The 53,868-nt window shown below is 61.1% G+C and carries 67 protein-coding genes (2 of these 67 cut by a window edge); 52 read left to right on the top strand and 15 right to left on the bottom strand.

Annotated features, from left to right (window positions below; translation table 11 throughout):
* The 35 genes from rpoC to bfr form a co-directional block, all read left to right on the top strand.
* On the top strand, positions 1-510 hold the final stretch of the coding sequence (gene rpoC / locus IFT44_RS10895) for a DNA-directed RNA polymerase subunit beta' (RefSeq protein WP_122475658.1). The gene continues 3,690 nt to the left of window position 1, outside the view; only the last 510 of its 4,200 coding nucleotides appear in the window; the start codon falls outside the window, past its left edge; the stop codon is at positions 508-510.
* Positions 511-729: 219 nt separating this feature from the next.
* Entirely contained in the window at positions 730-1,101 is a 372-nt protein-coding gene (rpsL, locus tag IFT44_RS10890; protein WP_003186084.1) for a 30S ribosomal protein S12, read from the top strand.
* Positions 1,102-1,199: 98 nt separating this feature from the next.
* Positions 1,200-1,670 carry a 30S ribosomal protein S7 gene (gene rpsG, locus IFT44_RS10885; RefSeq protein ID WP_010490886.1) on the top strand — a complete coding sequence of 157 codons (471 nt, stop codon included), beginning with the start codon at positions 1,200-1,202 and terminating at the stop codon, positions 1,668-1,670.
* 30 nt (positions 1,671-1,700) lie between these two features.
* Positions 1,701-3,806 (top strand): elongation factor G, encoded by a 2,106-nt coding sequence (fusA, locus tag IFT44_RS10880; RefSeq protein ID WP_122475656.1) that lies wholly within the window; start codon positions 1,701-1,703, stop codon positions 3,804-3,806.
* Between the two features lie 30 nt (positions 3,807-3,836).
* Positions 3,837-5,030, top strand: a complete 1,194-nt coding sequence (tuf, locus tag IFT44_RS10875) for an elongation factor Tu (RefSeq protein ID WP_122475655.1) — start codon at positions 3,837-3,839, stop codon at positions 5,028-5,030.
* A 141-nt stretch (positions 5,031-5,171) separates the two neighbouring features.
* On the top strand, positions 5,172-5,483 hold the full coding sequence (gene rpsJ, locus IFT44_RS10870; RefSeq protein WP_003186070.1) for a 30S ribosomal protein S10: 312 nt from the start codon (positions 5,172-5,174) through the stop codon (positions 5,481-5,483).
* A gap of 81 nt (positions 5,484-5,564) precedes the next feature.
* Complete coding sequence (gene rplC / locus IFT44_RS10865) at positions 5,565-6,200, top strand: 50S ribosomal protein L3 (protein ID WP_043192521.1); 636 nt, start codon at positions 5,565-5,567, stop codon at positions 6,198-6,200.
* A gap of 12 nt (positions 6,201-6,212) precedes the next feature.
* Positions 6,213-6,815, top strand: coding sequence for a 50S ribosomal protein L4 (rplD, locus tag IFT44_RS10860; RefSeq protein ID WP_043192522.1), 603 nt, complete (start codon positions 6,213-6,215; stop codon positions 6,813-6,815).
* Complete coding sequence (rplW, locus tag IFT44_RS10855; RefSeq protein ID WP_002555488.1) at positions 6,812-7,111, top strand: 50S ribosomal protein L23; 300 nt, start codon at positions 6,812-6,814, stop codon at positions 7,109-7,111. The genes rplD and rplW overlap by 4 nt, the downstream gene beginning before the upstream one ends.
* A gap of 14 nt (positions 7,112-7,125) precedes the next feature.
* Entirely contained in the window at positions 7,126-7,950 is an 825-nt protein-coding gene (gene rplB, locus IFT44_RS10850) for a 50S ribosomal protein L2 (RefSeq protein WP_122475653.1), read from the top strand.
* 16 nt (positions 7,951-7,966) lie between these two features.
* Positions 7,967-8,242 carry a 30S ribosomal protein S19 gene (gene rpsS, locus IFT44_RS10845; protein WP_002555486.1) on the top strand — a complete coding sequence of 92 codons (276 nt, stop codon included), beginning with the start codon at positions 7,967-7,969 and terminating at the stop codon, positions 8,240-8,242.
* A gap of 11 nt (positions 8,243-8,253) precedes the next feature.
* Positions 8,254-8,586, top strand: coding sequence for a 50S ribosomal protein L22 (gene rplV / locus IFT44_RS10840; protein WP_003103908.1), 333 nt, complete (start codon positions 8,254-8,256; stop codon positions 8,584-8,586).
* Positions 8,587-8,599: 13 nt separating this feature from the next.
* Positions 8,600-9,286 carry a 30S ribosomal protein S3 gene (gene rpsC, locus IFT44_RS10835; protein WP_003176422.1) on the top strand — a complete coding sequence of 229 codons (687 nt, stop codon included), beginning with the start codon at positions 8,600-8,602 and terminating at the stop codon, positions 9,284-9,286.
* Positions 9,287-9,298: 12 nt separating this feature from the next.
* A complete protein-coding gene (rplP, locus tag IFT44_RS10830) occupies positions 9,299-9,712 on the top strand; it encodes a 50S ribosomal protein L16 (RefSeq protein ID WP_122475651.1) in 414 nt (137 codons plus the stop codon).
* Complete coding sequence (rpmC, locus tag IFT44_RS10825; protein WP_002555481.1) at positions 9,712-9,903, top strand: 50S ribosomal protein L29; 192 nt, start codon at positions 9,712-9,714, stop codon at positions 9,901-9,903. Before rplP ends, rpmC begins: the two co-directional genes overlap by 1 nt.
* A gap of 2 nt (positions 9,904-9,905) precedes the next feature.
* The gene (gene rpsQ / locus IFT44_RS10820; protein WP_043192528.1) at positions 9,906-10,172 is read left to right on the top strand and encodes a 30S ribosomal protein S17; all 267 of its coding nucleotides are present in this window, start codon (positions 9,906-9,908) and stop codon (positions 10,170-10,172) included.
* A gap of 23 nt (positions 10,173-10,195) precedes the next feature.
* Positions 10,196-10,564 (top strand): 50S ribosomal protein L14, encoded by a 369-nt coding sequence (rplN, locus tag IFT44_RS10815; RefSeq protein ID WP_003243907.1) that lies wholly within the window; start codon positions 10,196-10,198, stop codon positions 10,562-10,564.
* Positions 10,565-10,575: 11 nt separating this feature from the next.
* Complete coding sequence (gene rplX, locus IFT44_RS10810; RefSeq protein WP_049860773.1) at positions 10,576-10,890, top strand: 50S ribosomal protein L24; 315 nt, start codon at positions 10,576-10,578, stop codon at positions 10,888-10,890.
* A 20-nt stretch (positions 10,891-10,910) separates the two neighbouring features.
* A complete protein-coding gene (gene rplE / locus IFT44_RS10805; protein WP_122475649.1) occupies positions 10,911-11,450 on the top strand; it encodes a 50S ribosomal protein L5 in 540 nt (179 codons plus the stop codon).
* Positions 11,451-11,463: 13 nt separating this feature from the next.
* Entirely contained in the window at positions 11,464-11,769 is a 306-nt protein-coding gene (rpsN, locus tag IFT44_RS10800; RefSeq protein WP_122475647.1) for a 30S ribosomal protein S14, read from the top strand.
* Positions 11,770-11,981: 212 nt separating this feature from the next.
* Entirely contained in the window at positions 11,982-12,374 is a 393-nt protein-coding gene (rpsH, locus tag IFT44_RS10795; protein WP_122475645.1) for a 30S ribosomal protein S8, read from the top strand.
* A gap of 12 nt (positions 12,375-12,386) precedes the next feature.
* The gene (gene rplF / locus IFT44_RS10790; protein ID WP_122475643.1) at positions 12,387-12,920 is read left to right on the top strand and encodes a 50S ribosomal protein L6; all 534 of its coding nucleotides are present in this window, start codon (positions 12,387-12,389) and stop codon (positions 12,918-12,920) included.
* Positions 12,921-12,930: 10 nt separating this feature from the next.
* The gene (gene rplR / locus IFT44_RS10785) at positions 12,931-13,281 is read left to right on the top strand and encodes a 50S ribosomal protein L18 (RefSeq protein ID WP_043192536.1); all 351 of its coding nucleotides are present in this window, start codon (positions 12,931-12,933) and stop codon (positions 13,279-13,281) included.
* Between the two features lie 3 nt (positions 13,282-13,284).
* On the top strand, positions 13,285-13,785 hold the full coding sequence (gene rpsE / locus IFT44_RS10780; RefSeq protein ID WP_043192537.1) for a 30S ribosomal protein S5: 501 nt from the start codon (positions 13,285-13,287) through the stop codon (positions 13,783-13,785).
* Positions 13,786-13,787: 2 nt separating this feature from the next.
* Positions 13,788-13,964: a 50S ribosomal protein L30 gene (gene rpmD / locus IFT44_RS10775; RefSeq protein ID WP_003176408.1), complete on the top strand. Its 177-nt coding sequence runs from the start codon at positions 13,788-13,790 to the stop codon at positions 13,962-13,964.
* A gap of 3 nt (positions 13,965-13,967) precedes the next feature.
* Positions 13,968-14,402 (top strand): 50S ribosomal protein L15, encoded by a 435-nt coding sequence (gene rplO, locus IFT44_RS10770; RefSeq protein ID WP_122475641.1) that lies wholly within the window; start codon positions 13,968-13,970, stop codon positions 14,400-14,402.
* Positions 14,403-15,734, top strand: coding sequence for a preprotein translocase subunit SecY (gene secY / locus IFT44_RS10765; RefSeq protein ID WP_043192540.1), 1,332 nt, complete (start codon positions 14,403-14,405; stop codon positions 15,732-15,734).
* A gap of 28 nt (positions 15,735-15,762) precedes the next feature.
* On the top strand, positions 15,763-15,879 hold the full coding sequence (rpmJ, locus tag IFT44_RS10760; RefSeq protein WP_002555468.1) for a 50S ribosomal protein L36: 117 nt from the start codon (positions 15,763-15,765) through the stop codon (positions 15,877-15,879).
* A gap of 129 nt (positions 15,880-16,008) precedes the next feature.
* Entirely contained in the window at positions 16,009-16,365 is a 357-nt protein-coding gene (gene rpsM, locus IFT44_RS10755; protein WP_043192541.1) for a 30S ribosomal protein S13, read from the top strand.
* A gap of 30 nt (positions 16,366-16,395) precedes the next feature.
* The gene (gene rpsK, locus IFT44_RS10750) at positions 16,396-16,785 is read left to right on the top strand and encodes a 30S ribosomal protein S11 (protein WP_002555466.1); all 390 of its coding nucleotides are present in this window, start codon (positions 16,396-16,398) and stop codon (positions 16,783-16,785) included.
* An 18-nt stretch (positions 16,786-16,803) separates the two neighbouring features.
* Entirely contained in the window at positions 16,804-17,424 is a 621-nt protein-coding gene (gene rpsD / locus IFT44_RS10745) for a 30S ribosomal protein S4 (protein WP_043192542.1), read from the top strand.
* A 22-nt stretch (positions 17,425-17,446) separates the two neighbouring features.
* A complete protein-coding gene (locus IFT44_RS10740; RefSeq protein ID WP_007924176.1) occupies positions 17,447-18,448 on the top strand; it encodes a DNA-directed RNA polymerase subunit alpha in 1,002 nt (333 codons plus the stop codon).
* A 42-nt stretch (positions 18,449-18,490) separates the two neighbouring features.
* Positions 18,491-18,877 carry a 50S ribosomal protein L17 gene (gene rplQ, locus IFT44_RS10735; RefSeq protein WP_122475639.1) on the top strand — a complete coding sequence of 129 codons (387 nt, stop codon included), beginning with the start codon at positions 18,491-18,493 and terminating at the stop codon, positions 18,875-18,877.
* Between the two features lie 182 nt (positions 18,878-19,059).
* The gene (locus IFT44_RS10730) at positions 19,060-20,508 is read left to right on the top strand and encodes a catalase (RefSeq protein WP_192175888.1); all 1,449 of its coding nucleotides are present in this window, start codon (positions 19,060-19,062) and stop codon (positions 20,506-20,508) included.
* Positions 20,509-20,662: 154 nt separating this feature from the next.
* Entirely contained in the window at positions 20,663-21,127 is a 465-nt protein-coding gene (gene bfr / locus IFT44_RS10725) for a bacterioferritin (protein WP_122475635.1), read from the top strand.
* A 151-nt stretch (positions 21,128-21,278) separates the two neighbouring features.
* On the opposite strand, the gene uvrA is transcribed toward bfr, so the two are convergent.
* Entirely contained in the window at positions 21,279-24,113 is a 2,835-nt protein-coding gene (uvrA, locus tag IFT44_RS10720; RefSeq protein WP_122475633.1) for an excinuclease ABC subunit UvrA, read from the bottom strand.
* A 165-nt stretch (positions 24,114-24,278) separates the two neighbouring features.
* Here uvrA and IFT44_RS10715 point away from each other — a divergent pair, with 165 nt between their 5' ends.
* The 5 genes from IFT44_RS10715 to IFT44_RS10695 all read left to right on the top strand — a co-directional run bounded on the left by IFT44_RS10715 (position 24,279) and on the right by IFT44_RS10695 (position 29,620).
* The gene (locus tag IFT44_RS10715; protein WP_192054910.1) at positions 24,279-25,673 is read left to right on the top strand and encodes an MFS transporter; all 1,395 of its coding nucleotides are present in this window, start codon (positions 24,279-24,281) and stop codon (positions 25,671-25,673) included.
* 9 nt (positions 25,674-25,682) lie between these two features.
* Positions 25,683-26,213 carry a single-stranded DNA-binding protein gene (locus IFT44_RS10710; protein ID WP_122475629.1) on the top strand — a complete coding sequence of 177 codons (531 nt, stop codon included), beginning with the start codon at positions 25,683-25,685 and terminating at the stop codon, positions 26,211-26,213.
* 302 nt (positions 26,214-26,515) lie between these two features.
* Positions 26,516-27,652, top strand: coding sequence for an acyltransferase family protein (locus tag IFT44_RS10705; RefSeq protein ID WP_192175887.1), 1,137 nt, complete (start codon positions 26,516-26,518; stop codon positions 27,650-27,652).
* A 161-nt stretch (positions 27,653-27,813) separates the two neighbouring features.
* Positions 27,814-28,698: a sugar nucleotide-binding protein gene (locus IFT44_RS10700; RefSeq protein ID WP_122475625.1), complete on the top strand. Its 885-nt coding sequence runs from the start codon at positions 27,814-27,816 to the stop codon at positions 28,696-28,698.
* Positions 28,691-29,620, top strand: coding sequence for an NAD-dependent epimerase/dehydratase family protein (locus IFT44_RS10695; protein ID WP_192175886.1), 930 nt, complete (start codon positions 28,691-28,693; stop codon positions 29,618-29,620). Before IFT44_RS10700 ends, IFT44_RS10695 begins: the two co-directional genes overlap by 8 nt.
* A 62-nt stretch (positions 29,621-29,682) precedes the next feature.
* Here the strand turns inward: IFT44_RS10695 and IFT44_RS10690 are convergent, their stop codons facing one another.
* From IFT44_RS10690 to IFT44_RS10670, 5 genes are all read right to left on the bottom strand, one after another.
* Positions 29,683-30,381 (bottom strand): OmpW/AlkL family protein, encoded by a 699-nt coding sequence (locus IFT44_RS10690; RefSeq protein ID WP_192175885.1) that lies wholly within the window; start codon positions 30,379-30,381, stop codon positions 29,683-29,685.
* Positions 30,382-30,475: 94 nt separating this feature from the next.
* A complete protein-coding gene (locus IFT44_RS10685) occupies positions 30,476-30,991 on the bottom strand; it encodes a DUF3299 domain-containing protein (protein ID WP_192175884.1) in 516 nt (171 codons plus the stop codon).
* Between the two features lie 11 nt (positions 30,992-31,002).
* Positions 31,003-32,268, bottom strand: a complete 1,266-nt coding sequence (locus IFT44_RS10680; RefSeq protein ID WP_122475617.1) for an ABC transporter permease — start codon at positions 32,266-32,268, stop codon at positions 31,003-31,005.
* Entirely contained in the window at positions 32,268-32,987 is a 720-nt protein-coding gene (locus tag IFT44_RS10675) for an ABC transporter ATP-binding protein (protein WP_192175883.1), read from the bottom strand. The genes IFT44_RS10680 and IFT44_RS10675 overlap by 1 nt, the downstream gene beginning before the upstream one ends.
* 3 nt (positions 32,988-32,990) lie before the next feature.
* Positions 32,991-33,584, bottom strand: coding sequence for a DUF2796 domain-containing protein (locus IFT44_RS10670; protein ID WP_192175882.1), 594 nt, complete (start codon positions 33,582-33,584; stop codon positions 32,991-32,993).
* Between the two features lie 183 nt (positions 33,585-33,767).
* Here IFT44_RS10670 and IFT44_RS10665 point away from each other — a divergent pair, with 183 nt between their 5' ends.
* A complete protein-coding gene (locus IFT44_RS10665) occupies positions 33,768-34,127 on the top strand; it encodes a hypothetical protein (protein ID WP_192175881.1) in 360 nt (119 codons plus the stop codon).
* Between the two features lie 28 nt (positions 34,128-34,155).
* Here IFT44_RS10665 and trxA read toward each other — a convergent pair whose 3' ends face one another.
* Together trxA and IFT44_RS10655 are read right to left on the bottom strand one after the other, a co-directional pair.
* Positions 34,156-35,028 carry a thioredoxin gene (trxA, locus tag IFT44_RS10660; protein WP_192175880.1) on the bottom strand — a complete coding sequence of 291 codons (873 nt, stop codon included), beginning with the start codon at positions 35,026-35,028 and terminating at the stop codon, positions 34,156-34,158.
* Positions 35,029-35,128: 100 nt separating this feature from the next.
* The gene (locus IFT44_RS10655; protein ID WP_192054895.1) at positions 35,129-35,587 is read right to left on the bottom strand and encodes a YbaY family lipoprotein; all 459 of its coding nucleotides are present in this window, start codon (positions 35,585-35,587) and stop codon (positions 35,129-35,131) included.
* 107 nt (positions 35,588-35,694) lie between these two features.
* Here IFT44_RS10655 and nrdR point away from each other — a divergent pair, with 107 nt between their 5' ends.
* The 10 genes from nrdR to ribA all read left to right on the top strand — a co-directional run bounded on the left by nrdR (position 35,695) and on the right by ribA (position 43,276).
* Positions 35,695-36,159, top strand: a complete 465-nt coding sequence (gene nrdR / locus IFT44_RS10650; RefSeq protein WP_161804299.1) for a transcriptional regulator NrdR — start codon at positions 35,695-35,697, stop codon at positions 36,157-36,159.
* 5 nt (positions 36,160-36,164) lie between these two features.
* Positions 36,165-37,322 (top strand): bifunctional diaminohydroxyphosphoribosylaminopyrimidine deaminase/5-amino-6-(5-phosphoribosylamino)uracil reductase RibD, encoded by a 1,158-nt coding sequence (ribD, locus tag IFT44_RS10645; protein WP_192175879.1) that lies wholly within the window; start codon positions 36,165-36,167, stop codon positions 37,320-37,322.
* Positions 37,323-37,367: 45 nt separating this feature from the next.
* Entirely contained in the window at positions 37,368-38,030 is a 663-nt protein-coding gene (locus tag IFT44_RS10640; RefSeq protein ID WP_122475606.1) for a riboflavin synthase, read from the top strand.
* 34 nt (positions 38,031-38,064) lie between these two features.
* Positions 38,065-39,156: a bifunctional 3,4-dihydroxy-2-butanone-4-phosphate synthase/GTP cyclohydrolase II gene (gene ribBA / locus IFT44_RS10635; protein ID WP_192175878.1), complete on the top strand. Its 1,092-nt coding sequence runs from the start codon at positions 38,065-38,067 to the stop codon at positions 39,154-39,156.
* 132 nt (positions 39,157-39,288) lie between these two features.
* Positions 39,289-39,765: a 6,7-dimethyl-8-ribityllumazine synthase gene (ribH, locus tag IFT44_RS10630; RefSeq protein WP_122475602.1), complete on the top strand. Its 477-nt coding sequence runs from the start codon at positions 39,289-39,291 to the stop codon at positions 39,763-39,765.
* Positions 39,762-40,262: a transcription antitermination factor NusB gene (gene nusB, locus IFT44_RS10625; protein ID WP_122475600.1), complete on the top strand. Its 501-nt coding sequence runs from the start codon at positions 39,762-39,764 to the stop codon at positions 40,260-40,262. The genes ribH and nusB overlap by 4 nt, the downstream gene beginning before the upstream one ends.
* Before the next feature lie 17 nt (positions 40,263-40,279).
* Positions 40,280-41,245 (top strand): thiamine-phosphate kinase, encoded by a 966-nt coding sequence (gene thiL, locus IFT44_RS10620; protein WP_192175877.1) that lies wholly within the window; start codon positions 40,280-40,282, stop codon positions 41,243-41,245.
* The gene (locus tag IFT44_RS10615) at positions 41,242-41,751 is read left to right on the top strand and encodes a phosphatidylglycerophosphatase A family protein (RefSeq protein ID WP_049860803.1); all 510 of its coding nucleotides are present in this window, start codon (positions 41,242-41,244) and stop codon (positions 41,749-41,751) included. The genes thiL and IFT44_RS10615 overlap by 4 nt, the downstream gene beginning before the upstream one ends.
* Positions 41,752-41,785: 34 nt before the next feature.
* The gene (locus IFT44_RS10610; RefSeq protein ID WP_122475598.1) at positions 41,786-42,532 is read left to right on the top strand and encodes a substrate-binding periplasmic protein; all 747 of its coding nucleotides are present in this window, start codon (positions 41,786-41,788) and stop codon (positions 42,530-42,532) included.
* Between the two features lie 102 nt (positions 42,533-42,634).
* Positions 42,635-43,276 (top strand): GTP cyclohydrolase II, encoded by a 642-nt coding sequence (gene ribA, locus IFT44_RS10605; protein WP_122475596.1) that lies wholly within the window; start codon positions 42,635-42,637, stop codon positions 43,274-43,276.
* 43 nt (positions 43,277-43,319) lie between these two features.
* Here the strand turns inward: ribA and dxs are convergent, their stop codons facing one another.
* The 6 genes from dxs to IFT44_RS10575 all read right to left on the bottom strand — a co-directional run bounded on the left by dxs (position 43,320) and on the right by IFT44_RS10575 (position 52,554).
* Entirely contained in the window at positions 43,320-45,218 is a 1,899-nt protein-coding gene (dxs, locus tag IFT44_RS10600) for a 1-deoxy-D-xylulose-5-phosphate synthase (RefSeq protein WP_122475594.1), read from the bottom strand.
* 70 nt (positions 45,219-45,288) lie between these two features.
* On the bottom strand, positions 45,289-46,176 hold the full coding sequence (gene ispA, locus IFT44_RS10595) for a (2E,6E)-farnesyl diphosphate synthase (RefSeq protein WP_122475592.1): 888 nt from the start codon (positions 46,174-46,176) through the stop codon (positions 45,289-45,291).
* Positions 46,173-46,415 (bottom strand): exodeoxyribonuclease VII small subunit, encoded by a 243-nt coding sequence (locus tag IFT44_RS10590; protein WP_090360636.1) that lies wholly within the window; start codon positions 46,413-46,415, stop codon positions 46,173-46,175. The genes ispA and IFT44_RS10590 overlap by 4 nt, the downstream gene beginning before the upstream one ends.
* Positions 46,416-46,505: 90 nt before the next feature.
* On the bottom strand, positions 46,506-47,531 hold the full coding sequence (locus tag IFT44_RS10585) for an NAD(P)-dependent alcohol dehydrogenase (RefSeq protein ID WP_192175876.1): 1,026 nt from the start codon (positions 47,529-47,531) through the stop codon (positions 46,506-46,508).
* A gap of 8 nt (positions 47,532-47,539) precedes the next feature.
* Positions 47,540-51,625, bottom strand: coding sequence for an SDR family oxidoreductase (locus tag IFT44_RS10580; protein ID WP_192175875.1), 4,086 nt, complete (start codon positions 51,623-51,625; stop codon positions 47,540-47,542).
* 14 nt (positions 51,626-51,639) lie between these two features.
* Positions 51,640-52,554 carry a DMT family transporter gene (locus tag IFT44_RS10575; protein WP_192175874.1) on the bottom strand — a complete coding sequence of 305 codons (915 nt, stop codon included), beginning with the start codon at positions 52,552-52,554 and terminating at the stop codon, positions 51,640-51,642.
* Positions 52,555-52,647: 93 nt separating this feature from the next.
* On the opposite strand from IFT44_RS10575, the gene IFT44_RS10570 reads away from it, so the two are divergent.
* Positions 52,648-53,574 carry a LysR substrate-binding domain-containing protein gene (locus IFT44_RS10570; protein ID WP_163007393.1) on the top strand — a complete coding sequence of 309 codons (927 nt, stop codon included), beginning with the start codon at positions 52,648-52,650 and terminating at the stop codon, positions 53,572-53,574.
* 3 nt (positions 53,575-53,577) lie between these two features.
* Here IFT44_RS10570 and cysC read toward each other — a convergent pair whose 3' ends face one another.
* Positions 53,578-53,868: the 3' end of an adenylyl-sulfate kinase gene (cysC, locus tag IFT44_RS10565; RefSeq protein WP_244652140.1), read on the bottom strand. The gene runs 294 nt beyond the window's last position; 291 of the gene's 585 nt are visible here — the last part of the coding sequence; the start codon falls outside the window, past its right edge; the stop codon is at positions 53,578-53,580.

Here is a 53,868-nt window from a genome sequence, read left to right as displayed (position 1 = left end):
AAGTACATCGTCAACGAGATTCAGGACGTGTACCGTCTGCAGGGCGTGAAGATCAACGACAAGCACATCGAGACGATTCTGCGTCAGATGCTGCGCAAGGTCGAAATCTCCGAGTCCGGCGACAGCAGCTTCATCAAGGGCGACCAGATGGAACTGACCCACGTACTGGGTGAGAACGAGCGTCTGAGTGCGGACGAGAAATTCGTTTCGAAATTCACTCGCGTGCTGCTGGGTATTACCAAGGCGTCGTTGTCCACCGAATCGTTCATCTCGGCGGCTTCCTTCCAGGAAACCACTCGAGTACTGACCGAAGCGGCAGTCACCGGCAAGCGCGATTACCTGCGCGGCCTGAAAGAGAACGTGGTCGTGGGTCGTCTGATCCCGGCTGGTACCGGTCTGGCGTATCACAGCGAGCGCAAGCGTCGCCGTGAACTCGACAAACCGACTCGCGTCAGCGCCAGTGAAGTGGAAGCTGCGTTGACCGAAGCGCTGAACTCAAGCGGTAATTGAGACCAGCGGTAGTGATGACGGGGCCCTGGTAGCCCTTGCCAACTCCGCAACGACACAAAATGTCGCAGCGGAGTTGGCAGGGGAGGCCGGGGCCTTGTCTTGACTGGGGACGAGATCCTCTTTAGACTCTTGTACCCCTAAATTTGGCGGGATTGATTCCTGCCATTTTTGCTTTTCTTGCAAGACAATAGCGTCGCAAGACAACAGTGGAGCTAGTAGATGGCAACTATCAACCAGCTGGTACGTCAGCCGCGCAAGCGTATCGTCGAGAAATCCGACGTACCTGCGCTGCAGAACTGCCCGCAACGTCGTGGTGTGTGCACCCGTGTGTACACCACCACGCCGAAAAAACCTAACTCGGCACTGCGTAAAGTATGCCGTGTGCGCCTGACCAACGGTTTCGAGGTTTCCTCGTACATCGGCGGTGAAGGCCACAACCTGCAAGAGCACAGCGTGGTACTGATCCGCGGCGGTCGTGTAAAAGACTTGCCAGGTGTTCGTTACCACACCGTTCGCGGCTCCCTGGATACCTCCGGCGTCAAAGGTCGTAACCAAGGTCGTTCGAAGTACGGTACCAAGCGTCCGAAGTAATCGGCGTTTGCACACTGCAGTTATCTATTTTTCTGAGTCGATAAGAGTAAGGTCGGGCCTGTCCCGAGCTAACCTGAAGACCGTTTGAGGGCTTATCCATGCCAAGAAGACGCGTAGCAGCCAAGCGCGAAGTGCTTGACGATCCAAAATACGGCAGCCAGATCCTGGCCAAGTTCATGAACCACGTGATGGAAAGCGGCAAGAAAGCCGTTGCCGAGCGTATCGTTTATGGCGCGCTGGACAAGGTTAAAGAACGCAAGAACAGCGACCCCCTGGAAATCTTCGAGAAAGCTCTCGACGCCATCGCTCCGCTGGTCGAAGTGAAGTCGCGCCGTGTAGGCGGTGCTACTTACCAGGTTCCGGTCGAAGTTCGTCCGTCCCGTCGTAACGCCCTGGCAATGCGCTGGCTGGTAGACTTCGCGCGCAAGCGCGGTGAAAAGTCGATGGCTCTGCGCTTGGCCGGCGAACTGCTGGACGCTGCCGAAGGCAAAGGTGCTGCAGTTAAGAAGCGTGAAGACGTTCACCGTATGGCTGAAGCCAACAAAGCGTTCTCGCACTACCGCTTCTAAATTCAGCGTCACTAATTTTGCGAGGGCTTTATGGCTCGTACTACACCGATTAACCGCTACCGTAACATTGGTATCGTTGCTCACGTGGACGCTGGTAAAACCACGACCACCGAGCGCGTCCTTTTTTACACCGGCAAAAGCCACAAAATGGGCGAGGTGCATGACGGCGCCGCGACCACGGACTGGATGGTTCAGGAGCAGGAGCGTGGTATTACCATCACTTCTGCTGCTATCACCGCCTTCTGGAAGGGCTCCGAGAAGCAGTACAAGGACGAGCATCGCTTCAACGTCATCGATACCCCGGGCCACGTAGACTTCACCATTGAAGTTGAGCGTTCCCTGCGCGTACTCGACGGCGCTGTCGTTGTGTTCTGTGGTACCTCGGGTGTAGAGCCTCAGTCGGAAACCGTATGGCGTCAAGCCAACAAGTACGGCGTTCCTCGTCTTGTTTACGTAAACAAGATGGACCGTGCTGGCGCGAACTTCCTGCGCGTGATCGGTCAGATCAAGCAGCGTTTGGGTCACACTCCTGTGCCTATCCAGCTGGCTATCGGTTCCGAAGACAATTTCCAGGGCCAGATCGATCTGTTGGCCATGGAAGCTGTGTACTGGAACGATGCTGACAAAGGCATGGTTCCTGTTCGCAAGCCTATCCCTGCCGAGCTGCAGGAACTGGCTGACGAATGGCGCAACAACATGGTCGAAGCTGCGGCTGAAGCCAACGAAGAGCTGATGAACAAGTACCTCGAAGGTGAAGAACTCACCAACGACGAAATCAAGGCTGCTCTGCGTCAGCGTACCATCGCTGGCGAGATCGTCTTGGCTGTTTGCGGTTCCTCGTTCAAGAACAAGGGCGTTCCCCTGGTTCTCGATGCTGTGATCGACTACCTGCCGGCTCCGGTCGATATTCCTGCCATCAAGGGTACTGACCCGGATGACGAGACCATCGAGCTGGAGCGTCATGCAGACGACGCAGAACCGTTTTCCGCTCTGGCATTCAAAATTGCCACTGACCCATTCGTGGGTACCCTGACCTTCGTCCGTGTTTACTCGGGCGTGTTGAACTCCGGCGACGGCGTGATCAACTCGGTCAAGGGCAAGAAAGAGCGCGTGGGTCGTATGGTGCAGATGCACGCCAACGCCCGCGAAGAGATCAAGGAAGTACGCGCTGGCGACATCGCGGCCTTGATCGGCATGAAGGACGTCACCACTGGTGAAACCTTGTGCAACGGTGACAAGCCGATCATCCTCGTTCGCATGGACTTCCCGGAGCCGGTTATTTCGGTTGCCGTAGAGCCCAAGACCAAGGATGACCAGGAAAAAATGGGTATCGCTCTGGGCAAGCTTGCTCAGGAAGATCCATCTTTCCGCGTTAAAACCGATGAAGAGACTGGTCAGACGATCATCTCCGGCATGGGCGAGCTGCACCTGGACATCCTGGTTGACCGGATGCGCCGTGAGTTCAACGTCGAAGCCAACATCGGTAAGCCTCAGGTTTCCTATCGTGAGCGCATCACGAAGAACTGTGAAATCGAAGGCAAGTTCGTTCGTCAGTCCGGCGGTCGTGGTCAGTTTGGTCACTGCTGGATCCGTTTTGCCCCTGCTGACGAAGGTCAGGAAGGTCTGCAATTCGTGAACGAAGTCGTCGGTGGTGTGGTTCCCAAGGAATACATCCCGGCGATTCAGAAGGGTATCGAAGAGCAGATGAAGAACGGTGTTGTTGCCGGCTATCCGCTGATCGGCCTGAAAGCGACCGTTTTCGACGGTTCCTACCACGACGTCGACTCCAACGAGATGGCGTTCAAGGTCGCTGCCTCCATGGCAACCAAGCAACTGGCCCAGAAGGGCGGTGGTGAGTTGCTTGAGCCGATCATGGCGGTAGAAGTTGTTACACCTGAAGACTACATGGGTGATGTCATGGGCGACCTTAACCGTCGTCGCGGCATGATCTTGGGTATGGAAGATACGGTTTCCGGCAAAGTGATTCGCGCCGAGGTTCCGTTGGGTGAGATGTTCGGTTATGCGACCGACGTTCGCTCCATGTCCCAGGGTCGCGCAAGCTACTCTATGGAATTCAAAAAATACAACACAGCTCCGGCGCACATCGCTGAAACTGTATCCAAAAAACAAGGCTGATTCAGTCCTTTAGGCAAGGAGTTAATTGTCGTGGCTAAAGAAAAATTTGATCGTTCCCTACCGCACGTCAACGTTGGCACCATTGGTCACGTTGACCACGGTAAAACCACTCTGACTGCTGCTCTGACTCGCGTTTGCTCCGAAGTTTTCGGTTCCGCAATCGTCGACTTCGACAAGATCGACAGCGCTCCAGAAGAAAAGGCTCGTGGTATCACCATCAACACCGCGCACGTTGAATACAACTCGCTGATCCGTCACTACGCTCACGTTGACTGCCCAGGTCACGCTGACTATGTGAAGAACATGATCACCGGTGCTGCCCAGATGGACGGCGCGATTCTGGTTTGCTCGGCCGCTGATGGTCCGATGCCACAAACCCGTGAGCACATCCTGCTGTCCCGCCAGGTTGGCGTTCCGTACATCGTGGTTTACCTGAACAAGGCCGACCTGGTAGACGACGCCGAGCTGCTGGAACTGGTAGAGATGGAAGTTCGTGACCTGCTGTCGACCTACGACTTCCCAGGCGACGACACTCCGATCATCATCGGTTCGGCTCGTATGGCGCTGGAAGGCAAAGACGACAACGAAATGGGCACCAGCTCCGTTCGTAAACTGGTTGAGACTCTGGACAGCTACATCCCAGATCCAGTCCGTGTCATCGACAAGCCATTCCTGATGCCAATCGAAGACGTGTTCTCGATCTCCGGTCGCGGTACCGTTGTTACCGGTCGTATCGAGCGCGGCATCGTCAAGGTTCAGGATTCGCTGGAAATCGTAGGTCTGCGTGACACCACCGTCACCACCTGCACCGGCGTTGAAATGTTCCGCAAGCTGCTGGACGAAGGTCGTGCTGGCGAGAACTGCGGCGTGCTGCTGCGCGGCACCAAGCGTGACGACGTCGAGCGTGGCCAGGTTCTGGTCAAGCCGGGTTCGGTCAAGCCGCACACCAAGTTCGAAGCTGAAGTCTACGTGCTGAGCAAGGAAGAAGGCGGTCGTCACACTCCGTTCTTCAAAGGCTACCGTCCACAGTTCTACTTCCGGACCACTGACGTGACCGGTAACTGCGAACTGCCGGAAGGCGTTGAAATGGTAATGCCAGGCGACAACATCAAAATGGTTGTCACCCTGATCAAGACCATCGCAATGGAAGACGGTCTGCGTTTCGCTATCCGTGAAGGCGGTCGTACCGTCGGCGCTGGCGTCGTAGCCAAAATCATCGAGTAATCGTTGATCGTTTGAAAAGGCCCCCGCTTAGCGGGGGCTTTTTTATTGGGTTGACACTCGATGGGCGCGTCTATAGAATTGCGCCTCCTTTTAACGGGTGCATTGCGCCCGGTGGGAACAGCAGCCGGAGTCTGAAATCCAATGCAAAATCAGCAAATCCGTATCAGGTTGAAGGCTTTTGACCATCGCCTGATCGACCAATCCACCCAGGAAATCGTGGAAACCGCGAAACGTACTGGTGCTCAGGTGCGTGGTCCAATTCCACTTCCTACCCGTAAAGAGCGGTTCACCGTTCTGGTTTCCCCGCACGTCAACAAAGACGCGCGCGACCAGTACGAGATCCGCACTCATAAGCGTGTTCTGGACATCGTCCAGCCAACGGACAAAACCGTTGACGCGCTGATGAAGCTTGATCTTGCGGCAGGTGTGGAAGTGCAGATCAGCCTCGGCTAAGACTTGGGTCTTAGTCGTGTAACGCTCTGAAATGGGCGGCCATAGCGGGTGAAAGCCCCGTACACTCATGAGGTTTACAACATGACTATTGGTGTAGTCGGTCGTAAATGCGGTATGACCCGTATTTTCACCGAAGAAGGTGTCTCCATTCCGGTCACGGTCATTGAGATCGAGCCGAATCGCGTCACCCAGTTTAAAACTGAAGAAACTGATGGCTATCGTGCAGTGCAAGTCACTGTCGGCGAGCGTCGTGCTTCGCGTGTGACTGCTGCTCAAGCAGGTCACTTCGCCAAGGCGAACGTTGCTGCCGGTCGTGGCGTCTGGGAATTCCGCCTTGCAGAAGGCGAATACCAGGCTGGCGACTTGATCAATGCTGAACTCTTCGCAGCGGGCCAACTGGTAGATGTTACCGGTCAGTCCAAAGGTAAAGGCTTTGCCGGTACCATCAAGCGTTGGAACTTCCGCGGTCAAGACAACACGCACGGTAACTCCGTTTCCCACCGCGTCCCTGGCTCCATCGGCCAGTGCCAGACTCCTGGCCGTGTATTCAAGGGCAAAAAAATGTCCGGTCATATGGGCGCTGAGCGCGTGACCGTGCAGTCCCTGGAAGTTGTGCGCGTCGACGCTGAACGCAATCTGCTGCTCGTCAAGGGTGCTGTTCCTGGCGCAACCGGCGGCAACCTGGTTGTGCGTCCGGCAGCCAAGGCTCGCGGTTAAGGGGAAGCGAAAATGCAATTAAATGTAAATGACGCTCAGGCGATCGAAGTTTCCGAACTGACCTTCGGCGGCGAGTTCAACGAGACGCTGGTGCACCAGGCAGTCGTGGCCTACATGGCTGGCGGTCGTCAGGGCAGCAAGCAGCAAAAGACCCGTTCCGACGTTCGTGGTGGCGGTAAGCGCCCTTGGCGTCAGAAAGGTACTGGCCGTGCTCGTGCCGGTACTATCCGTAGCCCTATCTGGCGTGGCGGTGGTACCACTTTCGCAGCTCGTCCTCAGGATCACACCCAGAAGCTGAACAAGAAGATGTATCGCGCAGCACTGCGCTCCATCCTTGCTGAGCTGGTGCGTACCGACCGTCTGGTCGTGGTTCAGGACTTCGCTGTCGAAGCACCGAAAACCAAAGACCTGCTGGGCAAGCTGAATGGCATGGGCCTTACCGACGTTCTGATCGTATCGGACTCCGTCGACGAGAACCTGTACCTGGCTGCTCGCAACCTGCCGCACGTCGATGTACGTGACGTCCAAGGTTCCGACCCAGTTAGTCTGATCGCATACGACAAGGTGTTGATCACCGTGTCGGCCGTGAAGAAATTCGAGGAGCTGCTGGGATGAACCAGGAACGCGTATTTAAAGTTCTGCTTGGCCCGCACGTTTCCGAGAAGGCTACGGTTCTGGCAGACAAGAAAGGTCAGTTCGTTTTCAAGGTTGCTACCGACGCAACCAAGCTGGAAATCAAGAAGGCCGTCGAAAGCCTGTTCAGCGTGAAAGTAGAGCGTGTTACTACCCTGAACGTACTGGGTAAAAGCAAGCGCACTGCTCGCGGTCTGGGCAAGCGTAATGACTGGAAGAAGGCAGTTATCTCCCTTCAGCCAGGCCAAGATCTCGATTTCAGCAGCAGTGCTGAGTAAGGAAGGGGTGCATCATGGCAATCGTTAAATGCAAACCGACTTCCCCTGGCCGCCGTTTCGTGGTCAAGGTGGTCAACCAGGAGCTGCATAAAGGCGCTCCTCACGCACCGCTGCTCGAGAAAAAATCGAAGACTGGTGGTCGTAACAACAATGGCCGCATTACCACCCGTCACATCGGTGGTGGTCACAAGCAGCATTACCGCATGATCGACTTCCGTCGCAACGACAAGGATGGCATCACTGCCACCGTCGAGCGCATTGAATACGATCCTAACCGTACTGCTCACATTGCTCTGGTTCTGTACGCAGACGGCGAGCGTCGCTACATCCTCGCACCGAAAGGCGTGAGCGCTGGCGACCAGCTGATTGCAGGTGCTCTGGCACCGATCAAGCCAGGCAACTCGCTGCAGCTGCGCAACATCCCGGTCGGTAGCACCATCCACGGCATCGAATTGAAGCCTGGCAAAGGTGCTCAGATCGCTCGCTCCGCTGGTGCTTCGGCTCAGCTGATCGCTCGTGAAGGTGTCTACGTGACCCTGCGCCTGCGTTCGGGCGAAATGCGCAAAGTGCTGTCCGAGTGCCGCGCAACGCTGGGCGAAGTCTCGAACTCCGAGCACAGCCTGCGTTCGCTGGGTAAAGCCGGTGCCAAACGCTGGCGTGGCGTTCGCCCAACCGTTCGTGGTGTTGCCATGAACCCGGTTGACCACCCACATGGTGGTGGTGAAGGTCGTACCTCCGGTGGTCGTCATCCGGTATCGCCATGGGGCTTCCCGACTAAGGGCGCGAAGACTCGTGGTAATAAGCGTACCGACAAAATGATCGTCCGTCGTCGCAAGTAAATAGAGGGATACGACAGTGCCACGTTCTCTGAAAAAAGGTCCTTTTATTGATCTTCACCTACTGAAGAAGATCGAAGTGGCGGCGGAAAAGAACGATCGCAAACCAGTTAAGACCTGGTCGCGTCGTTCGATGATCCTGCCACAAATGGTCGGTCTGACCATCGCAGTACACAACGGTCGCCAACACGTCCCCGTTCTCGTGAACGAAGACATGGTCGGCCACAAACTGGGCGAGTTCGCCGGTACCCGCACATATCGTGGGCACGTGGCTGACAAGAAAGCCAAGCGTTAAGGGGTAAGGAAATGGAAGTAGCCGCTAAGTTGTCGGGCGCTCGAATCTCCGCCCAGAAAGCCCGCTTGGTCGCCGACCAGATCCGCGGGAAGAAGGTGGGCGAAGCGCTCAACCTGCTGGCTTTTAGCAGTAAAAAAGCCGCGGAAATCATGAAGAAAGTGCTGGAGTCGGCCGTAGCCAACGCCGAGCACAACGAAGGCGCAGACGTTGATGACCTGAAGGTCAGCACCGTTTTCGTCAACGAAGGGCGTTCGCTGAAGCGCATCATGCCTCGTGCCAAAGGCCGGGCTGATCGCATCGTCAAGCGGTCTTGCCATATCACTGTCAAGGTTGCTGACAAGTAACGGAGTCGATCAGATGGGTCAGAAAGTACATCCCATTGGCATTCGCCTGGGAATCGTCAAGGAGCACACCTCCGTCTGGTACGCAGACGGTCGGACTTATGCGGACTACTTGTTCGCAGATCTGAAGGTGCGTGAGTATCTCCAAGACAAACTAAAAAGCGCGTCCGTAAGCCGTATCGATATCCATCGTCCGGCCCAAACTGCACGTATCACCATCCACACCGCTCGTCCTGGTATCGTTATCGGGAAGAAAGGTGAAGATGTTGAGAAACTGCGCCAGGACCTGACCAAGCAAATGGGTGTGCCTGTGCACATCAATATCGAAGAGATCCGCAAGCCGGAGCTCGACGGTATGCTGGTTGCGCAGAGCGTAGCTCAGCAGCTGGAGCGTCGTGTGATGTTCCGTCGCGCCATGAAGCGCGCCGTACAGAACGCCATGCGCATTGGTGCCAAAGGCATCAAGATCCAAGTGAGCGGTCGTCTCGGCGGTGCTGAAATCGCACGTACTGAATGGTATCGCGAAGGTCGTGTGCCCTTGCACACCCTGCGTGCCGACATCGACTATGCCAACTACGAAGCTCACACCACTTACGGTGTGATCGGTGTGAAGGTTTGGATTTTCAAAGGCGAAGTAATTGGTGGTCGCCAAGAAGAACTGAAACCACAAGCACCTGCGCCTCGTAAAAAAGCTGCTAAGTAAGGGGTACGCCAAATGTTGCAACCTAAGCGTACGAAGTTCCGCAAGCAGATGACTGGCCACAACCGTGGTCTGGCTCAGCGCGGTAGCAAAGTCAGCTTCGGCGAGTATGCGCTGAAGTCTGTAGCTCGTGGTCGTCTCACCGCTCGTCAGATCGAGTCAGCGCGTCGTGCCCTGACCCGTCACGTTAAACGTGGCGGCAAGATCTGGATCCGTGTATTCCCGGACAAGCCTATCTCCAAAAAGCCCCTCGAAGTTCGTATGGGTAAAGGTAAGGGTAACGTGGAATATTGGGTTGCCCAGATTCAGCCAGGCAAAGTCCTGTATGAAATCGAGGGTGTTTCCGAAGAGCTGGCGCGTGAGGCTTTCGCCTTGGCGGCTGCAAAGCTGCCTCTCGCCACCTCCTTTGTTAAGCGGACGGTGATGTGATGAAAGCGAATGAACTTCGTGAAAAATCAGCACAGCAACTGAACGAGCAACTGCTCGGCTTGCTGCGCGACCAGTTCAATCTGCGCATGCAGAAAGCAACTGGCCAGTTGGGGCAGTCTCACCTGCTCTCGCAAGTGAAGCGCGACATCGCTCGCGTGAAAACTGTGCTCAACCAGCAGGCAGGTAAGTGATCATGGCTGAAGCCGAAAAAACCGTCCGTACGCTGACTGGCCGTGTGGTCAGCGACAAGATGGACAAAACCATCACCGTATTGATCGAGCGTCGCGTAAAGCACCCGATCTACGGTAAATACGTTAAGCGTTCGACTAAGCTGCACGCTCACGACGAAACCAATCAGTGCAAGATCGGCGACAAGGTCACTATTCGTGAAACCCGTCCGCTGGCCAAGACCAAGTCCTGGGCACTGGTTGACGTTCTCGAACGCGCTGTTGAAGTCTAAGGGCTAGGGGTCGGAGAAATTCTATGATTCAGACTCAATCCATGCTCGATGTGGCCGATAACAGCGGCGCTCGTCGCGTCATGTGCATCAAGGTACTGGGCGGCTCGCACCGCCGGTACGCTGGCATCGGCGACATCATCAAGGTGACCGTGAAGGAAGCAATTCCTCGTGGCAAGGTGAAGAAAGGTCAAGTGATGACTGCTGTTGTAGTCCGCACTCGTCACGGCGTTCGTCGTGCTGACGGCTCCATCATCCGCTTCGATGGCAACGCTGCTGTTCTGTTGAACAACAAGCAAGAGCCAATCGGCACCCGTATCTTTGGGCCAGTGACCCGTGAGCTTCGTTCCGAGAAGTTCATGAAGATCGTCTCGCTCGCCCCAGAAGTGCTGTAAGGAGATCCGACATGCAAAAGATTCGTCGTGACGACGAGATCATCGTGATCGCCGGCAAAGACAAAGGCAAGCGCGGTAAGGTGCTCAAGGTTCTCGCTGACGACCGTCTGGTCGTTGGTGGGGTCAACCTGGTGAAGCGTCATACCAAGCCTAACCCGATGTCGGGCGTACAAGGCGGTATCGTCGAGAAAGAAGCGCCTCTGCACGCTTCCAACGTCGCCATCTTCAATGGCGAAACCAACAAGGCTGACCGCGTTGGTTTCAAAGTAGAAGAAGGCAAAAAAATTCGTGTCTTCAAGTCGACCCAAAAAGCGGTTGATGCTTGAACACTGCTAGGTAGAAGACCATGGCACGACTGAAAGAGATTTACCGGAAGGAAATCGCTCCCAAGCTTAAGGAAGAACTCAAGCTTGCGAACGTGATGGAAGTTCCGCGCGTTACCAAGATCACCCTGAACATGGGTCTGGGCGAAGCGATCGGCGACAAGAAAGTCATCGAGCACGCTGTAGCCGACATCGAGAAGATCTGCGGCCAGAAAGCCGTTGTGACCTTCGCACGCAAATCCATCGCGGGCTTCAAGGTCCGTGAGGGTTGGCCGATCGGTGTCAAGGTGACCTTGCGTCGCGACAAGATGTACGAATTCCTGGACCGCCTGCTGGCGATCTCCCTGCCTCGGGTACGCGACTTCCGCGGCCTGAATGCCAAGTCCTTCGACGGTCGTGGCAACTACAGCATGGGCGTGAAAGAGCAGATCATTTTCCCGGAAATCGATTACGACAAGATCGATGCTCTGCGCGGTCTGGACATTACCCTGACCACCACTGCTCGTTCGGATGAAGAAGGTCGCGCCTTGCTGCGTGCCTTCAACTTCCCGTTCCGCAACTGATTGGAGTAGGAAAATGGCCAAGAAGAGCATGAAGAACCGTGAGCTCAAGCGTCAGCTGACGGTAGCTAAATACGCCAAGAAGCGTGCTGAGCTCAAAGCAATCATCGTCAATCTGAACGCAAGTGAAGAAGAGCGCTGGAATGCTTCCGTAGCCCTGCAGAAGCAGCCACGTGATGCGAGCGCTGCTCGCATGCGTAACCGCTGCCGCCTGACTGGTCGTCCACATGGCGTGTACCGCAAGTTCGGCCTCGGCCGTAACATGCTGCGCCAGGCCGCCATGCGCGGTGACGTACCAGGTCTGGTCAAAGCCAGCTGGTAAGTCGGACAGACGAGATGCCTGCGCTCGATTGAGCAATCAACCGACCGCCGGTGTCACGGCGACTGAATCAAGCCCCTCATGGGGCTTGATTCATTTCTGCCGTACGTCTAGAATTGCCGGCTCGCCTGAGCCCGGGTTTTTGGACCGGATCAAACGCTCGGCGACGTTGTAGCCGCAAGGCTAATTATTTTTGTATCAGGAGCGTCTAGCCCATGAGTATGCAGGACCCGTTAGCGGACATGCTAACTCGAATCCGTAATGCCCAGATGGCTGAAAAGCCCGTCGTAAGCATGCCATCTTCCACGTTGAAGGTAGCTGTGGCCAAAGTTCTGAAGGACGAAGGTTACATCGCGGGTTTTCAGGTAAGCAGCGAAGCAAAACCGTCGCTTTCCATCGAGCTGAAATACTTCGAAGGCCGTCCGGTCATCGAGGAAGTCAAGCGCGTAAGTCGTCCAGGCCTGCGTCAGTACAAATCCGTTGATGACCTGCCAAAAGTTCGTGGCGGTCTCGGCGTATCCATCGTCTCCACCAATAAAGGTGTGATGACGGATCGTGCTGCGCGCGCTGCCGGTGTCGGCGGCGAAGTACTCTGCACAGTGTTCTAAGGGGGGATAAGCATGTCTCGCGTCGCTAAGAACCCCGTTAAGCTGCCAGCTGGTGTCGAAGTAAAATTCGCCGGCCAACAGCTTTCGGTGAAGGGTGCCAAGGGCACTCTGGAACTGAACGTTCACTCGTCGGTTGAAGTCGTTGAAGAGGCTGGCGAACTGCGTTTCGCTGCCAAGAACGGCGATCAGCAGACCCGTGCAATGGCCGGTACCACTCGCGCTTTGGTCAACAACATGGTCCAGGGCGTAAGCCAAGGCTTCGAGCGCAAGCTCCAGCTGGTCGGTGTTGGCTATAAAGCACAAGCAAAAGGCACAGTGCTGAACCTGTCGCTGGGCTTCTCTCATCCGGTGGATTACGAGTTGCCGCAAGGCATCACCGCTGAGACTCCTAGCCAGACCGATATCCTGATCAAGGGCATCGACAAGCAGCTGGTGGGTCAAGTGGCCGCTGAAATCCGCGATTTCCGTCCGCCAGAGCCTTACAAAGGCAAAGGTGTACGTTACGCAGACGAAGTCGTCCGCCGTAAAGAAGCCAAGAAGAAGTAGGGCATAGCAAATGACCGACAAAAAAGTTACTCGACTGCGTCGCGCTCGCAAGGCACGCCTGAAAATGCACGAACTCGAAGTCGTGCGTCTCTGCGTGTTCCGCTCTTCGCAGCACATCTATGCCCAGGTCATCTCGGCCGACGGCAGCAAGGTCTTGGCAAGTGCCTCGACTTTGGACAAAGAATTGCGTGATGGTGCCACTGGCAACATTGACGCGGCCACTAAGGTTGGCCAGCTGGTCGCTTCGCGTGCTAAGGCCGCTGGCGTCTCGCAGGTGGCTTTCGACCGCTCTGGCTTCAAGTACCACGGTCGCGTCAAAGCGCTGGCCGATGGCGCTCGTGAAGCTGGGCTGGAGTTCTAAGTTATGTCAAATAACGACCAAAAGCGCGACGAAGGCTACATCGAGAAGCTGGTTCAAGTTAACCGCGTTGCCAAGACCGTCAAAGGCGGCCGTATCTTCACCTTCACCGCGTTGACCGTGGTAGGTGATGGCAAGGGCCGTGTTGGCTTCGGCCGTGGCAAGTCTCGTGAAGTGCCTGCTGCCATCCAGAAAGCTATGGAAGCAGCTCGTCGCAACATGATTCAAGTGGACCTGAACGGGACCACCTTGCAGTACGCCATGAAGTCCGCTCACGGCGCTTCGAAGGTGTACATGCAGCCTGCTTCGGAAGGTACCGGTATCATCGCTGGCGGCGCAATGCGTGCCGTTCTCGAAGTGGCTGGTGTCCAGAACGTTCTGGCCAAATGCTACGGCTCGACCAACCCCGTCAACGTGGTTCACGCTACGTTCAAGGGTCTGAAAGCCATGCAGTCCCCGTCGTCCATCGCCGCCAAGCGCGGTCTGAACGTTGAGGAGATCATCTGATCATGGCTACTGTAAAAGTTACGCTGATCAAAAGCATGACCGGCCGTATCCCTAACCACAAATTGTGCGTTAAGGGTCTGGGTCTGCGTCGCATCGGTCACACTGTAGAAGTCCAGGATACTCCCGAGAATCGCGGGATGATCAACAAGGCCTACTACATGCTTCGCGTAGAGGGTTAATCGATGAAACTCAATGATCTGAGTCCAGCTCCCGGTTCGCGTCGCGAAAAGCATCGCCCGGGTCGTGGTATCGGTAGTGGTTTGGGCAAGACCGGTGGCCGTGGCCACAAAGGTCAGACCTCCCGCTCCGGTGGCACCATCGCTCCAGGCTTCGAAGGCGGTCAACAGCCGCTGCACCGTCGCTTGCCGAAGTTCGGTTTCGTTTCCCTGAAAGCCATGGACCGCGCAGAAGTGCGTCTGTCCGAGCTGGCCCGAGTGGAAGGCGACATCGTCTCCGTGCAGTCCCTGAAGGATGCCAACGTGATCAACCAGAACGTACAGCGTGTGAAAATCATGCTGTCGGGCGAAGTGACTCGCGCTGTGACCATCAAGGGAATCGCCGCCACCAAAGGTGCGCGTGCGGCTATCGAAGCAGCTGGCGGCAAGTTCGAGGAATAAATGGCTAAGCAAGGTGCTCTCTCAGCGCTAGGCAAGGGCGGTATGTCTGAACTCTGGGCTCGTCTGCGTTTTCTGTTCCTGGCGATCATCGTCTACAGAATTGGCGCACACATCCCGGTTCCAGGTATCAACCCGGACCGACTCGCAGACCTGTTTCGACAGAATGAGGGGACCATTCTTAGCTTGTTCAACATGTTTTCCGGTGGCGCGCTGGAACGGATGAGCATCTTTGCACTGGGGATCATGCCGTACATTTCGGCATCGATCATCATGCAGCTGATGACCGCCGTGAGCCCGCAACTGGAGCAGTTGAAGAAGGAAGGGGAAGCTGGCCGTCGCAAGATCAGCCAGTACACCCGCTATGGCACCGTCATCCTGGCCTTGGTACAGGCGATCGGCATGTCGATCGGCTTGGCCAATCAGGGTGTGGCGTTCACTGCAAGCTTCAGCTTCTACTTCGTGGCGGTCTCCACTTTCGTGGCGGGCGCGATGTTCATGATGTGGCTGGGTGAGCAGATCACTGAGCGTGGTGTGGGTAACGGTATCTCGATGTTGATCTTCGCGGGTATCGTTGCTGGTCTTCCGAGAGCGATCGGGCAGTCTTTCGAGTCTGCGCGTCAGGGTGATATCAACATCTTCGCGCTGGTTGCGATCGGTCTGCTGGCAGTGGCGATTATCGGTTTCGTGGTGTTCATCGAGCGTGGTCAGCGGCGAATAGCCGTTCACTATGCCAAGCGTCAGCAAGGCCGCAAGGTTTTCGCTGCGCAGACGAGCCACTTGCCGCTGAAAGTGAACATGGCCGGTGTGATTCCTGCCATTTTCGCGAGCAGCATCTTGCTGTTCCCGGCTTCGCTGGGCTCCTGGTTCGGTCAGTCCGAAGGTATGGGCTGGTTGCAGGACGTCTCGCAGTCGATCGCTCCTGGTCAGCCGTTGAACATTCTGCTGTTTAGTGCAGGGATCATTTTCTTCTGCTTCTTCTATACGGCGTTGATGTTCAATCCGAAAGACGTGGCGGAAAACCTGAAGAAGTCCGGTGCCTTTATTCCGGGTATTCGTCCAGGCGAGCAGTCGGCGCGCTACATTGATGGCGTTCTGACCCGTTTGACCATGTTCGGTGCCCTGTACATGATGTGCGTCTGCTTGCTTCCACAGTTCCTGGTGGTGGCTGCAAACGTTCCGTTCTACCTTGGCGGGACCTCGTTGCTGATTGTGGTAGTGGTTGTGATGGACTTTATGTCCCAAGTACAATCGCACCTCGTTTCGCACCAGTACGAATCCCTGATGAAGAAAGCCAACCTGAAAGGCTACGGTGGCAGCGGTCTGCTGCGCTGACAGTCCCTTAAGGTTCGAGGAGTTGGCAATGAAAGTTCGTGCATCGGTGAAAAAGCTGTGCCGTAACTGCAAAATCATTCGTCGCGAAGGCGTCGTTCGAGTCATTTGCAGCGCAGAGCCGCGTCACAAACAGCGCCAAGGCTGACTGTGATGTGCTACAAGCCCGGCAGCTAGTGCGCTGCTGGGTTGATTATTTGTTATTACAGCGATATTATCTCGCGCCCTATTTCTTGGCTTCCGGGGCGTAGGTAGCTGTCAATTGGAGTCCCACTGAATGGCCCGTATTGCAGGCGTTAACATTCCAGATAACAAGCACACTGTTATCTCGCTGACCTACATCTATGGTGTTGGTCGCACTACTGCACAGAAAATCTGTGCAGACACTGGGGTCAACCCAGCCGCACGGATCAAGGATCTGAGCGACGAGCAGATTGAACAGCTGCGTGGCGAAGTGGCGAAGTTCACCACCGAAGGTGATCTGCGCCGCGAAATCAACATGAAAATCAAGCGCTTGATGGATCTGGGCTGCTATCGCGGTCTTCGTCATCGTCGTGGTCTGCCAGTACGCGGTCAGCGTACCAAGACCAACGCGCGTACCCGTAAAGGTCCGCGTAAGCCGATCCGCAAGTAATCGCACCAGCGAATCGACAGGAATCTAGTCATGGCAAAACCTGCTGCTCGTCCTCGTAAGAAAGTCAAAAAGACAGTGGTTGATGGCATCGCCCACATCCACGCGTCTTTCAACAACACCATCGTGACCATTACCGATCGTCAAGGTAACGCCCTGTCCTGGGCCACCTCCGGCGGTTCGGGTTTCCGCGGTTCACGCAAGTCCACCCCGTTCGCTGCCCAGGTGGCTGCAGAGCGTGCTGGTCAAGCTGCGCTGGAATATGGCCTGAAGAACCTCGACGTCAACGTCAAGGGTCCAGGTCCAGGTCGTGAGTCCGCTGTCCGTGCATTGAACGGCTGTGGCTATAAGATCGCCAGCATCACCGACGTGACGCCAATCCCGCATAACGGGTGCCGTCCGCCGAAGAAGCGCCGCGTGTAATTCAGGAGACGATAGATAATGGCTCGTTACATTGGTCCAAAATGCAAACTGGCTCGTCGTGAAGGCACTGACCTGTTCCTGAAAAGCGGCGTTCGCGCCCTGGAATCGAAGTGCAATATCGAAGCAGCCCCAGGTATCCACGGTCAGCGCCGTGGCCGCCAGTCCGACTACGGCACCCAGCTGCGTGAAAAGCAGAAAGTCCGTCGTATCTATGGCGTTCTCGAGCGTCAGTTCAGCGGTTACTACAAGGAAGCTGCCGGCAAGAAAGGCGCAACCGGCGAGAACCTGCTGCAACTGCTCGAATGCCGTCTGGACAACGTCGTATACCGTATGGGCTTCGGCTCGACTCGTGCCGAATCCCGTCAGTTGGTATCGCACAAGTCGGTCAGCGTAAACGGTAAGACCGTTAACGTTCCGTCCTACCAGGTTCGTGCTGGTGACGTGGTCGCGATTCGCGAGAAAGCTAAAAACCAGCTTCGCATTGTCCAAGCTCTCGATCTGTGTGCCCAACGTGGCCGCGTAGAATGGGTAGAAGTAGACACTGAGAAGAAGTCGGGCGTTTTCAAGAACGTTCCTGCTCGCAGTGATCTGTCCGCCGACATCAACGAAAGCCTGATTGTCGAGCTCTACTCCAAGTAAGGGCTAGAAAATAGGTGCATCCATGCAGATTTCGGTAAATGAGTTCCTGACGCCCCGCCATATTGATGTGCAGGTCGTCAGTCCAACCCGCGCCAAAATCACCCTCGAGCCTCTCGAGCGTGGTTTCGGCCATACCCTGGGCAACGCGCTGCGACGCATCCTGTTGTCCTCAATGCCCGGCTGCGCAGTAGTCGAGGCCGAGATTGACGGTGTACTCCATGAGTACAGCGCCATCGAAGGTGTACAGGAAGACGTCATTGAAATCCTGTTGAACCTGAAAGGCCTGGCTATCAAGCTGCACGGTCGTGACGAAGTTACGCTGACCTTGTCGAAAAAGGGTTCGGGGGTGGTTACCGCTGCCGATATTCAGCTGGATCATGATGTCGAGATCGTTAATCCCGATCACGTAATCGCTAACCTGGCGTCTAACGGCGCCCTGAACATGAAGCTCGTCGTAGCTCGTGGTCGTGGTTATGAACCGGCCGACTCGCGTCAAAGCGATGAAGACGAAAGCCGCAGCATTGGTCGCTTGCAGCTCGACTCTTCGTTCAGCCCGGTACGCCGTATCGCATACGTGGTGGAAAACGCCCGTGTCGAGCAGCGCACTAACCTGGACAAGCTGGTTATTGATCTGGAAACCAACGGTACCCTGGATCCTGAAGAGGCCATCCGTCGCGCTGCAACCATTCTGCAACAGCAGTTGGCTGCGTTCGTCGATCTCAAAGGTGACAGTGAGCCTGTGGTAATCGAGCAGGAAGACGAGATCGATCCGATCCTGCTTCGCCCGGTTGACGATCTGGAACTGACTGTACGTTCGGCTAACTGCCTTAAGGCGGAAAACATTTACTACATCGGCGACCTGATTCAGCGTACCGAAGTAGAACTGTTGAAGACTCCGAACCTGGGCAAGAAATCCTTGACCGAAATCAAGGACGTTCTGGCCTCCCGCGGTCTGTCCCTCGGCATGCGCCTCGACAACTGGCCGCCTGCAAGTCTTAAGAAGGACGACAAGGCGACTGCCTGATCGTCGTAATCACCGAACGTTGTGTTTGGTAAGGAATGAACCATGCGTCATCGTAAAAGTGGACGTCACCTGAGCCGTACCAGCTCGCACCGCAAGGCCATGTTTCAGAACATGGCGGTGTCGCTGTTCGAGCACGAGCTGATCAAGACTACCCTGCCAAAAGCCAAGGAACTGCGCCGCGTTGCCGAGCCGCTGATCACCCTGGCCAAGGTAGACAGCGTTGCAAACCGCCGTCTTGCTTTCGACCGTACTCGTTCGAAAGAAATGGTTGGTAAGCTGTTCAACGATCTGGGCAAGCGCTATGCCACCCGTCAGGGCGGTTACCTGCGTATCCTCAAGTGCGGCTTCCGTACTGGCGATAACGCACCTATGGCGTACGTCGAGCTGGTTGATCGTCCTGTTGGTGGCTCGGTTGAAGCTGCTGAATAAGACGAACAGTCTGTTCTTGAAAAACCGGGCTTAGGTCCGGTTTTTTTATGCCTGCTGATTAGTCAAAATCTATCAGGCAAAGAAGATTTGCTCATTAGTCGAATGAGGGTGTTTTTTGGATACTTGCTCCAAGCCGCTGAAGTCGGCGCCTACACAGCAAGCCTTACCAAGGAACATCGTCCATGAGCCAGAGCAAGATCCTCACCACCGCTAGCGGCGCACCGGTCGCCGACAATCAGAATTCCCGTTCTGCGGGGCCGCGTGGTCCCTTGCTGCTGGACGATTTCCATCTGATCGAGAAGCTTGCGCATTTCAACCGCGAGAATATTCCCGAGCGTCGTGTTCATGCAAAGGGCTCAGGCGCATACGGCACCTTTACGGTAAGCCGTGACATCTCGGAATACTCCAATGCCAAGCTGTTCAGTACCGTAGGCAAGCAGACCGAAACCTTCCTGCGATTTTCCACAGTGGGTGGCGAGCGCGGCTCAGCCGATACCGAGCGCGATCCGCGAGGTTTCGCCCTCAAGTTCTACACTGAGGAAGGCAACTGGGACATCGTTGGCAACAACACGCCTGTGTTCTTCATTCGCGACCCGATGAAGTTTCCCGATTTCATCCACACCCAGAAGCGTTTGCCTCAAAGCAACCTCAAGAGCGCGCAGATGATGTGGGACTTCTGGTCCCATTCGCCCGAAGCGTTGCACCAGGTGACCATTCTGTTCTCGGACCGCGGCATTCCGGACGGCTATCGTCACATGCACGGCTTCGGTAGCCACACCTATAGCTTGATCAATGCCAAGGGTGAGCGTCACTGGGTCAAGTGGCACTACAAGACGGCTCAGGGCATCAAGAACCTTGCTCCAGCCGACGCGGCGCGTATCGCCGGCACCGACCCGGATTACGCACAGCGCGATCTGTTCGATGCAATCGAGCGTGGGGATTTCCCCAAGTGGCGAGTATGCATGCAGATCATGAGTGAGGATCAGGCGAACCGTCACCACGAAAACCCGTTCGACGTGACCAAGACCTGGTCGCAGAAGCAGTTTCCGTTGATCGAAGTGGGCATGCTGGAACTGAACCGCAATCCGCTGAACTACTTTGCCGAAGTTGAGCAGGCAACCTTCGGCCCGAGCAACATGGTGCCCGGCGTAGGGCTGTCGCCCGACCGCATGCTGCAAGGCCGTGTGTTCGCCTATGCCGATGCCCACCGCTATCGCGTCGGGACCAATCATCAGCAGTTGCCGGTGAACGCACCCCGCAGCACGGTTCACTCGTACCAGCGCGACGGTTCGATGGCCTTTGGCAGCAATGGCGGTGCTGCTCCTAACTACGAGCCCAACAGCTACACCGATGCACCCAAGCAGGCGCCTCAGTATCGCGAGCCGGCCTTGGCCTTGCACGGTGATGCTGATCGCTTCGATCATCGCGTGGATGCGGATTACTACAGCCAGGCCGGCGCTCTTTTTCGTTTGATGAATGCCGAGCAGCAGACTCTGCTCATCGACAACATCGCTGGCGCGATGATGGGTGTCAGCGCGGATGTGGTGGAGCGCCAGTTGCAGCACTTCTACCGTGCGGACGAAGCCTACGGTAATGGGATCGCCAAGGCATTGGGCATGCAACTGGGCTGAACCTAAGTGATAAGAAGAACCGCCCTCATCTGGGCGGTTTTTCGCTTTATTTCGTCACATTTTCTCTGCTTTTTAGCGTATTTCTGCACCGCGGGCCGTGACGTATCCGCGACCTTGGTTCAAACTATGCCTTTCTGCTAGGAGATATACGGCGATGCAAGGCCACCCGGACGTAATCGATTACCTCAATACTTTGCTCACAGGCGAGCTGGCTGCCCGTGATCAGTATTTCATCCACTCGCGGATGTACGAGGACTGGGGCTTCGCCAAGCTCTTCGAGCGCATCAATCATGAGATGGAAGAAGAAGCAGGTCATGCCGACGCCTTGATGCGTCGCATCCTGATGCTCGAAGGCACGCCGCGCATGCGTCCGGACGACCTTGAAGTCGGTACGGATGTCCCGAGCATGATCGCTGCCGATCTGCGTCTGGAATACAAGGTGCGTGCGGCCTTGTGCAAGGGTATCGAGTTGTGCGAACGACACAGCGACTTCGTGACTCGCGACATACTGCGGGTGCAGTTGGCGGATACCGAGGAAGATCATACGTACTGGCTGGAGAAGCAGCAGGGTTTGATCAAGTCCATTGGCTTGGAGAATTACCTGCAGTCGCAGTTCTGATCTCATCGTAGCAGTGGTTGAAGGCCAGGCAGGATGCACGGTGATTCTGCAGGGTTATGGTGCTGGCCGATGACGCGGCTTGCGCCGCTGCTACAGGGTTGGTGTTGTGTTTGGATTGAAAAAAGCCCCGCTTGTGCGGGGCTTTTTAGTTTCAGGCTTTGTCGCGTTCGAGCAGCGGTTTGAGGTAGTGACCGGTGTAGGACTGCTTCATGTCCGCAACCTGCTCCGGTGTGCCGACGGCGATGATCTGGCCGCCTTTGGAGCCGCCCTCCGGGCCCAGGTCGACCAGCCAGTCTGCAGTCTTGATGACATCGAGGTTGTGCTCGATCACCACCACGGTGTTGCCGTGGTCGCGCAGGCGATGCAGCACGTCGAGCAGCTGCTGGATATCGGCGAAGTGCAGGCCAGTGGTGGGTTCGTCAAGGATGTAGAGCGTCTTGCCGGTGTCGCGCTTGGACAGCTCGCGGGACAGTTTGACCCGCTGTGCTTCACCGCCGGACAAGGTGGTCGCCGACTGCCCCAGCTTGATGTAGGACAGGCCGACATCCATGAGCGTCTGCAGCTTGCGCGCCAGTGCCGGTACCGCATCGAAGAACTCGCGCGCCTCCTCGATGGTCATCTCGAGGGTTTCGTGGATGTTCTTGCCCTTGTACTTGATCTCCAGGGTTTCGCGGTTGTAGCGCTTGCTCTTGCAGACATCGCAGGGCACATAGATGTCGGGCAGGAAGTGCATCTCTACCTTGATCAAGCCGTCGCCCTGGCAGGCCTCGCAGCGACCACCCTTGACGTTAAACGAGAAGCGGCCCGGGCCATAACCGCGTGAGCGCGATTCCGGCACCCCAGCGAACAGTTCGCGGATCGGTGTGAACAATCCGGTGTAGGTGGCAGGGTTCGAGCGCGGCGTGCGTCCGATCGGGCTCTGGTCGATGTCGACCACTTTGTCCAGGTGCTGCAAGCCATTGATGCTGTCATGCGCCGAGGCTTCCAGCGTGGTTGCACCATTGAGAGCGGTGGCGCTGAGGGGGAACAGGGTGTTGTTGATCAGGGTCGACTTGCCCGAGCCGGAAACGCCGGTGACGCAGGTCAGCAAGCCGATCGGGATCTCCAGATCGACATTGCGCAGATTGTTGCCGCGGGCGCCCTTGAGCGTCAGGGCCAGCTTTTTGTTGCGCGGCGTACGCTTGGCTGGCACGGCGATCTTCACGCGGCCGGACAGGTACTTGCCGGTCAGCGAGTCGGGATGGTCCATGACCTCCTGCGCGGTGCCCTGGGCGACGATATGGCCGCCATGCACGCCGGCGCCGGGGCCGATGTCCACCACGTAGTCGGCGAGGCGAATGGCATCTTCGTCATGCTCGACGACGATGACGGTATTGCCGATGTCGCGCAGGTGCTTGAGGGTCCCCAGCAACCGATCATTGTCCCGCTGATGCAGGCCGATGGAGGGCTCGTCGAGAATGTACATCACGCCGACCAGGCCCGCACCGATCTGGCTGGCCAGACGGATGCGCTGGGCTTCGCCGCCGGACAGCGTGTCGGCACTGCGGTCCAAGGTCAGGTAGTCCAGGCCGACGTTGACCAGAAACTGCAGGCGCTCGCGGATTTCCTTGAGGATCTTGTCGGCAATTTCGCCCTTGCGTCCGGTCAGGGCGAGCGTGCCGAAGTACTCGGTGGCGTCGCCGATCGGCAGGCCGGTGACGGCGGGCAGGGTTTTCTCGCCTACCCATACATGCCGAGCCTCGCGGCGCAGACGCGTGCCGCGGCAGTCCGGGCAGGGCTGGGTGCTGAGGAACTTGGCGAGTTCTTCACGGACGCTGGCCGACTCGGTTTCGCGGTAGCGGCGTTCGAGGTTGGGCACGATGCCTTCGAACGGGTGCGAACGTTTGACGATATCGCCCCGGTCATTCAGGTAACGGAAGTCGACGTTGTGGGTGCCGCTGCCGGTGAGGATGACTTTCTGCTGGTCGGCCGGCAGCTCGTTGAACGGCACGTCGAGGCTGAACTGATAATGGCTGGCGAGCGAGCCGAGCATCTGGAAATAGTAGACGTTGCGCCGGTCCCAGCCGCGGATCGCGCCCTCGGCCAGGGTCAATTCGCCATTCACCAAGCGCTTGTTGTCGAAAAACTGTTTCACGCCCAGGCCATCGCAGGTCGGGCAGGCGCCGGCCGGGTTGTTGAAGGAGAACAGCTTGGGTTCCAGTTCGCTGATTGCGTGGCCGCAGATCGGGCAGGCAAAGCGTGCGGAGAAGATGATCTCTTCGAACGGTTCGTCGTCCATCGACGCCACCAGGGCGATGCCATCGGCCAGCTTCAACGCCGTCTCGAACGATTCGGCCAGACGCTGTTGCAGGTCGGCACGGACCTTGAAGCGGTCCACCACCACTTCGATGGTGTGCTTCTTCTGCTTGTCGAGCTTGGGCAGCTCGTCCATTTCGTAGAGCTTGCCGTTGATGCGCGCACGGACGAAACCCTGCGCGCGCAGCTCTTCGAAAATGGCCAGGTGCTCGCCTTTGCGTTCGCGGATGACCGGGGCCAGCAGCATGAGGCGGGCGCCTTCGGGCTGCGCCAGGACGAGGTCGACCATCTGGCTGACGGTCTGGGCCTCCAGCGGAATGTCGTGATCCGGGCAGCGCGGCGTGCCCACGCGGGCGTACAGCAGACGCAGGTAGTCGTAGATCTCGGTAATGGTGCCGACGGTGGAGCGCGGGTTGTGCGATGTCGACTTCTGCTCGATGGAAATGGCCGGCGACAGACCTTCGATGGTGTCGACGTCGGGCTTTTCCATCATCGACAGGAATTGCCGGGCATAGGCCGACAGCGATTCGACGTAGCGGCGTTGGCCTTCGGCGTAGAGGGTGTCGAAAGCCAGGGAGGATTTGCCTGAACCCGACAGCCCGGTGATCACGATCAGTTTGTCACGGGGCAGGGTCAGGTCGATGTTTTTCAAATTGTGGGTTCGAGCCCCACGTACCAGAATCTTGTCCAAGGCGGCCTCGCGCGGCGGGCGTAAACAGGTGAGTATACGGGGCTTGTCAATGGCACGGCACGGTGAGTGCGCGCAAAGATGAAGAAGGCGCGTCATAGCGTCGCCGTCTGTGCCGTTACTGGGTGGGACTGGTAGAATCGTCACCGGTTCACACGAGGTTTATCCATGCACGATCCCCACAGCGAACGCATGAGCAGCGGTGAAACCCGCGCAGCCAGCGGGTTGGCCCTGGTGTTCGCTTTCCGCATGCTGGGCATGTTCATGGTCCTGCCAGTGCTGGCGACCTATGGCATGGACCTGGCGGGCGCCACCCCGGCCCTGATCGGTCTGGCGATTGGCGCCTATGGCCTGACCCAGGCATTTCTGCAGATCCCTTTCGGGGTCATCTCCGACCGGATCGGCCGTCGTCCGGTCATCTACGGCGGCCTGGTGATCTTCGCCATCGGCAGCGTGGTCGCGGCCCAGTCCGACTCCATCTGGGGTGTGATCGCTGGACGCGTTCTGCAGGGCGCCGGGGCGATATCGGCAGCGGTCATGGCCCTGCTATCGGACCTGACCCGCGAACAGAACCGCACCAAGGCGATGGCCATGATCGGCATGAGCATTGGCGTGTCGTTCGCGGTGGCGATGGTGGTCGGGCCACTGCTGACCCGCGCCTTCGGCCTGCATGGCCTGTTCCTGGCGACCGGCGGGCTGGCGTTGGTTGGCATCGCGCTGGTGGCCTTCGTGGTGCCCAAGGCGACGGCACATACCCTTCATCGTGAGTCGGGCGTGACCCGCAGCGAGATGCTGGCCACCCTCAAGCACCCCGATCTGCTGCGCCTGGACCTCGGCATTTTCGTGCTTCACTCGATCCTGATGGCAAGCTTCGTCGCCTTGCCACTGGCATTGGTGGAGCGCGCCGGGTTGCCCAAGGAGCAGCATTGGTGGGTGTACCTGACCGCCCTGGTCGTATCTTTTTTCGCAATGATTCCGTTCATCATCTACGGCGAAAAGAAGCGCAAGATGAAGCGTGTTCTGCTGGGCGCGGTGGCGACCTTGATGCTGGTGGAGGTGTTCTTCTGGGCGTTCGGCGACAGCCTGAGGGCGCTGGTCATTGGCACGGTGGTGTTCTTCACGGCGTTCAACCTGCTGGAGGCGTCGCTGCCCTCGTTGATCAGCAAGGTTTCGCCGGCCGGCGGCAAGGGCACGGCCATGGGGGTGTATTCCACCAGCCAGTTCCTGGGGTCGGCCATGGGTGGCATCCTTGGTGGTTGGTTGTTTCAGCAGGGTGGCCTGGGTGTGGTCTTCATCGGATGCGCGGCGCTGTGCGCCCTGTGGCTGGCCATAGCTGTTACTATGCGCGAACCACCCTACGTGACCAGTCTGCGCTTGCCGCTTTCGCCCCAAGCGATGCGCGAGACGGGATTGGCCGAGCGGTTGAAAGCCGTGCCCGGTGTAACAGATGCGGTGGTGGTGGCAGAAGAGGCCGCCATCTATATCAAATTGGACAAAGAAATTTTGGATCGCACCGCCCTCGAGCGCCTGGTCAACCCAGCGCCGACAGCGTGCGAAGCCTAGGAGAACGTTATGGCCCGTGGGGTTAACAAAGTCATTCTGGTGGGTACTTGCGGTCAGGATCCTGAGGTCCGTTTCCTGCCCAACGGCAATGCGGTCACCAACCTGAGCCTGGCCACCAGCGAGCAGTGGACCGACAAGCAGAGCGGCCAGAAGGTCGAGCGTACCGAGTGGCACCGTGTGTCGATGTTTGGCAAGGTTGCGGAGATCGCCGGTGAGTACCTGCGCAAGGGCTCGCAGGTGTACATCGAAGGCAAGCTGCAGACCCGCGAGTGGGAAAAGGACGGTATCAAGCGCTACACCACCGAGATCATCGTCGACATGCAGGGCACCATGCAGCTGTTGGGCGGCCGTCCGCAGAACAACGACCAGCAGGGCGGCGGTGGCAACAACTACCAGCAGTCGGCACCGGCCCCACGTCAGCAGGCGCCGCGCCCGCAGCAGTCCGCGCCGCAGCAGCGTTCGGCTCCGCCTGCGCAGCAGCAGCCAGCACAGCAGCCGGCTCCGGACTTTGACAGCTTTGATGATGATATTCCGTTCTAGGGTATATCTGCACCGCCCGTATGAAATGAAAAAGCCCCGCTGCCAACCGGCACCGGGGCTTTTTGCCGCTCGCCAAAAAGCAGGCGAGGGTGCTGCTTCGAGCAGGCCTCATAAAGCGGCTTTGACGCCAGTTTTTCAGCTGTTTTCGCAGCGGCAAAATATAAATATATGCATCGCGTATTACCTTGCCCTGGCCCCGCCGCTTCACTAAGATTTTTCCAACTTCGCGGCCCTGTTGCCCACGCTTCGTTACCTGGAGCGCACTGCCTGCAGCCGATACACCCTTCGAACGGAATCACGTCATGGCTTCAGGTCAACGCTTTCACGCGCTCGACAGTCTTCGCGGTATCTGCGCGTTGGCCGTTGTGCTGTATCACCTGCATGTGGTCGGCAGTGTGACGGAGCTGGCGTTCTTTCGCAGTGCCGATTTGTTCGTGGATTTCTTCTTTGTGCTCAGCGGCTTCGTGATCACCCATGCCTACGGCGCGCGGCACGATCTGGACCTGCGGCGGTTCTTCATTCTGCGCACTTTTCGGCTGGCTCCCTTGCATGTCTGTTTGCTGGGCGTGTTCATCGTCTTCGAGTTCGTGAAGTGGGGCGCCGCGCAGCAAGGGGTCAACTTCAACAAGGAGCCGTTCACCGGCATGTATGCGCCTTCGCAGATCGTGCCCAACTTGCTGTTGATCCAGGCGTGGACGCCGTGGACCGAGAACATGTCGTTCAACTATCCGTCCTGGAGCATCAGCATCGAGTACTACATGTATTTGATTTTCGCCGCGGTGGTGCTGTGCACGTTGGCGCATCGTCGGGTGCTGGCCTGGGCAGGCATCGTCATGGGTGCTGCGGCGTTGTTGTACAGCGGGGCAGGGCCGTTCACCGCGCTGGCCTACAAGGGGCTGGCGTGCTTCTTCGCCGGGGCGCTGTGCTACAAGGCCTTCGAGGCACTGCGCCGACGCGTGCAGCCGGGGTTCGCAATGGCTTCGCTGCTCGAAGTCGTGGCGGGCGGATCTATTGTCTGGGTGCTCAGCAGTGACGAGCCGAACAAGGCCATGCTGGCCAGCGCTCTGTTCTGCCTGACGGTGACCTTGTATGCGTTCGATGCCGGGGTCGTTTCCAACGTGCTGAAGACGCGTGTGTTCGAGCTGCTGGGGCGACTTTCTTACTCGATCTACCTGACCCATGTGATCATTTTGAGTGTGTTGATCCTGCTCTTCATGGTGTTGGAGAAGAAGACCGGCTTGCCGCTGGCGCCGGTGTTCGGAGATTTCCGTTATCTGGACAGCGGTTATCCGTGGCTGAACAATCTGCTCGTGGGCCTGGTATTGCTGGCCGTGATCGGGGTTTCCTTCATCACCTACCACCTGATCGAGGTCAACGGGCAGAAGCTGGGGCGTCGTTTACTGGGGCAACGATTGCCTGCGCAGGCTGTGCCGGGCTGAGGCTGCGGGGCTGTCACTAACCCCTCTTTTTGATAGCGCGTGACGTCGGCGTCAGAAAAACGCAAAATGGCTGTTCGATTCGAGTGCGGGCGAAGGTTTTGTCGTCGACCACGCGCCTGCGGTTAATCTGAACTGCCAATTTGAACGGACCTGCTGACTCTATGCGAATGCGCCTTATGCTGTTGGGCGGTGGGAATGCCCTAGGACAAGCGCTGATTCGCCTCGGAGCGGAAGAGGGCATCGGCTTCCTGGCCCCGCGGCCGCCGGAAAACGGTTGGGACGGGGCGAGCCTCACCGACCTGCTCGATGAAACCCGCCCCGATGCGCTGATCAATCTGGCGTACTACTTCGACTGGTTTCAGGCCGATGCAGTGAGCCAGGCGCGCCTGGACCAACAAGAAATCGCGGTAGAGCGCCTGGCCGAACGCTGCCAGCAGCACCAGATCGTGCTTTTGCAGCCTTCCAGCTATCGTGTGTTCGATGGCTCGCGGGCCACTGCCTACAGCGAAAAGGATGAGCCGGTGCCCCTTGGCCTGCGCGGTCAGGCGCTGTGGCGCATCGAGCAGAGCGTGCGCGCGGCCTGCCCACGGCACGTGCTGTTGCGGTTCGGCTGGCTGCTGGACGACAGCGCCGACGGCGTGCTGGGGCGCTACCTGCAGCGCGCCGAGCTGCCGCAACCGCTGCCGCTGGCCGATGACCGGCGCGGCAATCCGACCCCGGTGGATGATGCCGCGCGGGTGATCCTCTCGGTGCTCAAGCAGCTGGACTGCGAAGCGCCGCTGTGGGGCACCTACCACTATGCCGGCAACGAGGCGACCACTGCCTTGGCCCTTGGCCAGGCGATCATCAGCGAAGCCAGGACGATGCACGCACTGGCGATCGATGCGCCCACCGCGCAGGCCCACGCCGCGCGGCCCGATGCCGGGGAAGAACCGCAGCACGCCGTGCTGGCCTGCAAGAAAATCCTGCACACCTTCGGTATCAAGCCGCGCGCCTGGCGTTCGGGGCTGCCGAGCCTTCTGGACAGATACTACCGACATGGCTGATACACCCATTCTGATCACCGGCGGTGCCGGTTTCATTGGCTCCCATCTGGTCGATGCGTTGCTGGCCGAAGGTCACTCGGTGCGGGTGCTCGACGACTTGTCCACAGGCAAGCGCAGCAACCTGCCGATGGAAAACCCCAGGCTGGAGCTGATCGAAGGCGATGTCGCCGACGCACGCCTGTTGGCACAGGTGGTAGGCGGCTGCAAAGCGGTGGTGCACCTGGCCGCGGTCGCTTCGGTGCAGGCTTCTGTGGACGATCCGGTGAAGACTCACCAGAGCAACTTCATCGGCACCTTGAACCTGTGCGAAGCGATGCGTCTGGCGGGGGTCAAGCGTGTGCTGTTCGCTTCCAGTGCCGCGGTGTATGGCAACAATGGCGAAGGTGAGGCGGTCGGCGAGAACACACCCAAGGCACCTTTGACGCCCTATGCATCGGACAAGCTGGCCAGTGAGTACTATCTGGACTTCTACCACCGCGAGCATGGGCTGGAGCCGGTGGTGTTTCGCTTCTTCAATATCTACGGGCCGAGGCAGGATCCGTCCTCGCCGTATTCGGGCGTCATCAGTATTTTCAGCGAGCGCGCCCAGCGTGGGCAGCCGATCAGCCTGTTCGGCGATGGCGAACAGACCCGTGACTTCTTCTATGTCGGTGACCTGGTGACCTTGCTGATGCAGGGGTTGCAGCAGGCCACCGTGCAACCGGGGCCGGTGAACGTAGGGCTGAACCAGGCGACGTCGCTCAATCAGCTGCTGGCGGGGCTGGGCGCAGTGCTGGGCGGTTTGCCGGCGGTGAGCCACGGCCCGGCGCGTGCGGGCGATATCCGTCACTCGCGCGCCGATAACGCCTTGCTGCTGGAACGCTTCGAACTGGGCCCGGTGACGCCGCTGGAAGAAGGGTTGCGGCGCCTCCTGGCACCGTAACCGCCCACTGTCGCCAGCCCGTTGCCGCACCGATGGGGCAGGGCTGGCGGCAGGATCGTTGCCTAGAACTTGTAGCCCACACCCACCATGTACACCCACGGATCGACTTCCAGGTCGACTTTGGTGCGGCCGACGCCTAGCGCCGTGGGGCCGTCGACGCTGGCCTTGGTGTCGATGTCGACGTACCAGACCGACGCATTGAGCATCATGTGCTCGCCCAACATGTAGTCGAAACCCAATTGCCCGGCAATGCCCACCGAGTCCTGGATCTTCAGGTTGTCGAAGCCCTGCTGCTTGCGCGCGCCACTCAGGTCTTCGTCGTAGAACAGGGTGTAGTTGATGCCGACGCCGGCGTACGGCTGGAAGCGCGACGTTGGCGCCAATGGGTAGTACTGCAATGACAGGGTGGGAGGCAGTTGCTTGACGTCTGCCAGCTTGCCGTCGAGCCCGCCGATACCGGTGGCGGCGCTGATTCCGCGCACGCCTACGGTGTGCTGGAATGGAGTGGCCGCCAGCAGCTCGATGCCGACGTGGTCGGTGAGCATGTAGGCGAAGGCCAGGCCCAGCTGCGTGTCGCTGTCGAGGGTGGCTTTGGTGCCTGCGATCTTGGCGCCGTCCAGCTTGAGCTGGCCGCTGTCTTCATTGGGCGCGGTGGTGGCGGCGCCGGCGCGAATGATCATGTCGCCGGCTTGGTGGGCCTGGGCCTGTGAGGTTGCCAGCGCCAGGGCAATCAGTGAGGCGCCGAGCAAGGACTTGTTCATGGGGGCTCCATTGGGGAATGCGAAGGACATTCGCCCAATGGTAGTCAGTGCGTCGCTACGGTTTTTTGATCTGGCTCAATGAAAAGTCATTGGCTCAGTCGGGAAGTTCGTAGGCATAGATCTTCGCCGCGGCCATCTGGTAGCCGGCCTGGGCCAGGTCGCTGGTGCTGGCCTTGACCTGCATCGGTCCCTCGATCCAGTAGGGCTGGTAGAGCTCCTCGACCTTGACCCCGACGGCGCTGGTGACGTGCACGATCTGATTGGACGGCGGCGGCGGTACATGGATGCAGGCGCCGAAATAGGGCACCAGGAGAAACTCGGTGGTCCGACCGGCCTCGTTGACCTCCAGCGGCACGATGTAGCCGGGGATACGCAGCTGCTGGCCGTCCAGTGCCTGGACCACGGGTGCATCGGGCGCCTGCTGGTGGACGGCAGGCGCTGCTTCGACCAAGGTCGTGCCGATGTTCGCCAGATCGTGCATTGGCGTCATCTGCGGGGTCAGCTTGGGCGCATCCGGCGGGATAAGCGTCTCCCAGCTGACTTCCTTGAGCTCGGCTGCGGACAGCGACATGCTGGTCAGCAGCAACAGGGCCATTACCGCGCGCAACATAGGTGAAATCCTCACAGGTGGATCGACAGGCCGTCGGCCAGAGATTGCCGGTAGGCGCGCCAGGCCGGGATCGCGCCCATGACCACTGCGGCCGCGAGAATGATCCCCAGCAGCGACCACTCATAGGCGCTGGGCAGGCTCAGCGGCAGATACAGGCCGTAGTTGGACTGCACGTAGCCCTGCGCGCAGGCAATGCCCAGGTACAACAATGCCATGCCCGCGAGGATTCCGACCAGTGCCAGGGCGAAGGCTTCGAGAATCAGCAGGCCGGCAATGTGCCAGGGACGAGCGCCGACCGAGCGCAGGATGGCCATCTCGCGACGGCGTTCGTTGAGGCTGGTGACGATGGCCGTGAGCATGCCGATCAGGCCGGTCAGCACGACGAATACGGAGATCACGAACAACGCCTGTTCTGCAGTGCCCATCAGGCTCCACAGCTCCTGCAGGGCCACGCCGGGCAGGATCGCCATCAACGGTTCGCCGCGAAAGTCGTTGATGTCGCGTTGCAGGGCGAAGGTGGCGATCTTGCTGTTCAGGCCGACCATGAACGCGGTGATGGCGCTGGGTGTGAGGTCCATGTTGCGCGCCTGGTCGGCGCTTATGCGTCCGGCGCCGCGCGCCGGGACGCCATTCTTCCAGTCGACATGGATCGCTTCCATGCCGCCCAGGCTGATGTGCAGCGTGCGATCGACCGGCGTACCGGTGCGGGCGAGGATGCCGACGACGGTGAACGGCTTGTCGTCGTGCTTGACCAGGCTGATCGCCGCCACGCCGTGGGCCAGCACCAGTTTGTCGCCCAGCTTGTAATGCAGGGCATCGGCGACCTGCGCGCCAAGCACCACCTCGAACGGGTCGGTCTGGAAGGCACGGCCCTGCACCACCTGCAGCGACTGCCGGCGGCCGTACTGATAGTGTTCGAAATAGCTCTGGTTGGTGCCCATGACCCGGTAGCCGCGGTGCGAGTCACCCAGCGAGATGGGAATGGCCCACTTGACCTGCGGGTTGTTGGCGTAATGCTCGAAACTGTCCCAGCGGATGTTGTTGGTGGCGTTGCCGATGCGGAACACCGAGTAAAGCAGCAGGTTGACCGAGCCGGAGCGGGCGCCGACGATCAGGTCGGTACCGCTGACCGTGCTGGCGAAGCTGGCACGGGCTTCGTGACGCACACGTTCCACGGCCAGCAGCAGGCACACCGACAGGGCAATGGCGAAGGCGGTCAGGAACGCGGTGAAGCGGCGGTTGGCCAGGCTGGCCAGGGCAAGACGAAGCAGGTACATCAAGACACCTCGGGTGAGGCAGGGCGTGCTGCGTGATTGAGTTCGGCCAAAGACAGGTGGCGGTCGAACAGAGGCGCCAGGCTTTGATCGTGACTGACGAACAGCAGGCTCGAGCCGGCGGCGCGACATTCGGCGAACAGCAGTTGGATGAAGGCTTCGCGGGCATCGCTGTCCAGTGCCGAGGTCGGCTCGTCGGCGATCACCAGTTCGGGTTGGCCGATCAGCGCGCGCGCAGCCGCCACGCGTTGCTGCTGACCGATGGAGAGGGTGTCGGCACGGCGTTGGAGCAGGGCCGGATCGGTCAGGCCAAGGTGTGCCAGCAGTTGCGTGGCCGCCTGGGCAACACTGCCATGGCGCTTCTCGGCACGCGCGGTACGGCGGCGAGAGAAGCGGCAGGGCAGCTCCACGTTCTCACGCACCGACAGGAACGGCAGCAGGTTGAATTGCTGGAAGATGTAGCCCGTGTGTTCGACGCGAAACCGGTCACGGGCGGCAAAGCTCAACTCGCTCAGGTTCTGCCCGAGCAAGTGAACGCTGCCATGCTGCGGCGTGTGCACGCCGCCGAGCAGGCCCAGCAGGGTGGTCTTGCCACTGCCGCTGGGGCCCTTCAGGAACAGGGTTTCCCCACGCTCCAGACGGAACGCGGGAATGTCCAGCAACATCGCTTGGCCAGGCCAGGCAAAGCCCAGTTCGGCCAGCTCGATCAATGCATCGCTCATGGGTCAGAATTTCAGGCTGCTTTGCTTGGGGGTGAGGTCCGTACCCTGCTGGCCGGACGGGCCGATCAGTTGTACCTGAATTTTCTGGGTGGCGGGGAAGGTGCTGAACAAGCGCGCCAGGTCCAGGTGTTCCAGGGCCTGTGGCGACGCGCAGGTGAAGTGGTAGTGCGCATGAATCTCGCTGTGCTCGTGGTGATGCTCTTCACCTTGCTTGGTTTCTGCGGCGTTGTGCTCGTGGGCAGGCTTGTCGCCGAACAACGGGCTTTCCAGCTTCTGCTCGGCGACTTTGCAATTGGCTGCGGCGGGCAGGCCGAACAGGGCCAGGGGTTGCTCGAGGGTCTTGCGTGCCGCGGCGACCTTGGCCTTGTCGGCATCGCTGCTGGCGGCATGCTCGAAGCCCACCAGGTTCATGGCCGGGCTTTGCAGTTCCAGTTCGAGGGATTGGCCATCCAGGGCGGCGTCCAATCGTGCCACGCCGTGTTCGTGGGCGCCGAGGCTGCCGTGCTCATGCTCATGCTCATGCTCGTGGCCCTCCTCGTGGGCATGGGCGACGAAGGGCAGCAGAGCGAAGGGCAGGGCAAGCATGAGACGGCGCATTGGGGAATCTCGTGAGCGATATGGAAACGCAATGTTATAACAAATTTACATTGGGTTGCCATGTGTCTGTAAAGATTCATGTTCGGTTCAGGCAATGCGTGCAGAGGGCTTGAAGTCGAAGCCGGGATTGCTTCACCCGCGAGGCGCTGCTACAACGAGGCCTCGTTATGGAAGGGCATCCGCATGATCAGAATCAAAGGCACCGTAGGCAACCTGCCGGTGGACCTGGCCATAGACATGGACGCTGAGGACTGGGCGCACCTCGCTGGCCCATTCGCGACAGCGTCCGAGGCTGTGCTGACGTCGGCAGCGGCGCCCGCGCCAGGCAAGGCCAAGGCCCAGGACGATGGCGCCTGGCGCAGCGTTCTTCATCTGCTGGAGCAGGCAGGTCGTATCGACGGTCCGGCATTGCTGGATCAGGTGCAGGGGCTAGTCGGTGACGTGGCGGCTGGCAAGCGAATGCTGGTGCGCTTGCGCCATTGCCCGCAGGTGAAGGTAGAAGCCGGCGCGGATGCGCCGGTCTATTGCTGGGTTGGCGGCTAGCCGAAAGCACCGCGTGCCCGGCAGTCCGTCAGTACAGCGCGGCGAACAGCTTGCGGCGGTAGCTGGTCACCAGTGGGTGATCGTTGCCGAGCAGTTCGAACACCTGCAGCAACGTCTTGTGCGGCAGCCCTTCGCTGTAACTGCGATTGCGCGTGAACAGCTGTAACAGGCCGTCGAGCGCTGCTTCGTAATGCTGGCGCGACAGCTGCTGGACGCACAGCTGATACGCCGCCTCGTCGTCGCCAGGGTCGCGGGCCAGGCGCGCCTTGAGGTCGGCTGCATCGGGCAGGGCCTTGGCCTGACGCAGGAACGTCAGCTGCGCCTTGGCACCGGCCAGGGCCGCCTTGTGCTCGTCACCACCGACGGCATCGAGCACCTGTTGCGCTTCGTCCAGCTCGCCGCGTTCGGCCAGGCAGCGAGCGAACAGGATCAGCGCGCCAGGGTTGGCATTGTCTTCGGCCAGCAGCCCCTTCAAGGTCTGCTCGGCTTCGCCGAAGCGGCTATCGCTGAACAGGGCCTGTGCCAGTTCCAGTGGATCGGCCGCCGCCGGCGGTGGCATCTGCACATGCGGTTCGAGCAGGGCGCGGATGGCCGACTCAGGTTGTGCGCCAGCGAAGCCATCCACCGGCTGACCATCCTTGAACAACACCACGGTGGGCAGGCTGCGAATGCCGAAGCGGCCGACGATGTCGGGTTCGGCGTCGCAGTCGACTTTGGCCAGAACCAGCTCGCCTGAGTAGCCCTCGGCAATCTGTTGCAGCAAAGGCATCAGCACTTTGCAAGGGGCGCACCATTCGGCCCAGAAATCCACCAGCACGGGCCGGGTAAAGGATTCGTCGATGACGGCCTGGTCGAAGTTGGCCGTAGTAACGTCGATGATATACGGGGTTTCTTGACTCATGTGAATCTCGCGGATCTGCGGTTCGGTGGACTATAAGGGATTCGAATCGGGCCCACCACCGCCGCTCGTTTGGCCGGATCGTGGGCGTTGCCCGAGCGTTTCAGGGGGCCTTGATCATTTCCAGGTTGCCCAGCAGCTGAGTGGCGGGCTGGTTGATCTGCACGGCAGGCAGGTGCAGGATCAACTGCCCCGACTGACTGGCGCGGGCGCGCAGCTCGACCCGCGAACCGGCCGGGAAGGCTTCGGCGGCAAAGCGCAGCTGGAAGGGCAGGGGTTGGCCGGTGCCCCGCTGCTTGGCGCTGGCCAGCAGTTTCTGCGGGCGCGCCCGGGAATCGATCACCAGCAGGGCCATCTCGACTTCGGCGCCGGCGGGTACGCCGAGCAGGTTGCCGCTGAGCTGGCGCTGGTAGGCCGGCAACGGCCCCAGTTCCACGGGCGCCTTGATGACGGGCGCTGCCGTCGGCGGCGGGGTAGCGCTGGCCACAGGCTTGGGCGCATCACTGCTGCAGGCGGCGAGCAGGCTGAAGAGAGCGAGCAGAACGAGCGACTTGGACGGCATTTCGAAACCCAACGAAAGTAGAGCCGTCTGTATACCGCAAAGCCCCGGGCTTGTCTTGCCAGTGGGATGCGCTACCATGGCCCTCCCTTTTTTTGTTGCCTGCCACCATGCACTGTCCCTTCTGCGGTGCCAACGACACCAAGGTCATCGACTCACGACTGGTCGCCGAGGGCGAGCAAGTACGCCGGCGCCGTGAGTGCCTGGCTTGCGGTGAGCGTTTCACCACCTTCGAAACCGCCGAACTGGTGCTCCCGCGACTGATCAAGCAAGACGGCAGCCGCCAGCCTTTCGACGAAGAAAAACTGCGCGCGGGCATGCAGCGAGCGCTGGAAAAACGCCCTGTCAGTGTCGAGCGCCTCGAGGCGGCGCTGGTGCATATCAAGCATCAGTTGCGCGCCACGGGCGAACGCGAGGTCAAGTCGCTGGTCGTCGGCGAGTGGGTCATGACCGAGCTGCAAAAGCTCGATGAAGTGGCCTACATCCGTTTTGCTTCGGTGTACCGGCGCTTCCAGGACCTGGACGAGTTTCGCGAGGAAATCGACCGCCTGGCGCGCGAGCCGGCGAAGGAATGATGAGCATGCCCGACCCGACGGCCAGCGATACCCGGCACATGGCCCGCGCGTTGGAGTTGGCGCGCAAAGGCGTGTATTCCACTCATCCCAACCCGCGTGTGGGTTGCGTGATCGTGCGTGACGGTGAAACGGTCGGCGAAGGCTGGCACATGCAGGCCGGCGGCCCCCATGCCGAGGTGCATGCACTGCGCCAGGCCGGCACCCGCGCGCGGGGCGCCACGGCCTATGTAACGCTCGAGCCGTGCAGCCACTACGGGCGTACGCCGCCATGCGCCGAGGCGTTGGTCGAAGCCGGCGTGGCGCGGGTGGTGGTAGCCATGCAGGACCCCAATCCGCAGGTGGCCGGGCAGGGCCTTGAGCGCCTGCGACAAGCGGGCATCGCCGTCACGTGCCCGCTGCTTACCGCCGAGGCCCGGGCACTGAACCCCGGATTTCTCAAACGCATGGAACACGGCCAGCCCTACGTTCGGGTAAAACTGGCCATGAGTTTGGACGGGCGCACGGCCATGGCCAGCGGCGAGAGCCAGTGGATCACCGGGCCTGCCGCGCGTTCGGCAGTGCAGCGCCTGCGGGCGCAATCCAGCGCCGTACTGAGCGGCGCCGACAGCGTGATTGCCGACGGTGCGCGGATGACCGTGCGCGCCTCCGAGTTGGGGCTGGATGCCGAGGATACCGAGCTGGCAACGCGCCGCGTGCCATTGCGCATTCTGATCGACGGCCGCCTGCGGGTGCCGCTGGATGCGCCGTTCTTCCAGGCCGGGCCGGCGCTGGTCGTGACCTGCGCAGACGCAACGGATCACCCCGAATACGTTCAGGCCGGTCACGAACTGCTGAGCCTGCCGGGCAGGGATGGGCGAGTCGATCTGCCGGCTCTGTGCGGCGAGTTGGCGCGCCGAGGCCTCAACGAAGTCCTGGTGGAAGCTGGAGCGAGCCTGGCAGGGGCCTTCGCCCGCCAAGGCCTGGTGGACGAGTATCAGATATTCATTGCCGCCAAGTTCATGGGCTCCACGGCGCGGCCGTTGCTCGACTGGCCACTGACGCACATGAGCGAATCGCCGCAGTTGCAGATCATCGACATGACGGCGGTGGGCGACGACTGGCGCGTGATCGCCGTCCCGACCCTTGCGCCACAGCCCGCTACGGCCCCGGCAAAGCGCGTATAATTTCCGGCTTGCGCCTCGCGCCAGCCTTGTTCTCGAGGAGGACTCATGTTCACCGGCATCATCGAATCCATCGGCAGCATCCGTGCGTTGACCCCCAAGGGCGGTGACGTGCGCGTACACGTTGACACCGGCAAGCTCGACCTGGGCGATGTCAAACTCGGCGACAGCATTGCCATCAATGGCGTCTGCCTCACGGCCGTCGAACTGCCGGGCAACGGCTTCGTCGCCGACGTCAGCCGCGAAACCCTGGACTGCACCGCTTTCCACCAGCTCAAGAACGGCAGCCGGGTCAACCTGGAAAAGGCCCTGACCCCCACCACGCGTCTGGGTGGGCACCTGGTCAGCGGCCATGTCGATGGCGTCGGCGAGGTGGTTTCACGCCAGGAAAACGCCCGCGCCGTGGAATTCCGTATCCGCGCGCCGAAAGAGTTGGCCAAGTACATCGCCCACAAGGGTTCGATCACCGTCGACGGCACCAGCCTGACGGTGAACGCCGTGGATGGCGCCGAGTTCGCACTGACGATCATTCCGCACACGCTGAGCGAAACCATCATGGACGACTACCGTCCAGGTCGCCTGGTCAACCTCGAGGTCGATCTGCTGGCGCGCTACCTGGAGCGTCTGCTGCTGGGCGACAAGGCCAGCGAGCCGAGCCAGGGCGCGATCAGCGAAAGCTTCCTGGCGGCCAATGGCTACCTGAAATCCTGAACAGCGCGCTGTTCTGAACACAAGGGGGTGCCGCGTGGCGCTCAACACGATCGAAGAGCTGGTGGAAGATATCCGCCAGGGCAAGATGGTCATCCTGATGGATGACGAAGACCGCGAAAACGAAGGCGACCTGATCATGGCCGCCGAATGCTGCAAGGCCGAGCACATCAACTTCATGGCCCGCCACGCGCGTGGCCTGATCTGCATGCCGATGACCCGCGAGCGCTGCGAGACGCTCAAGCTGCCGCTGATGGCGCCGCGCAACGGGTCGGGCTTCGGTACCAAGTTCACCGTGTCCATCGAAGCGGCCACCGGCGTGACCACCGGCATCTCCGCCGCCGACCGCGCCCGCACGGTGCAGGCCGCGGCTGCGGCCGATGCGCGCGCCGAGGACATCGTCAGCCCTGGGCACATCTTCCCGTTGATGGCCCAGGCGGGCGGCACGCTGGCCCGCGCGGGCCACACCGAGGCTGCGTGCGACCTGGCGGGGATGGCCGGCTTCGAGCCCAGCGGGGTGATCTGCGAGGTGATGAACGACGACGGCACCATGTCGCGCCGTGCCGAACTGGAAGTGTTCGCGGCCCAGCATGACATCAAGATCGGCACCATTGCCGATCTGATCCACTATCGGATGATCCATGAACGTACCGTTCAGCGGATTGCCGAGCAGCCGCTGGACAGCGAACTGGGCCAGTTCAACCTGGTGACCTATCGTGATTCGGTGGAAGGCGACGTGCACATGGCGCTGACCCTGGGCACAGTGGTGGCGGACCAGCCGACCCTGGTGCGGGTGCATAACATGGACCCGCTGCGCGACCTGTTGATGGTCAAGCAACCGGGCCGCTGGAGCCTGCGCGCGGCGATGAGCGCGGTTGCCGAGGCCGGCAGCGGTGTGGTGCTGTTGCTCGGCCACCAGCAGGACGGCGACGTACTGCTGGCGCACCTGCGTGAAAGTGCCGGGCAGGCCGTGGCAAAAACCCCGACCACCTACAGTATCGTCGGCGCCGGTTCGCAGATCCTGCGCGACCTGGGCGTGCGCAAGATGCGCCTGCTCAGCTCGCCAATGAAGTTCAATGCGATATCCGGATTCGATCTGGAAGTTGTAGAATACGTGCCCTCCGAATAAAGACAGGCTGCAAGGGTGGCGGCGGTGCCGATGCATCGGCCTGCCCGTGACCTGCAGTCTCGATGTTCGTGATCCATTATCCGCAGAGGCCGCCTGCAGGCGGCCTGGCTCTTTAAGATGAGACAGACCCGAATGACCCTGAAGACCATCGAAGGTAACTTCATCGCCCCCAAAGGCCGCTACGCCCTGGTGGTTGGCCGCTTCAACAGCTTCGTCGTCGAAAGCCTGGTGAGCGGCGCCGTCGATGCCCTGGTTCGCCACGGCGTCAGCGAAAGCGACATCACCCTGATTCGCGCCCCGGGTGCGTTCGAGATCCCGCTGGTCGCGCAGAAAGTTGCACAGCAAAGCGAATACGCCGCGATCATTGCGCTGGGCGCTGTGATTCGGGGCGGTACGCCGCACTTCGAATACGTTGCCGGCGAATGCACCAAGGGTCTGTCCCAGGTGTCGATGGAGTTCGGTGTACCGGTCGCCTTCGGCGTACTGACCGTGGACACCATCGAGCAGGCCATCGAGCGCTCCGGCACCAAGGCTGGCAACAAGGGTGCGGAAGCTGCGCTTTCTGCCCTGGAAATGGTCAGCCTGCTGGCGCAGTTGGAGGCCAAGTGATCAACGACGAAAGCGATCGCTTCAATCCACGCGATCCCAAGCCTGCGGACGCCGGCAAGCCTTCACGCAGCGCCAAGCGCCGCGAGGCGCGTCAATTGGCAACCCAGGCCCTGTACCAATGGCACATGGCCAAGCATTCGCTGAACGAGATCGAAGCGCAGTTCCGCGTCGACAACGATTTCGGTGACGTCGACGGCGCCTATTTCCGCGAAATCCTGCACGGTGTGCCGGCCAGCCGAGATGAAATCGACAGCGCCCTGGCGCCGTGCCTGGACATCACCATCGACGAGCTCGATCCGGTCGAGTTGGCCGTGCTGCGCTTGTCCACCTGGGAACTGCTCAAGCGGGTCGACGTGCCTTACCGTGTGGTGATCAACGAAGGTATCGAGCTGGCCAAGGTGTTCGGTTCCACCGACGGCCACAAGTTCGTCAACGGCGTGCTCGACAAGCTGGCGCCGAGCTTGCGTGGCCCGGAAGTGGCAGCGCACAAGCGCTGATCGCGGACATGCAGTCCATGGGCGAATTCGAGCTGATCCGACACTATTTCGCCGCCGCGTCCTGTGCGCGGGCCGGCGATGGTGTGGCCTTGGGCATCGGCGACGATTGTGCCCTGCTGGCGCTGGCGCCGGGCGAGCAGATGGCGGTTTCCACCGACACCCTGGTTGCCGGCGTGCATTTCCCCCAGGGTGCCGACCCCCTCCTGCTGGGCCAGCGCGCCCTGGCCGTCGCGGCCAGCGACCTGGCTGCCATGGGGGCCAGCCCTCTGGGATTCACCCTGGCCCTGACCCTGCCCAGCTTTTCGGCGCAGTGGCTGCAAGGGTTCGCCACCGGCCTGGATACCATGGCCGAGCGCTGCGGCCTGCGCCTGGTCGGGGGTGACACCACGCGTGGCCCGTTGAGCCTGACCCTGACTGTGTTCGGCCGTCTGCCCCATGGCTTGGCGCTGACGCGTAGCGGTGCCCGACCGGGTGATCTGCTGTGCGTCGGCGGCAGGCTGGGCGACGCTGCGGGCGCGCTGCCGCTGGTGCTTGGCCAGCGACATGCCGAGCCTGCGGTGGCCGGGCCTTTGCTGGCTCACTACTGGTCACCGCTGCCGCAATTCGCGCTGGGCCAGGCCTTGCAGGGCAGGGCCAGCGCGGCGCTGGATATCTCCGACGGCCTGTTGGCCGACTGCGGCCACATTGCCAGGGCATCGAAAGTCGCCTTGCGGGTGGAACGCGAGCGACTGCCGGTGTCCAATGCCCTGCAGTCGCTGCTCGGCCTGGAACAGGCCTGGTCAGCGGCGCTGAGCGGGGGGGACGACTATGTATTGGCCTTCACCCTGCCTCCTGAAGAAGAAACCACCCTGCGCGCTCAGGGCGCGGTGTTTTTCGTCATCGGCCAAGCGAGTGTTGGCGAAGGCGTCACGCTGGTCGACCGTCACGGCCAGGACATCACCCCGACCATTCGGGGCTACCAACATTTTGCGGAGACACCGTGACAGACCATCCCAACCAGGTTCCAGCGGAGTTCGTGCCCCCTTCGGTGTGGCGTAATCCATGGCATTTCCTGGCCTTCGGTTTTGGCTCCGGAACCTTGCCCAAGGCGCCGGGCACCTGGGGATCCATGGTCGCCGTGCCGTTCATTCCGTTGTGGCAGATGTTGCCCGACTGGGGCTACTGGCTGATGCTGGGCGTAAGCATGCTGTTCGGCATCTGGCTGTGCGGCAAGGTCGCCGACGACCTGCGCGTGCACGATCACGAAGGCATCGTCTGGGACGAGATGGTCGGCATGTGGATCACCCTGTGGCTGGTACCTGAAGGTTGGGTCTGGCTGCTGGTGGGGTTTCTGGTGTTCCGCTTCTTCGACATTCTCAAGCCATGGCCGATTCGCTGGATAGATCGCCACGTGCATGGCGGTGTGGGTATCATGTTCGATGATGTGCTGGCTGGGGTCTTTGCCTGGTTGGCCATGCAGCTGCTGGTGTGGGGCTGGAGCTTCGTGTGAATCGGCGTGCAGGCCGGCTTTGAGGGCGCAACGGATGGCTGGGTGGCGAGGGTTGCTGGGAGCGGCGATGCTGTTGGTGTGCTGGGCAGCCAGTGCAGAGGTATCGCTGCCGCCTGCGCGCATCGATCTGGTCAGCGAAGCCTGGGAAGACTATACCAACGCTGACGGCAGTGGCCTGGCCTGGGACGTGCTGCGCGAGGTCTTCCAGCCGGCAGGCATCGCCGTGGTCACACGCAGCGAGCCCTACATTCGGTCGGTCGGGCTGGTACAGCAGGGTCAGGCCGATGCCTGGGTCGGTTCTTACCAGAACGAGGCACATGCCCTGTACCCGCGCTGGCATTACGACACCGATCATATCTTCGCCTTGAGCCTGGCCGACAAGCCTCAGGTCGATTTCGCCAGCCTGGGCGGCTATCGACTGGCCTGGGTACGCGGCTACCAATTCCAGAAATACCTGCCTAACGTGCGAACCTACAATGAGGTCCAGCGCCGCACCGGCATCCTGTCCATGCTCGAACACGATCGTGCCGACTATTACGTCGATGCCCTGACCGAAATCGAAGTGATCCTGCGCCAGGCCGCCGAGCCCGAGCGTTTCAAACGCGTGCACGTGGCCGAGTTGCCGCTGTACCTGGGCTTCAGCGACAGTGCGCGTGGCCGGGCATTGCTTGCCGTCTACGATCAGCGCATGGAGCAGTTGGTCAAGACCGGCCAGCTGCGCGGGATCTACCAGCGCTGGGGCCAACCCTATCCGTTCGACCCCGCGTTGCCAGCCCCTTGATCGAGCCGCGGCACAGGCGCGACGATCATCCACTGAGCAGGTGCGCAGAGCTGCTGTTACAATACTGCCCTTGTCAAGTTCATCAAGAATCAGGAGCACCCGGTGCCCGTCGTTTTTGTCGCTGCTTCTCAGCTTCCCACGCCTTTCGCTTTGTTCACCATGCATGGTTTTCTCGATGAGGCCACGGGCCGCGAGCATGTCGTGCTCAGCCTGGGCGATGTGGCTGACGGCGCGCCCGTACTGGGGCGCCTGCATTCGGAATGTCTGACCGGGGACGCGCTGTTCAGCCAGCGCTGCGACTGCGGCTCGCAACTCGAGGCCGCATTGCAGGCCATTGCCCGGGAAGGGCGCGGTGTCTTGCTGTACCTGCGCCAGGAAGGCCGGGGTATTGGCTTGCTGAACAAGATCCGTGCCTATGAATTGCAGGACGGCGGTGCCGATACGGTCGAGGCCAACGAGCGCCTGGGCTTCGCTGCCGACCAGCGCGACTACGGCATGTGCGAACCGATGCTCGAGCACTTGGGGGTCAAGGCCTTGCGCTTGATGACCAACAATCCGCGCAAGGTCAAGGCGTTGACCGACATGGGCATCAGCGTGGCCGAGCGGGTACCGCTGCACACCGGGCACAACCCACACAACAAATACTACCTGGCCACCAAGGCCGGCAAGCTTGGCCATATGATGGGCAGCGAGCATCAGGGGGAAGTGGTCGGCACGATCCGCAAGGGTAGTGAAGGGGTGTAGCGCGCTGCAGGGCTGACGGTGTGAGCCCTGCAGCGAAGTGACGTCAGCGTTGCAGCAGGCGCTGGCGCAGGGTAATGGCCGCTTCGATACCCACCGCATCCAGGCCACATTCGGCCAGCATCTGCGCAGGCTTCGCGTGTTCAACATAGGCATCCGGCAAGCCGAGGTGCAACACGGGCTTGAGCACGCCTTCGCGGGCCAGGAATTCACTGACCGCTGAACCTGCGCCACCCATGATGGCATTCTCTTCGAGCGTGACCAGCAGATCGTGGCTGTCGGCCAGCTCACGGACCAGTTGCTCGTCGAGCGGCTTGACGAAGCGCATGTCGGCAACGGTGGCGTCGAGCTTTTGCGCGACTGTCAGCGCCTCGGTCAGCTGCACACCGAACACCAGAATGGCGATGCCACGACCCTTGCGACGCACCACGCCCTTGCCGATCTCGATGCTGTCCAGGCCGGCGCCGATCACTGCGCCCGGGCCATTGCCGCGTGGATAGCGTACGGCCGCCGGCCCTGAGTAGTGGTGGCCGGTGCTGAGCATCAGGCGCAGCTCGTTTTCGTCGCTGGGCGTCATCACCAGCATGCCGGGGATACAGCGCAGGTACGACAGGTCGTAGCTGCCGGCATGGGTCGGACCGTCTTCGCCGACCAGGCCTGCCCGGTCGATGGCGAACAGGACGTCGAGGTTCTGCACCGCCACGTCGTGGATCAGCTGATCGTAGCCGCGCTGCAGGAATGTCGAATAAATCGCCACCACCGGCTTGGCGCCTTCGCAGGCCATGCCGGCCGCCAGGGTCACCGCATGCTGTTCGGCAATGGCGACGTCGAAGTAACGCTCGGGGAAGCGTTCGCTGAAAGCGACCAGGTCCGAGCCTTCCTTCATGGCCGGGGTGATACCGACCAGGCGTTGGTCGGCTTCCGCCATGTCGCACAGCCACTGCCCGAACACGCCCGAGTACTTCGGCCCGCTGGCCTTGGCTGGAGCCACGACCGGAGCGTCGAGCGGGTCGAGCTTGGTGATGGCGTGGTAGCCGATCGGGTCGACTTCGGCCGGGGCGAAGCCCTTGCCCTTCTTGGTGACGACGTGCAGGAACTGCGGCCCCTTGAGGTCGCGCATGTTGCGCAGGGTGGCCACCAGGGTTGGCAGGTCATGGCCGTCGATCGGCCCGATGTAGTTCCAGCCCAGCTCTTCGAACAGGGTGCCGGGAACCAGCATGCCCTTGGCGTATTCCTCGGTGCGGCGGGCGATTTCCCAGGCACCGGGCAGGCGCGATAGCACCTTCTTGCTGCCCTCGCGCATGCTGGTGTAGGTACGGCTGGAGAGAATCTTGGCCAGGTAATTGGACAACCCACCGACGTTGCGCGAAATCGACATGTCGTTGTCGTTGAGGATCACCAGCATGTCGGCATTGACTTCAGGCGCGTGGTTCAGCGCTTCGAAGGCCATGCCTGCGGTCAGCGCGCCATCGCCGATCACGGCAATGGCCTTGCGCCCGCTGTTCTGCAGGCGCGCGCCGATGGCCATGCCCAATGCCGCACTGATGGACGTGCTGGAGTGGCCGACGCCGAAGGTGTCGTATTCGCTTTCGCTGCGCCGCGGAAAGGCGGCGATGCCGTCCTTCTGGCGCAGGCTGGCCATGCGCTCGCGGCGGCCGGTGAGGATCTTGTGAGGGTAGGCCTGGTGGCCGACGTCCCACACCAGACGATCGTCGGGCGTGTCGAAAACGTAGTGCAGGGCGATGGTCAGCTCTATGACGCCCAGGCCGGCACCGAAATGCCCGCCGGTCTGGCCGACCGTATAGAGCAGCTCCTGGCGCAGTTCGTCTGCCAGTGTTTCGAGCTCGGCTTCGCCCAGACGGCGCAGGCCGGCAGGAGTGTCAGCACGGTCGAGCAGAGGCGTCGCCGGGCGTTCGCGGGGGATCTCTTGAAACGTCGTGGGCATCAGGCGAATCGTTATGAGTTCTAGGAATGGATCAGTTTACCTGATGCGGCGTCGGGTGCGCACGCGCTCGTCAGTTGCGTCGCGCCACAATGTAGCGCGCCAGTTCGCGCAACGGCTCGGCAGCGGCGTCGAACGGACGCAATGCATGCAACGCTTGATCGCGCAGATCCAGCGCATAGGCCTTGGCCGCATCGAGCCCGAGCAGCGCCGGGTAAGTCGGTTTGTTCAAGGCGATATCGGCACCCTGGCGCTTGCCCAGGGTGGCGGTATCGCTTTCGACGTCGAGGATGTCGTCCTGCACCTGGAAAGCCAACCCAACCGCTTGCGCATAAGTCTGCAGGCACTCGAGCTGCGACGGCTGTGCCCGCGCGCTGGCCAGCGCGCCGAGGCGTACGCTCGCCTCGATCAGGGCGCCGGTCTTGTGCCGGTGCATGAATTCGAGCGCCTGCTGGTTCAACTGCAGGCCCACCGAGCCCAGGTCGATGGCCTGGCCACCGACCATTCCCGCCGGGCCAGCAGCCTGGGCCAGCACCTGGACCATGCTCAGTCGTATGGCATCGCTTTGCGGGCTCAGGGTTGGGTCGAGCAGCGCGGTGAAGGCCAGGCTTTGCAGGCCATCACCGGCCAGGATCGCGCAGGCTTCGTCGAACGCCTTGTGCGTGGTGGGCTGGCCACGGCGCAGGTCGTCGTCGTCCATGGCCGGAAGGTCGTCGTGCACCAGCGAGTAGGCGTGGATCAGCTCCACCGCACAGGCGGCGCCATTGGCTTGGGTAGCATCGGCGCCCAGTGCCTCGCAGGCGGCGTAGGCGAGCAGCGGACGAACCCGCTTGCCGCCGTTCATGACGCTGTAGCGCATGGCCTGGTACAACCGGGTCAGCTCGGCCGAGGGCGGCACGAACAGGTCTTGCAGGGCGCCGTCCACGCGCTGTTGGCAGAGAGCCTGGTAGGCGGCGATCATTCAGGCTGTTCCGTATCGAAGGGTTCTTCGGTGAGCTCGCCGTCCTTTTCCAGCAGGACCTGCACTTTCTGCTCGGCCTGGGCCAGCGCGCTCTGGCAGTCACGGGTAAGGCGGATGCCGTTCTCGAAAGCGCTCAGCGAGTCTTCCAGCGACAGCTCGCCGTTCTCCAGGCGTTCGACCAGCGTCTGCAGGTCGGCCAGGGATTGTTCGAAATCCAGGGATGCTTTTTTGCGGGCCATGGCAGCGGTCTCGGCGAGAAGGATTGAAACCGGGCGACGTTAGCAGACGGGCGGCTGCGGGGCAAATGGAGCGCCGCGCCCAAGCCGCGCTTAAAGAGCCTGGACCGGCTCTTCGCCGACCTGCATCACCGCTCGATAGTGGACTCGTCCTTTGCGCAATTGCCGTATGGCGTGGTTGACATCTTCCAGCGGCCACGACTGCACCCAGGGCCGCACTTGGCGCGCCGCCGCGAAAGCCAGGGTGTCTCGGATATCCTGACGCCCACCGACGTTGGCGGTGGTGATGCTCAGCGTCTTGTACATCATGGCCGCGACATCGAATGTCACCGGCGGTGGCATACCGGCGAAACACAGCACGCCGAAGGGCCGGAGCATGTCGACGATGGCCGACCAGTCGCACGCGACCGCGCTGGTCACCAGGATGTAGTCGAAAGCATTGCGCACTTGCTTGCAGTCCACTGGTTTGCTGAGGTCGATGAAACGGTTGGCGCCCAGGGTCAGGGCATCGCGTTGCTTGTGCGGGCTGCTCGAGAGCGCTGTGACGCGGCAGCCGCGCTTGGCTGCGAACTGGATGGCAAGATGGCCCAGGCCACCGATGCCGACGATGCCGACGGCCATGCCGGGCCAGGTGGCGCGCTTGAGCGCCGTGTGCACGGTGACACCGGCGCACAGCAGGGGCGCGGCGTGCTCACTGCTCAACTCGTCGGGGATGGAGAACACGAAACGGCTGTCGCAGTACAGGTAGTCGGCCAGCCCGCCGTGCTCTCCGTGGGTGCAGGTAGCGATCAGGCAGGGGCAGTGCTGCTCCTCGCCACGCAGGCAGAATTCACAGGCCAGGCAGGCGCTGCGGTACCAGCCGACGCCGACGCGTTGTCCCAGGCGCACCCCGGCTACTTTTTCACCCACGGCGCTGACGCGGCCGACCACTTCGTGCCCGCACACCTGAGGGAAGACACTGGCCTCGCCCCAGTGGCCATCTATCAGGTGCAGATCGCTGCTGCACAGACCGCAATGAGTGACCTGAATCTCCACATCCATCGGCTTCAGGGGTGGGCTGCGGTAGCTGAGCGTCATCAGTTCACGCTGGCGTTGTGCTGCCGCCCAGGCGGTGACCATTCGCCCATTCATCGACAGGTCTGCCCGATGTCATGCAGCAGTTGCCGAGTCAGTCGGGCGGCCCATTGCGGGCTGAGGCGAATCGGAGAAGTGGCGGGAAACTCGAAATCGTTGTGCGGCGCTGCGGCGGCCAGGTCGTCGAGAATCATCGGCAGGATCAGGCGGGTCTTGGCAATGATCGGGTGCTGACGCGGGTCGTTGTCCAGGCGCAGCCGCCAGCGCGCCAGGGGCAGCGGTGCGAAACTGCCCGGTGCGAGGTTGTCGGCCACCCAGCCGCACAGGGTCCGCCAGGACAGCGCGCCGTGTGGGTGACACAGGTTCGAGGCCCGACCCAGTTTGCCGGCGGGCGCCTGGATGGCCAGGCTTGCCATGATCTGTGCGGCAACGTCTACCGGCGTCAGATTGACGCCCCCTTCCAGGTCGGCCGGCCAGCACCCCAGCAACAGGCAGGCGCCCAGCAGCAGGCACACGTAGTCGTTGTCATTGATCGTACTGTGCTCGACCTCGAGCGGCGCGGCCAGGTCGCCACAGCGGGCGATGATGACCGGCAGGCCATGTTCGCGTGCAGCGTTCAGTGCCAAGGCTTCGGCCACATGCTTGCTTTCCTCGTACCCGGTCCGCGCGCTGCCGCCTGCGGCCAGGGTCGAGACCATGAGCAGCGGCATCGAACCGTTGAGGGCCAGTTGGACGACTTGGGCGGTGCCTTCGACATTGCACCGCACCAGGTTGGCGTAAGGCTTGACCCAATTGACCTCGGCCCCAGCGTGCACCACGCAATCCGCGGTCTGCGTGAGGCTCTGGTAGACAATGGGCGACAGGCCCAAATGCTCGGCCGCCAGGTCGGCGCATTCCATCTGCAGCTTGCCGAGCCAGTCCAGGGGCACGCCGGGCGGTACCAGGCCATGACGCTGCAGGTTGCCCAGGCAGCGCCGACGCGCGTCACTCAGGTTCTGGGCGCGCACCAGGCAAATGACCTGCTCGACCTCGGGCTGGCGGGCCAGGGCGGCGAGCAGGAAGGCGCCGAAAAAGCCCGTGGCGCCGGTCAGCAGGATGCGCTTGCCTGGTTTGGTCCGATAGGCGTGAAGAATGTCTTCCCCGCGCTGCGGTCCGGGAATGAATGCGTAGCGCGCCGCCTCCACGGCGACTTCGCGCAGGATCGCTGCGGCGGGCAGCCCGGCCCGAGTGCGGTCGACGGCCAGTGCCATGCCTTGCAGGCGGGTGTCTTCGAGCAGCGCGGCCAGGGAAAGCTGCACGTCGAAGCTGTGGTTGAGTTCGAGCAGCAATTCGCTCAGTTGCAGGCTACCGCCGCGGTCGAAGAAATCATCGTCCGGGTGCAATGCGGGGATATCGTTGCCCAACACGGCCTGCCACACCGTGGAAACCTGGGCCTGGGTGGCGGTCAGCGAAACCTGATCCTCGGGCAGTGGCACGGCCTGGCTCAAGTGCGCCTCACTCAGCGCCTCGCGCTTCTGATTGTGACCCGCACCCAGACTGGCCACGGCGTAGTAGGCGCTGGGCACGGCAAAGAACGGCAGGTGCAGGCTGGCCCAGGCGCGCAGGGCCGTGGCCGTGGGCAGATGCTCCGGGCTTGCGGGGACGATGTAGGCCAGCAACTGGCGTGCGGCGCCCTCATGCCTGCTGCCGATGTAGCTCTGCACCACCAGCGGGTGGCTGTTCAAGACCTGCTCGACGTGTTCCGGATGCACCTTGTAGCCACGTATCTTGAGGTGGGCACTGTCGCGCCCGAGCAACCGCAGGCGGCCGTTGCCCAGCCAGACCACACGGTCCCCGGTGTCGAACAGCCCGCCGTTGGGTAGCGGCACGCCGCTGGGCTGGCCGAGGTAGCCGCGCAACAGCCCCGGCGTGCGCAGGTGCAGGTGGCCCGCAGCGCCGCGGGGCACGGTCTGGCCTTGCCGGTCGAGCACGCGTGCCTCCACGCCCTTGATCAACTGCAAGGTGCCGTCTTCGTGCTTGAGCGCAACGTCGCCGGCTTCGTTGGAACCGTACAGGTCGATCAGGCAACAGTCGGGCAGCAGCGCCTGCACCCGTGAGCGCAGGGCCGCCGACAGGTGCTCGCCGCTGCTCCAGAGTACCCGCAGCCCGGTACAGCAGGCCACGAAGCGAATCTCTTCGCGGACCAACCCCTGCAACAACGAGGGGGTGATCATGATCTGCTGCAAGTGGTTGTCGGCGATGAAGTGCATCAGGCGCAGCGGATCCAGCACCACCTCATCGGCAATGACCACCGTGGTGCATCGGCTGAGCAGCGGGTAATACAGGTAGCCGGTGAGCCAGGCATTCAGGCCTATGCGCTGCCCCGGTTGCAGGTAGCTCTGCCACAGGCTCAGGGAGTCGAGCATGGCCGGCGCTGGCATCAGTGCCACCTTGGCCGGGCCGCTGGTGCCCGAGGTCAACAGACCGTAGGCGATCGACGAACGCGTGCGCGCCCACTGCGGGCAATCGGCAGGCGCCTGGCGGGCAAACTGGCTCTCCAGCACATGGGGTTGTGCCGCCGGTAGCTGCCGTGCGCTGTCGGTGTCGCACAGCACCAGGCACTCGCCCAGACGCTCCAGCAACTGCCGGCAATGGTCGGCGCTGTACCAGGCAGGTACCTCGAGATACGGGCGGCCGGCCAGGGCGCAGGCCGTCATGGCAACGGCGGTGTGAATGTTCTTGCGCTTGAACAGCACCGCCCATGCATCGGGCGCCAGGCGGGCTTGCAGAACGTTGGCCAACTGCTGGGCGCGGTCGTGCAACTGCTGCAGGGTCAGGCTGTCGCGTCCATCGCTGACGGCAATGTGATCCGGGTCGGCAGCCACGACGGCGCTGAACGTGGCCAGCCAATCGGCAACGGCTTCTGTGCCTTGGTTGTAATGGTTGAACGTGGCCCAGTCATCGAGGCTGCGCTCGCGCAAGCGCTGCAGGTGCAGCGTGCAGGCTTGGGGCGCGGGCAATGGCGAAGGCCCGGTCCGGCCCTGGGCATCGAGCAGATGGAAGCCGGTTTCGGTCAGCAGGCCGATCACGCACGCCTGCGCCGCCAGCCGGTCGAGCAACTGCTGCTGACCGGCAGCGCCTGCTTCGCTGCAGGCGAGCAGCAATGGCTGGCCGACCAGATCATGCTGCTCTGGCAGTTTCCCTGCGTCCGTGGACATGAGTGCCAACGTGTCGAGGGCGTGGCAGTTCACTTCGGGGAACTGGGCAATGCTCCAGAGCAGATGGCTGAGATCTTCCTCGCCACGGTGCAACAGGACGATATCCAGCTGCGCCGACGGCGCGCGATGCAGGCTGCGCAGCAGGCCCGCTGGACTGCCCGGCCGATGTCGACCAGCCAGCAGGGCGAAGAAGCGCCAGGTGGGTTGCGCACCGACTGCGCATTCGTCGACCACCGCAGGGTAGGGCTGGTCGGGATGGTGCACTGCGGCGAAACCGGTCGAGCGCTGTGCCTCTTCGTGCCAGCCCTTGAAAAACTGCCAGGCGGGCACTTCTCGCGCTTGCCATTGCAGCATGGCCGCGTTGAAGGGTATGCCCATGAAGTCGCACAGGGTGCTCAAGCCGCCCGGGCCGTCTTGCATCAAGTCGTGATCGCTTTCCAGGGCCAGCAGACTCTGGGCCGGGCACGCCCGCTGCACGCGCCAATACAGCGCCAGCAGCTCCTCGAACCCTGACTCGTCGGGATCGAACCAGGTATTTTCGCCCTGCGTGCCGACGCGATACAGCGAGCGCATGACCGCCAGTGGCTCGCGCACCAGGAAGACGTGCTTGAACTGCTGCAGCCAGCCATCGTCGATCTGGGCGAAGTCGCAGAACCAGGCGATTTCCTTGCTCAGCAACACCGACTTGCCCGCAGGCAGCGGGCCGTGGGCGAGTGCCTCCAGGGTCTGGCCGTAGGTCGGGACAGGCTCCCGGTTGCCGGTCTTGCGGCGAGTGTCGAGCACGCTGCGGTACTTGTGGGGCCAGTGCTGCATCAGGAAGGGTTCACTCAGCCGCTCGTGCAGCACGTGCACGGCGGGGTGTTCCATCACGCAGCGTTCGAGTGCGGTAGAGCGGCTTCTGGACACAGCCCAGATGATCACTCGCAGCGGTCGCATCAACATGTCCAGCTCCTTGGTCAACTGCGCATTACCCAGACCCCGGATGCGGCAATCAGGCCCATGCCCAGGGCCATGCCTGCATCGGGGACTTCCTTGAAAAGGACAAAACCCCAGAACATCGCGAACAGCAGATAACTGTAATCGAAGGCGCCCACCACCGCGCTCGGACCGATCTGATAGGCCCTCGCCACGCCGGCGCTCATCAGCACCATGAGGACCGCGAGCACGCCCATCAATAACCACTGCACAGGCCCCAGAACCACCCAGTGCAGAGCCAAAAAGTCGCTGGGCAGTGGCGGATGGGCCGAACTGAACAGTTGGTGGCCCAGCAGCATCGTCGCGCCGACCAGGCACAGGCACAGGTTCAGGTTGAGCGCCAGTGCCAGCGCCGAGTGATCGCCGCAGCGGGCGCGGGTCAGTACGGCGGCCACGGCATAGAGCAGGGCGGCCAGCACCGGCAGCAGGGTCATGCCGGAAAAGTCCGCAGCCGTCGGGCGCAGAATGATCAGCACGCCGACGAAACCCAGGGCGATGGCCAGCCAGCGGCTGGGGCTCACCTTTTCGCGCAGCACCAGCGCCGACAGCAGCGCAATGAACAGCGGCGCGGTGTAGAGCGCCAGAGCGGCCAGGCTCAGGCTCATGTGCGGCAGCGCCGCGTAGAAGGCGATCCACATCAGGGTCAAGGCGGTGCTGCGCAAGAGTATCCAGCGATCGCAGGCCAGGTTGCGCCACACGCTGGCACTTCGCGAAGCGCCCAGCCACAGCAGCAGCAGGACAATGGCGATCGAAGAGCGCACCACGTACAGCTGCCATACCGTGAAGTCGGCGCTGCCCAGCTTGATCAGCGCATCGGAAGCAGACACCAGGAACACCGACGCGATGATCAGTGCCACGCTCGAGCGTGTGTCGTGGAGGTGCGGTCGCTGTTCCATGCGGTGAACCCCCGGCGGTCAGTCTTTGCATGATGCGTCAAAAGGTGACATCGTTTGAAACGACCATTTCGCAGGACAGGGCAACTTCAGGTTATGGAAAACCTCCGGCGCAAACTGCCGCCTTTATCAAGTCTGATTCCCTTCGAAGCTGCTGCCCGGCTGCAGAGTTTTTCTCGCGCAGCAGAGGAACTGCACCTTACCCAAACGGCGATCAGCCGACAGATTCGCTCCCTCGAAGAGAACCTGGGCGTGCAGTTGTTCGATCGAAAAAGCCGCGGGGTTTTTCTCACCGAGGCGGGCGAAAGCTTTCGCCAGACGGTCGCAGCCGCCTTGTTCGATATCGCTCGGCAAACCGAAAAGCTGCGTCAGCAGCAGTCGTCGACCGGCACCGTGGTGCTGTCGTCGCAGTTGGTGGAAGCGTTCTACCTGTTCATGCCGGCGCTGGCCGGCTTTCATCAGAAACATCCGCACATCGAGCTCAAGCTGCATTCCACGCTGGCGGCCATAGGCGAGGAGCGCGAGCGTTTCGACGTGGCGGTGCAGACCATGGGCCGGGCCAGTGCCGATCACGTGCTGTTGTTCAGCGCGCCCGATGAAGTGTTCCCTGTCTGCAGCCCCGACTACTTCAAGAGCATCGCCCCGTGGCTGAGCCTGGACAATCTGCCCAAGTGCCGACTGTTGCATTACGAACCCCGTGCGCAGGACTTCGTGATCTGGGATCAATGGCTGGAAAGCGTCGGTGCATCGTTTCGCGTTGGCAGCCAAGGCATGGGCTTCAACAGTTTCCCGGTCATGATGCAGGCAGCCCTGGAAGGTCACGGTGTGGCCCTGGGCTGGGGAATGACCACGCGCCAGATGCTGGCCGACGGCAGGCTGGTGCGCCTGTTCGACAAGCAGTGGTCCATGGGCGACGCGTTGGGGGTCTACAAGTGGCATGCCAACCCGCTGTCGCCGGCAGCCCGACTGCTGGTGCAATGGCTGCAGGAGCTGTTGCTCGATCCTCGGCCCGTACTGGCCTGATCTTCAGTCTATGGCGGCGCGTTGCTGCAGGCAGTCGAGCAGGGCCTGCACCGAGCATGCGCAACTCATGCTGGCGGTGGCTAGCCTGAGGTGGGGCGCCGACGGCGCTTCGTAGGTGGCATCGATCCCGGTGAAACCGTTCAGCGCGCCGGCGCGCGCCTGCCGATACAGCCCCTTGGGATCGCGTGCCTCGGCGAGCGCCAGCGGTGTATCGACGAAGACCTCGACGAAGGCTTCGTCGCCGACGATCTGCCGCGCCAGGGCCCGGTGCGCAATACGCGGTGAAATCAGCGC

The sequence above is a fragment of the Pseudomonas sp. CFBP 13710 genome, assembly GCF_014842235.1.
Lineage (GTDB): Bacteria > Pseudomonadota > Gammaproteobacteria > Pseudomonadales > Pseudomonadaceae > Aquipseudomonas > Aquipseudomonas baltica.
This window is presented reverse-complemented; position numbering and strand designations above follow the sequence as displayed.

Excerpts from the sequence above, each read along its gene's own strand:
- rpsL (WP_003186084.1), top strand. The coding sequence starts at position 730 with ATGGCAACTATCAACCAGCTGGTACGTCAGCCGCGCAAGCGTATCGTC.
- rpsG (WP_010490886.1), top strand. The coding sequence starts at position 1,200 with ATGCCAAGAAGACGCGTAGCAGCCAAGCGCGAAGTGCTTGACGATCCA.
- fusA (WP_122475656.1), top strand. The coding sequence starts at position 1,701 with ATGGCTCGTACTACACCGATTAACCGCTACCGTAACATTGGTATCGTT.
- rpsJ (WP_003186070.1), top strand. The coding sequence starts at position 5,172 with ATGCAAAATCAGCAAATCCGTATCAGGTTGAAGGCTTTTGACCATCGC.
- rplC (WP_043192521.1), top strand. The coding sequence starts at position 5,565 with ATGACTATTGGTGTAGTCGGTCGTAAATGCGGTATGACCCGTATTTTC.
- rplD (WP_043192522.1), top strand. The coding sequence starts at position 6,213 with ATGCAATTAAATGTAAATGACGCTCAGGCGATCGAAGTTTCCGAACTG.
- rplW (WP_002555488.1), top strand. The coding sequence starts at position 6,812 with ATGAACCAGGAACGCGTATTTAAAGTTCTGCTTGGCCCGCACGTTTCC.
- rplB (WP_122475653.1), top strand. The coding sequence starts at position 7,126 with ATGGCAATCGTTAAATGCAAACCGACTTCCCCTGGCCGCCGTTTCGTG.
- rplV (WP_003103908.1), top strand. The coding sequence starts at position 8,254 with ATGGAAGTAGCCGCTAAGTTGTCGGGCGCTCGAATCTCCGCCCAGAAA.
- rpsC (WP_003176422.1), top strand. The coding sequence starts at position 8,600 with ATGGGTCAGAAAGTACATCCCATTGGCATTCGCCTGGGAATCGTCAAG.
- rplP (WP_122475651.1), top strand. The coding sequence starts at position 9,299 with ATGTTGCAACCTAAGCGTACGAAGTTCCGCAAGCAGATGACTGGCCAC.
- rpmC (WP_002555481.1), top strand. The coding sequence starts at position 9,712 with ATGAAAGCGAATGAACTTCGTGAAAAATCAGCACAGCAACTGAACGAG.
- rpsQ (WP_043192528.1), top strand. The coding sequence starts at position 9,906 with ATGGCTGAAGCCGAAAAAACCGTCCGTACGCTGACTGGCCGTGTGGTC.
- rplN (WP_003243907.1), top strand. The coding sequence starts at position 10,196 with ATGATTCAGACTCAATCCATGCTCGATGTGGCCGATAACAGCGGCGCT.
- rplX (WP_049860773.1), top strand. The coding sequence starts at position 10,576 with ATGCAAAAGATTCGTCGTGACGACGAGATCATCGTGATCGCCGGCAAA.
- rplE (WP_122475649.1), top strand. The coding sequence starts at position 10,911 with ATGGCACGACTGAAAGAGATTTACCGGAAGGAAATCGCTCCCAAGCTT.
- rpsN (WP_122475647.1), top strand. The coding sequence starts at position 11,464 with ATGGCCAAGAAGAGCATGAAGAACCGTGAGCTCAAGCGTCAGCTGACG.
- rpsH (WP_122475645.1), top strand. The coding sequence starts at position 11,982 with ATGAGTATGCAGGACCCGTTAGCGGACATGCTAACTCGAATCCGTAAT.
- rplF (WP_122475643.1), top strand. The coding sequence starts at position 12,387 with ATGTCTCGCGTCGCTAAGAACCCCGTTAAGCTGCCAGCTGGTGTCGAA.
- rplR (WP_043192536.1), top strand. The coding sequence starts at position 12,931 with ATGACCGACAAAAAAGTTACTCGACTGCGTCGCGCTCGCAAGGCACGC.
- rpsE (WP_043192537.1), top strand. The coding sequence starts at position 13,285 with ATGTCAAATAACGACCAAAAGCGCGACGAAGGCTACATCGAGAAGCTG.
- rpmD (WP_003176408.1), top strand. The coding sequence starts at position 13,788 with ATGGCTACTGTAAAAGTTACGCTGATCAAAAGCATGACCGGCCGTATC.
- rplO (WP_122475641.1), top strand. The coding sequence starts at position 13,968 with ATGAAACTCAATGATCTGAGTCCAGCTCCCGGTTCGCGTCGCGAAAAG.
- secY (WP_043192540.1), top strand. The coding sequence starts at position 14,403 with ATGGCTAAGCAAGGTGCTCTCTCAGCGCTAGGCAAGGGCGGTATGTCT.
- rpmJ (WP_002555468.1), top strand. The coding sequence starts at position 15,763 with ATGAAAGTTCGTGCATCGGTGAAAAAGCTGTGCCGTAACTGCAAAATC.
- rpsM (WP_043192541.1), top strand. The coding sequence starts at position 16,009 with ATGGCCCGTATTGCAGGCGTTAACATTCCAGATAACAAGCACACTGTT.
- rpsK (WP_002555466.1), top strand. The coding sequence starts at position 16,396 with ATGGCAAAACCTGCTGCTCGTCCTCGTAAGAAAGTCAAAAAGACAGTG.
- rpsD (WP_043192542.1), top strand. The coding sequence starts at position 16,804 with ATGGCTCGTTACATTGGTCCAAAATGCAAACTGGCTCGTCGTGAAGGC.
- IFT44_RS10740 (WP_007924176.1), top strand. The coding sequence starts at position 17,447 with ATGCAGATTTCGGTAAATGAGTTCCTGACGCCCCGCCATATTGATGTG.
- rplQ (WP_122475639.1), top strand. The coding sequence starts at position 18,491 with ATGCGTCATCGTAAAAGTGGACGTCACCTGAGCCGTACCAGCTCGCAC.
- IFT44_RS10730 (WP_192175888.1), top strand. The coding sequence starts at position 19,060 with ATGAGCCAGAGCAAGATCCTCACCACCGCTAGCGGCGCACCGGTCGCC.
- bfr (WP_122475635.1), top strand. The coding sequence starts at position 20,663 with ATGCAAGGCCACCCGGACGTAATCGATTACCTCAATACTTTGCTCACA.
- IFT44_RS10715 (WP_192054910.1), top strand. The coding sequence starts at position 24,279 with ATGCACGATCCCCACAGCGAACGCATGAGCAGCGGTGAAACCCGCGCA.
- IFT44_RS10710 (WP_122475629.1), top strand. The coding sequence starts at position 25,683 with ATGGCCCGTGGGGTTAACAAAGTCATTCTGGTGGGTACTTGCGGTCAG.
- IFT44_RS10705 (WP_192175887.1), top strand. The coding sequence starts at position 26,516 with ATGGCTTCAGGTCAACGCTTTCACGCGCTCGACAGTCTTCGCGGTATC.
- IFT44_RS10700 (WP_122475625.1), top strand. The coding sequence starts at position 27,814 with ATGCGAATGCGCCTTATGCTGTTGGGCGGTGGGAATGCCCTAGGACAA.
- IFT44_RS10695 (WP_192175886.1), top strand. The coding sequence starts at position 28,691 with ATGGCTGATACACCCATTCTGATCACCGGCGGTGCCGGTTTCATTGGC.
- IFT44_RS10690 (WP_192175885.1), bottom strand. The coding sequence starts at position 30,381 with ATGAACAAGTCCTTGCTCGGCGCCTCACTGATTGCCCTGGCGCTGGCA.
- IFT44_RS10685 (WP_192175884.1), bottom strand. The coding sequence starts at position 30,991 with ATGTTGCGCGCGGTAATGGCCCTGTTGCTGCTGACCAGCATGTCGCTG.
- IFT44_RS10680 (WP_122475617.1), bottom strand. The coding sequence starts at position 32,268 with ATGTACCTGCTTCGTCTTGCCCTGGCCAGCCTGGCCAACCGCCGCTTC.
- IFT44_RS10675 (WP_192175883.1), bottom strand. The coding sequence starts at position 32,987 with ATGAGCGATGCATTGATCGAGCTGGCCGAACTGGGCTTTGCCTGGCCT.
- IFT44_RS10670 (WP_192175882.1), bottom strand. The coding sequence starts at position 33,584 with ATGCGCCGTCTCATGCTTGCCCTGCCCTTCGCTCTGCTGCCCTTCGTC.
- IFT44_RS10665 (WP_192175881.1), top strand. The coding sequence starts at position 33,768 with ATGATCAGAATCAAAGGCACCGTAGGCAACCTGCCGGTGGACCTGGCC.
- trxA (WP_192175880.1), bottom strand. The coding sequence starts at position 35,028 with ATGAGTCAAGAAACCCCGTATATCATCGACGTTACTACGGCCAACTTC.
- IFT44_RS10655 (WP_192054895.1), bottom strand. The coding sequence starts at position 35,587 with ATGCCGTCCAAGTCGCTCGTTCTGCTCGCTCTCTTCAGCCTGCTCGCC.
- nrdR (WP_161804299.1), top strand. The coding sequence starts at position 35,695 with ATGCACTGTCCCTTCTGCGGTGCCAACGACACCAAGGTCATCGACTCA.
- ribD (WP_192175879.1), top strand. The coding sequence starts at position 36,165 with ATGCCCGACCCGACGGCCAGCGATACCCGGCACATGGCCCGCGCGTTG.
- IFT44_RS10640 (WP_122475606.1), top strand. The coding sequence starts at position 37,368 with ATGTTCACCGGCATCATCGAATCCATCGGCAGCATCCGTGCGTTGACC.
- ribH (WP_122475602.1), top strand. The coding sequence starts at position 39,289 with ATGACCCTGAAGACCATCGAAGGTAACTTCATCGCCCCCAAAGGCCGC.
- thiL (WP_192175877.1), top strand. The coding sequence starts at position 40,280 with ATGGGCGAATTCGAGCTGATCCGACACTATTTCGCCGCCGCGTCCTGT.
- IFT44_RS10610 (WP_122475598.1), top strand. The coding sequence starts at position 41,786 with ATGGCTGGGTGGCGAGGGTTGCTGGGAGCGGCGATGCTGTTGGTGTGC.
- dxs (WP_122475594.1), bottom strand. The coding sequence starts at position 45,218 with ATGCCCACGACGTTTCAAGAGATCCCCCGCGAACGCCCGGCGACGCCT.
- ispA (WP_122475592.1), bottom strand. The coding sequence starts at position 46,176 with ATGATCGCCGCCTACCAGGCTCTCTGCCAACAGCGCGTGGACGGCGCC.
- IFT44_RS10590 (WP_090360636.1), bottom strand. The coding sequence starts at position 46,415 with ATGGCCCGCAAAAAAGCATCCCTGGATTTCGAACAATCCCTGGCCGAC.
- IFT44_RS10585 (WP_192175876.1), bottom strand. The coding sequence starts at position 47,531 with ATGGTCACCGCCTGGGCGGCAGCACAACGCCAGCGTGAACTGATGACG.
- IFT44_RS10580 (WP_192175875.1), bottom strand. The coding sequence starts at position 51,625 with ATGTTGATGCGACCGCTGCGAGTGATCATCTGGGCTGTGTCCAGAAGC.
- IFT44_RS10575 (WP_192175874.1), bottom strand. The coding sequence starts at position 52,554 with ATGGAACAGCGACCGCACCTCCACGACACACGCTCGAGCGTGGCACTG.
- IFT44_RS10570 (WP_163007393.1), top strand. The coding sequence starts at position 52,648 with ATGGAAAACCTCCGGCGCAAACTGCCGCCTTTATCAAGTCTGATTCCC.